This is a genomic window from Dryocola sp. LX212 (assembly GCA_041504365.1).
Taxonomy (GTDB): Bacteria; Pseudomonadota; Gammaproteobacteria; order Enterobacterales; family Enterobacteriaceae; genus Dryocola.
This window is the reverse complement of the sequence record CP167917.1, coordinates 2,761,470-2,819,140: the sequence shown is the minus strand read 5'-3', so window position 1 is coordinate 2,819,140 and position 57,671 is coordinate 2,761,470. Positions and strand designations below refer to the sequence as shown.

Sequence of the window (57,671 nt, the reverse complement as noted above, 5' to 3'; positions counted from 1 at the left end):
GTCACCACAATGGGGGTCACGGTAGAAACGGGAGGCAAGCTGGCTGCCCAGTCAGATCGCAGGGTGAATATAGTGGCCACGCGAATTTATGATGAAGGCACCGAACGTACCATTTCTGCTGCACTTAAGCATGTGGGAAACTCTATTGGCCTGGATATGGATATCGAGGCGATTGAAGAGCTGGAAGAAACTTACTGGACGCCGAACAGCGAGTTTTTCGATTTTGAAACCAATGACAGCACGTCTACGTTATCGATTCTCCAGACGATAACCAACGCCGGGAAAAGCTATTTTCTTTTGTCCGATGGGCTGGCGTCTGTAGCTCGGGAAGGCGTAAAGCCCTGGACTGGAATAATCAGCCCACAGGAAACAATAGACCAGCTTCAGACCGCGTTCGTTGCTCCTTCGGCAGATGACTATGACGGTGTCGATGTGACCTATATCAACGGCTCAACATGGGCAGAGGAAACGGTTCAGTGCCGGACAAGCGATAATCCCACCCCGCTTAAGGTGGAAGATTACACTCTCGACGGAGTTCTGGATCGTGACCATGCATACCAGATTGGCATGCGCCGGCTGATGAAGTATCTGCAGCAGCGCCTGACCCACACCACAACAACGGAGATGGACGCGCTCTGCTATAACGTTGGCGACCGCATTGTCTTTACTGATGATATCCCAGGAAGCAAAACGATAAGCACGCTGGTGGAGGACATAGACACCTCCGGCGGGGTGACAACATTCAGTGTTAGTGAAAAACTGGACTGGTCGTTTGCCAACCCACGCGCGCTGATCCGTTATCAGGATGGGTCCGCATCCGGGTTGCTTGTGGCTACCAGAGTTGACGAATATTCGTTATCTGTCCCTGAACAGTCAGCGTTCGACAACATCATAATGAACGATGGTGCAATAGAACCACCCCGTCTGATTTTTTGTGATTCGTCCCGGGTTGGCTACAACGGAATTATCTTTGAGATAGCCCCGCAATCTGACGGCACCTGTGAGGTCACGGCAAAAGAATATAAAGACAGCTTTTACAAGTACGACAATGCGATTTACCCCGGCAATCTTTCCTGAACTGAACCCCTAATTTAACAACCCGCTACGGCGGGTTTTTTCGTTTATGAGGCCCAAATGACGACTTACAATACCCGCAATCCGCTGGGGTCTGCTGCTGCAAAAGATTTGTATGATAACGCTGAAAATATGGATCACCGCGAAAATGACCGCGTTAATGAGGTCTGGGATGATCGCTTTGGAACCTCTCGGTTGACGTGGTATGGAATCGAAAAACAGAACGAACGGGCAATCGCTTCTTATGGGTGGATACTAATTGATTCATTCCAGGATGGGGCCACACTAACGCTTCCTAATCAGGTTCTTCGCTGGGCATTGCCTGATGGCGACGGTGAGTATTATCGCTGGGATGGCGTATTTCCGAAAGATGTTCCGGCTGATTCCACTCCAGAATCGACAGGGGGTATTGGCACTGGCGCATGGATTGGAGTTGGTGATGCATCGCTTAGATCAAATCTTTCTGCCTCTGGCGGCGCACAACTCGTAGGAAACGCAGCAATAGCCGTGCGAGACATGACAACGCTGAAGGCGGCGGCATGGACTAAGGTTGGGCAACTTTATGACTTGCAGAGTTATGTTGATATATCCAGCGGTGGGCGAGGGTACTGGCTTGCTGTAGAAACAAGCGGTGTGACGCCGAATGACATTGATGCGGTGCAGTCAACGGCGAATACGAATGTTTCATTTGTGTTCCAACCGACGAATGGCGTAGTGGACATCAGGCAACTAGGTGCGGTGGGTGGCGGGGATGTTACCGCTATACTTAATCGTGTGATGTCTAATAATTCATATCGAATCGTAACTGCGTCTAAACAGATTGGTGATGATGCATTTGTATGTAGTGGCACAGTAAATCTTGTCAAAAGTTTTATTTGCGAAGGCGTTCCGCAATTTGACTTCGCCTCGACGGCGGTCGATACACCATCGTTCTACTCTGGGAATACAACCATAAGTGATGTTGAATTTTCTGGTTTTGAAATACTTAATTCACAGCATGTTGCTCTGAGAGGAAAGGGAGATCGGGTAACCATTCGAAGGATTAAATGTACTAATTCCAAAGTACAAGCGATCAACTGGCAGGGGAATAACTGGTCAATAACATATTGTCATGTAAGTGGTGTGGCTGGTGAGTTCGGTATTCTTAATGGTGGCAACTCCCAAGAGGTTGAAATTGCTTTTAACTTTGTGGAAGGTGTAACTAATGGAGGTGCTTACGAGTTAGGATATACAGCATCAGACGCAAGGGTTCATCACAATAGCTCACGGAATTGCAAGATTGCATTCCAGCTTTATCAGCACACTACTGGTGGAGTATCTACAGCAAGTGATGTGACAGTGTGTGATAACAATTTTAAAAGTTCATCACTTCATGCAATTCATGTCAATTGTGGCGTTACTGGCGATGGGTTCTTTATCAGAAACGTAAGAATAGAAAGGAATAACATTAACACCGCGGGTACAACAGGGATTCTTATCGAGAAAGGATCCACTGACACCCTGCTAATTGACAACGTGATTACTGATGTTACAGGTAACTTTGCAATACAAGTTACTTCCTTTCTAGGATATCTGGAGATACATGGTGGGTTCCTGACAAGATGCAATCAAGGTATTTACATGCAGCAGGATGGCATGGATGTTAACGGAGTTAGAATATTCAACATGACATATGATGCGATCGCGTGGCCGATTGGAAATGCTTTCACATCACAATCAATTCGCAATTGTTATATTAGAACAATAGGCCGTGATTTTATTCGTAATTTCAACTATGCGTCATATCCAACCATAAAAGATTTCAATAACATAAAAATGCCATTAACCGGAGTAGCGCAGATGAACGGCGCAACAGTTGTTGCAGGCCAAGTTTATTTTATCGATACCGCCGCCAGCGGTCAGGCGCCTGGGTTCTATGTCATTGGGAGCGGTGTGGTTGGTTCAGGGGCTTTAACAAGGAATATGGCTGCATTATCCTCCTCATAGATGAAGGGGCGAAAGCCCCTTTTGTTTATAACTGCAAGCATTAACTACAACTAATTGTTTGACCATTTGGTTGGTTTTTTTTGTTTGATAAAAAATCCATCAAAGGTTTTTCTACTGTTCTGTTTATGAATATTCCAACGAATACGCATATCAATGTGATTAAGATGACGGAAATTTCAGTATTTTCTATGCTTACTTGGTTGGCTGTTCTGGTGGCTTTTATTGCATAAGAGAAATAAATATGTGATAAATAGATGCTGAATGATGCATCCCCGACAGTATGTAATGCTTTATATAAATAACCACTGCCTTCTTTTGTGTATATTGCAAAGGTTATGAGTATCATTGCCGGTATGCCAAATCTATAAATCCTAGCATCATCCATAATATTAAGAGCTACATAGGTGATAGCTATAGCGATTAATACTAGTAGTCTAAAGTCTATAAACGCTTTTACGTTTACCTTTTGATAAACTACAGCTATGATGCAACCAGCTGCAAAGTCAATCATAAGCGTGTCGCCTAAAATATAACCCAAGTGAATCCATCCATATCTAGGGGATACCCCTATTTGATATATTGTGATGTACAAGGCGGCGGCAATCATTGAAACGGTTATGAGGCAAGCCTTGACGTTATTTTTGCTAATTAATAATGAAATGGCAAAGAACACATAAAATATCATTTCGTAAACCAGAGTCCATGCCGGGCCATTGGCAAGCTCATGATGGCTTTTACCGAATGATGGTAATAAAAGAATATTACTAAGTAATGGATATATGTCTTTAAGGTTTACATACATCAAGATAAGAGGTAGGGATATAATAAAATAAAGAGGGATAATTCTCTTAACACGACCAATGAAAAATGTAACTGGGCCGCGCTTTTCAGTCTGAGTGTAAACCATCAGGAACCCACTCAGGACAAAGAATATATCCACACCAAAGCCGCCATTGAATTTAAAAATGCCACCGAAAACGGATCCCCAAAAGTGGTTAGTGACAACCATCATTGCGGCTACCCCTCGTAGTATCTGGAGGCTGTGGATTTCACTTCTCATCCCATTTCCCTAATGAAATTTTTGCAGAGGCCGCATAGGCATGCTGTTAAAAGAAGGCGCTGCAACAATGGCTTGCGCATTTAAAATTCGTTTATGTTAATAGGCCAGAAGTTTAGCACCTCAGACGAGTCTGATCAGCACTTGATCAACTACCAGTTTTGAAATACTGTTTATGCATACAGTATTTTGATAAAGGAGTTCATCATGCCGCGAGACTATGACATCAGGGGTGCGTTCGTAAGCGCCATTAAGCAAGACCCGGTGCGGGGCCAGGTAGTATCAGCTGCCGACTTTGTGCGCGAGCTTGAAAAGGTCAATCATCACTGGTCGCTGAAACAGTCCAACGACTGGATAGAGTTCTATCAGGGTTCGTTCCGCGACTACACGCCGCACGAAGGTGAGAACAAAGTTTACTTCATGATGAACATGGGCGGGGTGAGATAATGGGCTTTCCATCTCCAGCAAAAGATTACACAGAGACCACGCTCACTCTAAACAATTTGCTAGGCCTTGGCGGCAACAGGCAAGCCATCGAAACATCATCAGGGTACGCCGTCATAGATAAGACTATGCGTTGTGAGCCTGGGTGCGTAGTGCTAATCGCTACAGAAGGCCGCAACGAATTCGCGAAGGTGATGGGCGGCGCGCTGATTACTGAAGATGGCGAAGCGATAGAGGGAGAGGCTCTGGATGATGTTACCGTAATGGGCCGCGTCGTATTCCTTATCGAGCGTATGCATGATCATAACTTGCCGTTCTGAACGATGCCCGGAGTGGTGAGTTCGACGATGTGCCCATCATGTAAATGATGGGGTTTTAAACTTCGCCATTGCTGGAGATCGAGAACGATAACATATTGATTTTATAGCTGTGTGAATTTGAGTTTATTGGCGAAGAATTCCCATAACTTATTGAAATTACTAAAATACACACGCGATTTAAAATCCCTCGGCTTATGGCCTTGTGGGTTCAAGTCCCACCCCGGGCACCACGGGAATAAAAAGAATAAAATCAATGATAAGCAGTGTCGTGTAAACCTCCTACGGGAGGTTTTTTATTGCCACAAACCAACCATTTCATAATACTCTTTCATAATATTCTACTGCCCACCTACAACCGGAACGACTGCAATTTTCCTGTCATATCGTGCAGTCTGTTGGACTGACCCCGGCCCGGTAGACGATCCTGCCCTATAGTTTGAGCATAGGGGGAGCGTATGGGCATACAAAAATGGAAGCAATACGCTGTCTGAAGTGCTACATCGTTCGTGAACTATATCCATTGATTTTATCGGATCTCGCATATGCCAATCGCCCCCTCTTGACATAGGAGCGTCAATACGGTGGCTGAATCGTTCTTCAGTTCACTGAAATAAGAACGCATCAGGAAGAGAATATGCAAAACCCGGGATCTGGCCCCGGCGTCACAGTCACCTCGGCGGTGCCAGTCCGGTAAGCTTGAAATCGTTAAGAATCCAGAAGGTGAGGTTCGGCACTGTAACCTTCCATCAGGTGAACGAATAGAGGAGTTGACGCTTTTCCAGCGTGATAATTCGCATGAGACTACTTCGAAGTAATTAACATATTTAATTAATAGCGAGATTGTTTTTTGCTGCATCATGAAATAAGCACATTGCTAATCCAATAAACTTGGGGTGGCTTGTTCGTTGATGTGCTTGTTTCATAAAGAGTTACACTTTGCAAAAAATATATTGTTTACTGAGTTGCCCAATAAACTTATTCTTAAGTCAAGGCCCTTTAGCTCAGATGGAAGAGCGCGCGACTCATAATCGTTATGACGCTGGTTCAAATCCAGCAAGGGCCGCCAGTTGCGGTCATCGTATAATGGCTATTACCTCAGCCTTCCAAGCTGATGATGCGGGTTCGATTCCCGCTGACCGCTCCAGATTCAGCCTTACCACCTGCGATGATGGGTTACCCTGAGTGGTGGAAAGACGTCTTCATTGAAACCTAGCTACGGCGTAACACCGTTCAATTAAGATGTTTTGAGTGAACAGGGTACTGGGTTTTTGAGATCCCTACGGCCCTTTCTTTGGGCCGTTTTATTTTCTCCGGCAGGATGAACTGCTCCACATCCTCCCGCATTTTTCGCAGTTTTATACCTGCCGGATCGTTCAACCGATCATTTTACTTAACCGATCGGTGTTACGCTACGGCGGGGTTTTTATTATTTGCAATGTCTACCAGCGCAATTTGCGCGCTATCAGACGCCAAAACCCACTTTCTTTTTGCTGTCGTGCTGAACTAGAGTTATCTGTATGTCATCAGTTAACGAAACGGAAATTAACCATATTAAAACAGCAGAATATGACATATACCGCGAACATTCTTTAGCGCGGCCTAAGTTACAAAAACGGGAAGTCAAATAGAGTACCTGGCCGGTCTTATGCAGAACAACATTGACTGCTGCCAGCTGATGCTGACACAGCTAGTCATGGTCGGGCTTGCGGCAGAAGATGAGAGCGGAGAGAACGTCAAACACCGCCAGTAGCTGGTGGATTTTTGCAGTGAAATGGGCGGCTAATGGGTGTTGGATGCATCCGCCAGCTATTCGCTCATGCCAGAGGTCACAGGCGAACCATGGCCTACCGCTTTAACGATAAAGCAGAGTGAGCTTAGTTTACGGATGCCTATTGATCTATGAATTTTACTGTAAATTTATCCAGCCCTGGCATTTTTTGTATATGATTGTCGGGCCTTCCTTGCAAAAATGGACTACCATAAAGTGATATTAATGATACTGTTACATGCATTGAGGAGAATAATTGATGAATAGATCAACTAGACAACTAAAAGAAACAACTCGCTTTATTTTATGGTCGAGTTCGAAACATTAAAAACGATAGCAGGTTATATGGCTGAGAAAAATTATCCATTTCAGCACCGTATTGCAGGCTTTATGCGGCAGATGATTTTGGAGGGGTTAATAAGTGAGGAATAGTAAAGTATTTTTTGTTTCCATCTGTTGTTGTATTGCTTTTTTTTCAGAGCCAGCATTTTCGAATGGGAATTGTCACGGCACTTCTGGCCCAAATGCAGTTTCGGTAAACATTGGAAATCTAAATATAACCGATCCTGAAAAAAACACGGTTGGTTATTCTGTAGACCCGGTAGATACATGGGATGGTCTTAGCACAACCATGTCTTGTAATTGCGGCAGCGCAACGAATGTTATCTGGACCTTTACTGCACAAATGTATCTTCCTCCGTCAGCAGCTGGTGATGGATGGTATTCAGTTAACAATTATATTGATGCGAAAATAAGAATTTCAGATAAGTATTGGGATGTGCCGAAAGATATACCATTTTCAAATCAGGCGACGTCGGGCAATGTGACAAAATGTAATAGCGCTCCTGTAACTCAGCCAGCTGCGACAGGAACACATGGTAATATGGCATTACGCATCAGCAAACCTTTTGTCGGCACAACCTTTATCCCAAATATGAAATTAGCCTCAGTCTATAGCTGCATGGCGAATGATGGGCAATGTATACCAGACGGTAGTCCAACAATGGATTACTATTTTTCAGGCACAGTTACAGTACCTCAAAATTGTATTGTAGGTGCAGGCACACAATTGGTCGTTTCGCTAGGGTCATTTTTCTCCGGAGATTTTGAAGTCGCTGGACAAAAGCCACAAAGTTATACGCCTAAAACATTCAACGTTCCAATTCAGTGTAACGATCTTAGTGCGACAGCTAATTTGACACTGCGCCTCCAGGGAACACCTTCTGCTGACGTACCTAATGCCCTACAGTCTGATAATCCTGATGTAGGTGTAGTGGTCACTGATGGCAGCGGCAGCCCACTTGTCCCTAACGACAGCAGCAGCGTTATTCCATTCCAGCTGGATGACAGCAATCGAGCCAACGTCACATTGCATGCTTATCCGGTAGGAACAACAGGCAATACACCAGAGGTCGGTCAGTTCACAACACTTGCTTATCTGCGTGTGGATTTTTCCTGATGTCCTGACAGATACCTGTCTGGGGCTAAATGAAGCTCAGATGCTGTATCGCATGGACAAATAGAAGGCAAAAGTAAAGCGCTGGAGCATATCCAGCGATCCCAAAGCAGTGTTCTATCTCGAAAATACTATTGAGTTTATAAAAGCTTTGGCCCATGAGAACAGGATGTATGTTCAAATCACTCCCTACAATGAAAGCCCCGTGCAAACTACTTTCGATTTGGCCGGGTTATCGGAAGCATTAATGCCGCTTCAAAAAGCCTGTGCTTGGAAATAAATACTGATCTAGCCCCATGTGCCTGGGGGTTTTTCCCGCAACAAAAAGAATGATGAGGTCTGGTAAGTTGAGTGGATCAACTGACTTTAAAGCTCTTTAAAAATAGCGGTGAAAAACAAGTGAGAAGCTGCTATATTACGCATCGCTATTTAAATAATATTAATATAATCATAAGGTTATGATTTGTAAAAACTGTGGTTGGTTTTTGAAATCCCTCAGCTTATTGTCTTGTGGGTTCAAGTCCCACCCCGGACACCACGGGAATAAAAATAATAAAATCAATGAGAAGCCGCGTCGTGTGTACCTCCTACGGGAGGTTTTTTAATGCCTGCGATTTCCCTTTTCTCCCGTATTCTCTAATATTCGCCTCTCATCTACCGGCTTGCGTCGGCAAAATTTACCCCAACTGGAGTCCGCATAATGAACCAGGGACCGTTAACCGAAGAAGAAATCGAATGGCTTGATGTCGTGCTGACGAAGCACGCTACCGAGCGTTCCATCATGGATATGGCTGAAATGGACGGCATGCTCACCGCCATTCTCTCCGGGCCGAAGGATGTGGGGCCGGAAGCCACGTTTGAGGCATTCTGGGGCGCAGAGGGCGATCAGCCGCTGTGGGAATCTAAGGACGAGCTGAAAACATTTGTCGAACTGACCTTCAGGCACGTCAACGACATTGCAGAGCGCCTTAGCAGCTACCCCGAACAGTATGAACCGCTGTTTGGCGTAAGCCTCGTGGAGGAGCAGGAGTTGACCATCGTTGAAGAGTGGTGCTTTGGCTATATGCGCGGCGTGCTGCTGTGGGAAGTCGATCCGCTGCCGACCGAGCTGGTCGCGATGATGGAGCCGATTGCCCTGCACGGTCTGGAAGAGCGGTTTGACGACCTGGACACCATGACCCATGAAGACTTCTTAGACAGCATTGAGAAGATCAAACCAGCGGCGCTCAGCATCCTGGCCTACTGGCAAAGCAAGCAGAACGCTAACCTGCACTAATCACAAACGAAAAAGGCCGGGATTCTCCCCGGCCTTTTGGTCATGCATCTATAAATATCAGGCCTGCGTATCCAGCGTAGAAAGCTCTTTATCTACGAAATACAATCCTTCGCCGCTTTTGCCAACCAGGCTCAGTTTATCCAGCACGGATTTAAACAGTTTCTCTTCTTCATGCTGCTCAGAAACATACCATTGCAGGAAATTAAAGGTTGGATAATCCTGCGACGTCATGGCGGCGTGGGCCAGCTCGTTAATCTGGCGGGTAATTAACTGCTCGTGCTCATAGGTGGCATTAAACAGCGCGTCCAGTGAAGCATATTCATTAACTGGCGCAGGTACGGCGTTAATGCGCGGCATATTTCCGGTATCGGTTAAATAGGCAAACAGGCGCTGCATATGCTCCATCTCTTCCTGAGCGTGGCGGCGCAGGAAGGCGGCAGCCCCTTCAAAACTGTGGTAGCAGCACCATGCGCTCATCTGCTGATACAGCAGGGAGGAATAGAGTTCAAGGTTCATCTGCTCGTTTAGTTTCTCAACCATTTCTGCTTTCAGCATGGCGTGCTCCATTTTATTTTGCGGGCCGATAGTAGTGCTACTTTATTTTTATAATGTCCATATTGCAAATAGATTGTTAATTATTTTAGCGTAATGAGAATGGTTGTTAATGTTATTCATCTTACTTCTATTATTTATCTGAATATTTGCCGCCGGTAATTTAGCGGCAAATAAATTACTGCACGATTAAATTATCCCGCACGTATTTTTCCATGCCAATTCCCTGGCACTGATATTCCAGCGTAACCTGCTGGCTCAGGCACAGCGAACCGCCGGTAACGCTGCAGGTTGTGATCGGCTCGCCGTAGGGCAGGGCGGAGATATAGCCCCACTGCTGGCACTGGTGGCTGGCAGCCGACAAGGCGATGAAGGTATCCACCCGGGCATTTTGCAGCGGTGATTTATCGAAGCCCAGGCGCACAACGCCCGCCACTTCGCTGCCTTTTACCGGCTCCGGCGTTTTATTGATGGTGCAGCCGCTCATTAACAGGGCGGTCAGTAAAGCAATTGAACGGTACATAATTGAAGTCTCGGCTGGCACTTTCTGCCAGTCTAGCACGCCGGGAATTTTGTAAATCAGCCGCAGCAGAAAGCGAAAAAATTTCGCTTTAAATCACGAAAATAACTGCTCTTAAGCCAAATTGCTTCGCTAATAAAGGCCGTTTTGACTTCGGGTGGATCTCGTTCCTGCAAGGGGGACAACGAGAAATGTGAGCCCGGCTAAATTTATGAAACTATTTTTCATTAAATTTGAAAGTCCGTTTGCGAGATAGTATGGTTAGGCCATACTTTGCTATCCAGTCGTTACAGTTCACGGGAATGCCCGTGCCCAACCAGGAGACGAACAGATGAAAATTGCACTGATGATGGAAAACAGTCAGGCGGGCAAAAATGCCACCATCCTTAACGAATTGCAGGCCGTGGCTTCTGAAAAAGAGTACCCGGTTTACAACGTGGGGATGAGCGACGAGCAGGATCACCACCTGACCTATATCCATCTGGGCATTATGGCCAGCATCCTGCTGAATTCAAAAGCGGTTGATTTTGTCGTGACCGGCTGCGGCACGGGCCAGGGCGCGATGATGTCTCTGAATATTCACCCGGGCGTGGTCTGCGGCTACTGCCTGGATCCGGCGGATGCTTTCCTGTTCTCTCAAATCAACAACGGTAACGCGCTGTCCCTGGCCTTCGCGAAAGGCTTTGGCTGGGGTGCCGAGCTGAACGTGCGCTATATGTTTGAGAAAGCTTTCACCGGCCGTAAAGGCGAAGGCTATCCGGCAGATCGTAAAGAGCCGCAGGTTCGCAACGCGGGCATCCTTAACCAGGTTAAAGCTGCCGTGGTGAAAGAGAACTACCTCGATACGCTGCGCGCCATCGATCCTGAGCTGGTGAAAACCGCCGTTACCGGCGAGCGTTTCCAGAAATGCTTCTTCGAAAACTGCCAGAACAAAGAGATTGAAGCCTTCGTGCGTGAAATCCTTGCCTGATGGATGAGAAGGCCAGCGTAAGCTGGCCACAGACTGATGACAAACCTAAACAGAATGGGATTCGAACAGATCTCACCGAATAAATAACAAGGAAAATCAATTGATTGATTTTCGGCTGCTAATCACAAAGAAGGAAAAACCACGCTTTTTCCTTCTTTGTCAGCAATCTAAGGCCAGCGTAAGCTGGCCATTTTTTTACGCTTTATTCGACACCGTACTTCCCGCCGCTCGTGGCAGCCGCAGTAAATCAACCAGCCCCAGCAGACAAATCAGCGTAATCAGCACAAACGAAATTTTAATGCTCATTCCCGGGACGGGGCTCAGATCCAGCCAGCCGCTGATTTTTTCCCCGAGCCGGATGCCAATCGCCCCTAGCGTAATGCCGAGGCCGACCGACAGCTGCGTCGCCGTGCTGAACAGCGTATTGGCGTAGCTCATCTGGTTTGCAGGAATATCCGCAAAGGCCAGCGTGCTGATGCCGGTAAACTGCATCGAACGGAACATCCCGCCAAGAAAAAGAGTGATGATTGTCACCCACGTTGCGGTATGCGGCGTCAGGAATGCGCAGGCGAGCAGGGCGGCAACGTTCAGCAGGCCGTTAACGAGCAGCAGCTTTTTAAAACCCAGACGGCGGATAAGCCAGGTCGTGCCCGGTTTCATCGTCAGATTTCCCGCAAAGACCGCCAGCACCAGCAGCCCGGAGTGAAAGGCGTCCATACCAAATCCCACCTGAAACAGCAGCGGCAGCAAAAACGGCACGGCGCTGATGGAGGTGCGGAACAGCGATCCGCCGTACATCGTTACCCCGAAGGTCTGCACTTTTAGCGCATCCAGCCTGACCATCGGATGGGCGGCATGCCTGAAATGGCGGAGGGAAAAGCAGAGCGCCGCCGCGCCCAGCGCCAGCAGACCGCCGGTAGCCAGCAGGTCAATATGCTCGCCGCCCAGCCTCTCCAGCCCGTAGACCAGGCATACCATGGCAACCGCGGTGCTGACAAAGCCGATGCCGTCGAAGGGGCGCCGCTCGTCGTCGTGAATATCCGGAATTATTCGCCAGGCCTGCGCCATCGCGGCCAGGCCCAGCGGAAGATTAATATAGAAAATCCAGCGCCATGACGCATAGCTGGTAATAAACCCGCCCAGCGGCGGGCCAATAATCGGCGCGACAAGGGCAGGCCAGGTCAGGGTGGCAATCGCGGTAATCAGCTGGTGCTTTGGCGTGCTTCTCAAAACGGCGAGGCGGCCGACCGGCACCATCAGCGCACCGCCCACGCCCTGCAAAACGCGCATGGCAACAAACTGCTCAAGGCTGTTTGCCAGCCCGCAAAGCACGGAGGCGAGGGTAAAAATGCCCAGCGCGAGGGTAAAGACCTTTCTTGCACCGAAGCGGTCGGCAATCCAGCCGCTGGCCGGGATCAGTACCGCCAGCGTCAGCAGGTAGGCGCTCATGCCGATATTCAGATCCACCGCGTCAACGGCAAAAGTTCTGGCCATTTCCGGCAGCGCGGTGGCAATCACGGTCCCGTCCAGAAACTCCATGAAAAAGGCGCCGGCAACCAGCAGTGCGGTAGGGGAGAGGCCGCGTTTTTGCTGCGGGGAAGGGGAGTCAGACATGGTTGCCATCCGAAATCAAAATAATGTTTTAAAAATTTAGAGCTACAAATAACCCGTTAAGTGTTGGATCCGCAAGCTGTTTTATGTGAATGAGCTGTAAAATCCCCAGTTAAATTGTGTGATTCAGCTCACATAATGGTTGATTTGTGTGATGGAAGTCATATTATGAGCGCATAACGAGCAACACCTGCATAATTAAATACCGGAGCACACCCATGAAACTGCGCAAAATCCTGAAAAGCATGTTCGAAAACTACTGCAAAACCTTTAAAGATGTACCGCCGGGCGCCATGTTCTAAGCTGGTCCCGAGATAAAAAAACCTGCCGCGGCAGGTTTTTTTGTGCCTGAAATTCGCAGTTTTTCTTCAGCAGCCACTTTGAAAAACATACTAAAGATTTAAACGATGCTCTCCGGAATGGAATCTTGCCTCGCGATTGCTGCCGCGGGTACTATGGCGCGCATACTGAAACAGGAGATTAAAAATGTCTGAACAACTCTCTGCCGACCAGGAACTGGTTTCCGACGTGGTGGCCTGCCAGCTGGTTATTAAACAGATCCTCGACGTGATTGATGTGATAGCGCCGGTGGAAGTACGCGACAAAATGGCCGCGCAGCTGAAGTCGATTGATTTTGCCAGCCAGCCCGCAGCGGCAGACCCGGTGACCCGCCGTGCTATTCAGAAAGCGATTTCGCTGATTGAGCTTAAGTTTACGCCGCAGAACGAAGCGCACTAGCAGCACCCTCTCCATTCAGGGGCCCAGGGCGGATAAGCGTTAGCGTCATCCGCCGCATTTCCCTCATCAGAAGAACGTCATCACCAGCAGGTAGCTCGCCACGCAGGCACAGCTCACGCCGATTAAGCCCGGCAGGATAAAGCTGTGGTTGATGATGAACTTGCCGATTCGCGTGGTGCCCGAGCGGTCAAAGCCGATGCAGGCGAGATCGCTTGGGTAGGTCGGCAGCACAAAATAGCCGTAGGACGCCGGGAAGAAAGCGATCAGCATTTTCGGCTCTACCCCCAGCATCAGCCCCATAGGCGCTACCGCCGTCAGCGCGGCGGCCTGGCTATTCACCAGCTTCGAGACCAGGAACAGCACTAGCGCGTAGGTCCACGGGTGGCTTTTCACCACGCCTTCCAGCGCCATTTTCAGCTCATCCAGATGCGCCTGGAAAAAGGTGTCGCTCATCCACGCCACGCCGAACACCGAGAATATCGCCACCATGCCCGCTTTAAACACCGCCCCGTTGGAGATGGTTGTGGCGTTAACCTTACACGCTATCAGCATCACAGCCCCGGCAATCAGCATCATCATCTGAATCACCAGGTTCATGGAGAGCGGCTTCAGCGCGCCTTTTACCTCAAAGGCCGGGCGCAGCTGAGGCACGGCACCCAGCAGAACCACGATCAGAATGCCCGCGAAGAAAATCCATGTTGACCAGTACGCCTGCTTCGGGAAGGTCTGGTTCATCAGCGTTTCGCTGCTGCCGTAGATAAACTCCCGCTGTTTAGGGTCGGCAATTTTGGCCTGAAACTCTTCGTCGTCCGCCAGGTCTTTACCGCGGCGCAGGCTCCAGAGCGCGGCTATCAGCACGCCAAACAACGAGGCCGGCACCGACACGGAAAGAATTTCCAGGATGCCCCAGGCTCGCCCAATCCCGTGTCCTGCAGCAAGAATGGAGACCAGCGATACAACGGCCACCGATACCGGCGAGGCGGTGATCGCCATCTGCGAGGCAACAGACGCCACCGCCATCGGCCGTTCCGGGCGAATACCCTTTTTCAGCGCGATATCACCGATTATCGGGAACATCGTGTACACCACGTGCCCGGTCCCGCACAGGAAAGTCAGCGTCCAGGTGGTGAAGGGGGCGAGCAGGGTGATGTGCTGAGGGTGCCTGCGCAGCAGGCGTTCGGCAAACTGCATCATAACGTTGAGGCCGCCCGCCGTTTGCAGCGTGGCGGCGCAGCCGATAACCGCAAGGATGGTCAGCATGACGTCGACCGGCGGCTTGCCCGGCTCCAGTCCGAAGATAAAGGTCAGGATAAACAGGCCGATGCCGCTGATAAGCCCCAGCCCCATGCCGCCAAAGCGGGTGCCAACCAGCAGGCATAAAATGATGACGATAAACTCGATGGTAATCATGATAATCCTTTAAAAAATTGCCCTGCCGCTAAGCATTACAAAATGTAAGGATTATCTTTGAGACCCACGTCTGATTTGTTAAAACGCAATAAAAACAGATGCTTGATAACATTGTTGTAACAATTCAGCCAGGGCTGCGCGTGCGGCTTGTCTTGCGATACTGCAGCGGCGTCTGGCGCAGCAGCTTGCGGAAGCAGGTAATAAAATAGGTCACCTCGCTGAAGCCAACCGACGCCGCGATCTCGTCTACGCTCAGCGTGGTATTGCGCAGCAGGTCGCAGCTGCGTTTGATTCTGCGCGTCAGCAGGTACTCATGGATGCTGCCGCCGGTCTGCTGGCGAAAAACCCTGGAGGTATAGCTACGGGACAGGCCCATCGCCGAGGCAAGGTCGTCGAGGGAGAATTTGCTGGCATAGTTCGCCTCCACCCAGCTCATGATACGCGAGGCTACGGTCTGCGGGGCGGGGACAAGCGTCTGGGGCTGGGCGGGCAGGAACGCCATGATTTGCATGACCATAAAGGCCACTTCGCAGGCGGGCGTCTGGCCGTCGTGGCCTAAATCGTGAAACTGCCCGAGTATGCGCTCCATGAACGCCGCATGTTCGCTCAGGTCGTACACCTGGGCGGGAACGTTGCTGGCGGCCAGCGCGGCAAACTGCGCCTTGTGACGCGGAAACTCGCCCAGTGCGCTTTCTACTGCGGACTGCTCAATGTGCATGGTGGTGCGGTGATAGTGGTTTTTATCGCTGTCATCCACCTGGACCTTATGCAGGCGGAAGGGCGGGAAGATAAACAGGCGCCCCGGCCGCGCGGTGTAGTGCTGGTTATCGACCACCACAATGCCGTAGCCGCTGGAGATATACAGCAGCTCCACGCACTGATGCCAGTGGTAATAGGCCGCGCTCGTCGACCACATGCGGTTAAAAGAAATCGCCCGGCTGTCGAGCTTGATCCGCTCAAGACGCTGCGCTTCGTTCATCGATCCCCCAGGACAACAGATTTAAATTTTTACGCCATCATTTGCAATTTATTGCCCCGAAAGGGGCAAATATCCACTAATAATGAAATGGCGGTTTAAATTTGTGAGCCTGCTCACTCAGCGGGCGACAAAAAAGCAGCTACTCTTGCCCCGACGTCGCATAAACATCCTTAGAAAAGCCAAATAACAATAACTTATCTAATTCTCGTTTAATGACGGGAGGACCTCGTGCAACCTGAAAATATTACCCTGCTTAACCCGCTGAAAAGTCGAAACGATGTTCAGCTGCTGGTCAACGAGCTGCTCGGCGCGGTCACGCCGTTTTTTAAAAATGATGCCAGCCGCGTGGACCTGGCGAATTTCACCGCCCACTACGGGCAGCACATAGCGAATATGGAAACCTTTTCGCGCCTGCTGTGGGGCGTGACGCCGCTGCTGGCGGGCGGCAGCGAGCCGCAACAGTTCTCCTTCTATATTCAGGCGATAAAAAACGGCACCAGCCCGCAGCATGCGAATTACTGGGGCGAAGTGGCGCCGTACGATCAGCGCATTGTGGAAATGGCCGCCTACGGCCTGCTGCTGGCGCTGGCGGGTGATACCGTTCTGGCCCACTTCAGCGAGCCTGAGAAAGAGAACCTCTGGCGCTGGCTGAAGCAGAGCGAAGAGCAGGCGATCCCGGACAACAACTGGCACTTTTTCCCGATTCTGGTGCAGGTCGGCTTTCATCATGCCGGCATGAAAACCAATTTCCAGGCGCTGGAAAAGCATTTCGCCGCCATGGAGGCGTACTACCTGGGTGACGGCTGGTATTCCGACGGGCCGGGCAGGCCGCGGGATTACTACATTTCCATGGGCTTCCATTTCTACGGCCTGATTTACTCGAAGCTGATGGCCGACGTAGATCCGGACCGCTGCGCTGAACTGCGCCAGCGCGCCACGCTGTTTGCCGCCGATTTCATCCACTTCTTCGCCGAGCACGGGGCCGCCGTGCCGTTTGGCCGCAGCCTGACCTACCGCTTTGCCCAGGGGGCGTTCTGGAGCGCCGTCGCGTTTGCCGGGCTGGAGGTGTATTCCCCCGGCGTGGTGAAAGGCATCGTGCTGCGCCATCTGCGCTGGTGGCTTAGCCAGCCGCTGTTCGACCGCGACGGCGTGCTCAGCGTCGGTTACAGCTATCCGAACCTGATTATGGCTGAGGATTACAACGCCCCAGGCTCCCCTTACTGGGGAATGAAAACCATGCTGGTGCTGGCGCTGGCCGGGAACGACGCCTTCTGGCTGGCGGATGAGCTACCTTTGCCCGAGCGGGCAAAGCAGCACAGTATTCCCCGTGCCGATCAGATCCTTGTTCATCAGCGCGATCACCTGTGGATGCTCACTTCCGGGCAGCTCGAGCTGAATAACTTCGTGAATACCGAAGCCAAATACTGCAAGTTTGCCTATTCCACCCGCTACGGTTTCACCGTAGAGCGCGGGCGCTTCGGGTTGAGCCATGCGGCAGCGGACTCGATGCTTCTGCTGTCCGAGAAGGACGGCTACTGGCGCGGTCGCCGCGACTGCACGAACGTCGTAACGGCGGACGGCATGATTTACTGCCGCTGGCAGCCCTGGCACGACGTGACCATCGATACCTGGCTAATGCCGCTGGGCGACTGGCAGCTACGCGTTCACCACGTTGATACGGCCCGCGGGCTGGATACGGCAGAAGGCGGATTCAGTATCACAAACAGGCCGCTACCCGAATCGCAGGGCGGGCAGGGTAGCTGCCAGCTCACAACCACAACGGACGCATCCGTCATCTTCTGCTTAAGTCCGCAAACGCGTCGCGGCGAGCAGATTTTAACCCCGCCGAACAGCAATCTTTTGTTTGCCGAACGCGCTGCCGTTCCGGTACTTCACGGTGAATTCACGTCTGGCAAACACCTGCTGATAAGCGCCGTATGGGCAGGCAACCCCGACGACTTCAACGCGCAATCTTGCCCACAGGCCCTCATCCGCGATGACGCTGTACGCTTCGTGACGGCACAGGAAGAAAGAACTCTTACGCTGGCCCCGGAGAACACCCTATGACCGCTTCATCCACCGTGCGCACCGCGCAGATCAAAATGAGCACTTTCATCTTTCTCTACTTCTTCACCTGGTCGTCAAGCTTTGGGCTTTACGCCCTGTGGCTCAGCCAGAAAGTAGGGTTAGACAGCATCACCATCGGCAGCGTATTCGCCATAAACGGCGTCTTTGCGGTGATCCTCAAACCGGTTTACGGCTACATCATGGACAAGATAGGCATGAGCAAATGGCTGCTCTATTTTGTCTGCGCCGTGTCAGCGCTAATGGCGCCGTTCTTCGTCACCGTCTATCAGCCGCTGCTGCTTAGCCACACCACGATTGGCATTGTCATCGGCGCGCTCTATTTAAGCCTGGGCTGGTATGCGGGCGTGGCGGCATCCGAATCTTACGCTGACCGCTTTAGCCGCCTGTACGGCCTGGAGTTTGGCCGCATCCGCATGTGGGGATCGCTCGGCTGGGCCGTCGCGGCCTCCGTCTCCGGGCTGCTGTTTAACTTCACGCCGCTGGCGAACTTCCTGGTCAGCAGCAGCACGTCAGTTCTGATGCTGCTGGTGCTCATCAGCCTGAAAATCGGTGACGAACAGCTGCGTAACAACAGCGTTCTGTCGGCGAACAAAATCGTTTTTGCCGACGTGCTGATGCTGCTGAGAAACCGCAAGTTCTGGATGTTCAGCCTCTATGTGGCGGGCGTGGCGTGGATGATGTTTATCGCCGAGCAGCAGTTCCCGCGCTACTTCGTCTCGTTCTTTGCCACCAAAGAGCAGGGCAACGCCTGGTACGGCTACCTGAGCACCGTGCAGTCCGGCATGGAGTTCGTGATGATGATGTTCATTCCGCTACTGGTTAACCATTTTGGCGCGAAGCGCGGCCTGCTGTTCTGCGGCTGTGTCGTTGGCGCAAGGCTGATTGCCTCCGGCCTGACCAACGACCCGATCATTATCTCGATCATTAAACCCTTCTACGGCGTGGAGATTGCGCTGCTGTTGATCTCCGTCTTTAAGTACATCGCCGAACACTTCGACAAAAGAGTTAATGCCACCATGTACCTGCTGGGCTACCAGGCGATGATCTACGTAGGTTCCATCGTGGTCGCGCCGCCTGCGGGCTACCTCTACGACAAAATCGGCTTCGAGCACACCTACCTGATCATGGGCTGCTGCGCGCTGCTGTTTACCCTGGTTTCCGCCTTTACGCTCTCGCGCTGCCAGTCAACGCGGGACGAATCGCGAACTTTTTCTCCGGCCCTAGACGCCGCCCCCGTTGAAACGTCCAGACATTAATTCAGGAGTTGTTATGACCAAGACTGTGATCACCGAAGCCCTGCGCCCCGTGGAATTGCACCAGGTGGACAGGCTTCGCCTCCGCCAGAAGCTGGATGATGCGCTTGCCTGCGTGACGCGCAAGCTGGATAAGAACATCGTCGCCTTTGGCGACAAATTCCCGGGCGAAGCGTGCGAAAACGGCGTCTGGCCACGCTCTGAAAACGTGGAGTGGACGACGAGCTTCTGGACGGGCCAACTGTGGCTGGCGTGGGAGATGACCGGCAATCAAAAATACCGTGACGCTGCCGAACGCTATCTGCCTTCGTATGCCAACCGCATCGAAAAACGTATTGATACGGCGACCCACGACCTGGGCTTCCTCTATTCGCTCTCTTGCGTCAGCGCATGGCGCTTAACAGGCAATGAAGCGGCCCGCCGGTCGGCGCTGCTGGCCGCCGAAACGCTGATGGAGCGCTTTAACCCGGTGGCGAAAATCATTCAGGCGTGGGGGGATTTGAACGATCCGGAGCAGCAGGGGCGGATGATCATCGACTGCAACATGAACCTGCCGCTGCTCTACTGGGCGACGGAACAAACCGGCGACCAGCGCTATGCGCAGGCGGCGACGGCCCACGCTGAACAGGCGGCGAAGTATATCGTTCGCGAGGATTCATCGACCTATCACACCTTCTATATGGACGTGAAAACCGGCGAGCCGCGCTTTGGCAATACCCACCAGGGCTACAGCGACACCTCCTGCTGGTCGCGCGGCCAGGCGTGGGGCATCTACGGCTTCCTGCTCAGCTACCAGCACACCGGCGACCAAAGTATGGTGGAGCTTTCACGGAGTCTGGCGCACTACTTCATCAACCGTCTGCCGGAAGATGATGTCTGCCACTGGGACCTGGCCCTGCTCGGCACGGACGCGATACGAGACAGCTCTGCCTGCGCCATTGCTGCCTGCGGCCTGCTGGAGCTGGTTAAAGCGCTGCCGACGCTGGACGAGCATCGCGCCCACTATGAAGAGATGGCGCTGCGCATCGTCCAGTCGCTGACCGATAACTACCTGGCTGGCGACGATGAGCCAACCGAAGGCCTGCTGAAGCACTCCGTTTACCACATGGCGAGCGGCAAGGGTGTGGATCAGTGCTGCAGCTGGGGCGACTATTTCTATCTGGAAGCGCTGGCCCGCCTGCGTCAGATCTGGTATCCCTACTGGTAATTTATTAAGCAAAGGAAAGCGGTATGAAAAACGTTGCAGTATTGCTGGCCCCCGGCTTCGAAGAAGGGGAAGCCATTGTCACCATTGATATTTTACGCCGTCTGAACATCGGCGTGACGACGATATCCTGTGTCGATACCCGTGCGGTAACCAGCTATCACAACATCCCGATGGTGGCGGATGCGACCCTGAGCGAAAGCTTCGACACGACGTTCGATGCGGTCGTGCTGCCCGGCGGGCCGGACGGCAGCATGAACCTGGCCAAAAACGCCAGCGTTCTCGGGTTTGTGCGCCGTCACGACGAGCTGGGTAAATTCATCTGCCCAATCTGTTCCGCTGCCGCCCGCGTGCTGGGCGGGAACGGCCTGCTGAAGGGCCGCCGCTACGTCTGCTCCGGAGATTTATGGCAGCAGGTCACGGACGGCGTTTACGTGGATGCGGACGTGGTGGAAGACGGCAATCTCATCAGCGGCAGGGGATTAGGCAAGGTGTTTGATTTTGCTCTGACGGTGGCGGCACGCCTTGAAGGAAGTGAGGCTGCGGCACGGGATCACGCGGAGCACATCTACTATTCCTGGTAAGGAGTAAGCCATTCAGCCCGGTCGTTTCTATACTTACTCTTTTACCCGAGGAGAAAGCGATGGCGACCGAACTGGAAACACTGGCCCTGAACCAGCCCAGCGGCGGCGTGCCCAACAGCGCGCTACCGCTTCTGCTTTATCACCATGTCTCCCACGACGCGCAGCTGGCCGAGGCTTTTGAAAGCCTGTTCGCCAGCAACGGCTGGCCGCCGCGCTGGCGCTATACCGTTTTTACCTACACCCATTTCCACTCTAACAACCATGAAGTGCTGGGCGTGTTCGCCGGCAGCGCCAGAATTCAGTTTGGCGGGGAATCTGGCCCCATCGTGGAGATCAGCCGGGGAGACGCGGTGCTGATCCCGGCGGGAGTAGGGCACAAGCAAATAGATGCATCCGAAGATTTTATGTGCGTGGGGGCCTACCCGGAAGGCTGCTCGCCAGACAAGTATCTAGACCAGCAAGAGGTGCCCGCCGAAGTACGAGACCATATGGCAAAGGTCGCCATGCCCGCCTGCGACCCGGTAACGGGGACGAGAGGGGGAATACAGGAGTTTTGGGGGTGACAGGATAGTCCGGGCGTCCTGATCCCGACGGCTGGACCCGGCCATTAAGCCAAAAATGGAGGCGATTTAAGCCGGACCCAACACCCTCGCTTCAACTTCCATGAATGTCCCATCTCCGGTGTCGCTGTAGGTTTCAAAGCGATGCGTTTTCCGCTGTTATTTCTGGCTTAAAGCGACACCCTGTTCCCGGCTTAAATCGCTCCGGTTTTTGCCCTTCAGGCGGGGTCACGTTGTCGGGAACAACGTGAGAGAGCGATCGTCTGGAACGAATCGCGAACGACCCCGCATGTTGGGTAAAAACCGGAGTTTACCGCTTCAGCGGCGATTTATTTGCCGGGCGCCGGGGTCGTCAGGGGGATGGCGTAATCCCCCTGACACGTTCACCGTTCGCAACGGTAGCAGAGATAGCCAGACGGTCGGGTGAACGGAAAACCAGCCGGTTAACAGATCCCACCCTGACGTATAACCGGGATGAGTTGTGACTAAGAGATCCCTTCCCGTTTAACTGACCTCATGGACAATTCAGCTAACCTGTAACACATTCATCATACATATGCCCCGATTTTTATGGCTTAATTTGCTGAATATATGTACGCGATCACTGTAATTCTGCCGTGTGATTTCGCTCTCCTATGGATGATTAATTTCCCGCTAAAACTATCGCAAACATCAGGTTGAAAAACGGTTTCGCTAAAACCTTGTTTTGCATAGTTCTTACCCTACAGATAATAAAATCAAGCTGGAGTCCACATGCACATATTCACTAAAACGTTGGCGGCCATTGGCCTGGCGGCGGTTATGTCACAATCCGCCTGGGCCGAAACCATGAAGCTGGGCTTTCTGGTCAAGCAGCCGGAGGAGCCCTGGTTCCAGACGGAGTGGAAATTTGCCGATAAGGCCGGCAAAGACCTGGGTTTTGAGGTCATCAAAATTGCCGTCCCAGACGGTGAGAAAACGTTAAATGCCATCGATAGTCTGGCGGCGAGCGGCGCTAAAGGCTTTGTCATCTGTACCCCGGATCCAAAACTGGGTTCCGCCATCGTCGCGAAGGCGAAAAGCTACGACATGAAGGTTATTGCCGTAGATGACCAGTTTGTGACGGCGAAAGGCAAGCCGATGGAAACCGTGCCGCTGGTGATGATGGCCGCCACGAAAATAGGCGAGCGGCAGGGCCAGGAGCTTTATAAAGAGATGCAGAAACGCGGCTGGGACGTGAAAGAGTCAGCCGTGATGGCGATTACCGCCGACGAGCTGGACACCGCGCGCCGTCGTACCAGCGGTTCGATGGACGCCCTGAAGGCCGCAGGCTTCCCGGAAAAACAAATCTACAAGGTGCCGACCAAATCTAACGATATCCCCGGCGCGTTCGACGCCGCCAACTCCATGCTGGTTCAGCACCCTGAAGTGAAACACTGGCTGATTGTCGGCATGAACGACAACACCGTGCTGGGCGGCGTGCGCGCCACCGAAGGTCAGGGCTTCAAAGCGCCGGACGTGATTGGCGTGGGCATCAATGGCGTGGATGCGGTGAGCGAGCTGTCAAAAGCACAGCCGACCGGCTTCTACGGCTCCCTGTTACCAAGCCCGGATGTCCACGGCTATAAGAGCAGCGAAATGCTTTACAACTGGGTAACTAAAGGTGCCGAGCCGCCGAAGTTCACCGAAGTGACCGACGTGGTGCTGATCACCCGCGAAAACTTTAAGGCAGAGCTGGCGAAGAAAGGGCTGGGCGGCAAGTAATCTTCTTTGGTGGATGGCGCTTGCGACTATCCACCCTACCCAAACCGCACCAACGTCAACACTAACTTTGGGGTATGTCATGCAACACCAGACACCGTATCTCTCATTTCGCGGTATCGGCAAAACTTTCCCCGGCGTTAAAGCTCTCCAGGATATCAGCTTCGACTGCTATGCCGGGCAGGTTCACGCGCTGATGGGGGAGAATGGCGCAGGAAAATCTACGCTGCTGAAAATCCTCAGCGGTAACTATGCTCCCACCCAGGGCAGCATTGTTTTACGGGGTGAAGAAATCGCCTTTAACGACACCACGGCGGCGCTAAACGCTGGCGTGGCGATTATCTACCAGGAGCTGCATCTGGTGCCGGAAATGTCGGTGGCCGAGAACATCTATCTCGGTCAGATCCCGCACCGGGCCGGGTTTGTGAACCGCTCGCTGTTAAACTATGAAGCGGGGCTTCAGCTTGAACATCTGGGGCTGGATATCGACCCGCAGACGCCGCTTAAGTATCTCTCAATCGGCCAGTGGCAGATGGTGGAAATTGCCAAGGCGCTGGCGCGCAACGCCAAGGTTATCGCCTTTGATGAGCCGACCAGCTCGCTGTCGAAGCGTGAAATCGACAACCTCTTTCGCGTGATTCGCGAGCTGCGCGCGGAAGGGCGCGTAATTATTTACGTCTCGCACCGCATGGAGGAGATTTTTGCCCTCAGCGATGCGATCACCGTCTTTAAAGATGGGCGCTACGTGCGCACCTTCGACGATATGCAGCAGGTGAACCACGATTCGCTGGTGCAGGCGATGGTCGGGCGCGAGCTGGGGGATATCTACGGCTGGCAGCCCCGGGAGCATGGCCAGGAGCGGCTGCGCATTGAGGAACTAAAAGCGCCGGGCGTCCGCACGCCAGTTTCTCTGAGCGTCCGCAGCGGTGAAATCGTCGGGCTGTTTGGCCTGGTCGGCGCCGGGCGCAGCGAATTAATGAAAGGGTTATTCGGCGGCACGCGTATCACTGGTGGGCAGGTCTGGATCGATGGAGAAGCTATAAGCATCAGCAAACCTGCGGATGCCATTCGCGCGGGCATGATGCTTTGTCCGGAAGATCGCAAGGCGGATGGCATCATCCCCGTTCATTCGGTACAGGACAACATTAACATTAGCGCACGGCGCAGGCACATTAGCGCGGGCTGCCTCATCAACAACCAGTGGGAACACGAAAATGCCGCTTCGCACATTCGCTCGCTAAATATCAAAACCCCGTCGGCGGAACAGCTGATCATGAACCTGTCCGGCGGCAACCAGCAGAAGGCGATACTTGGCCGCTGGCTGTCAGAAGAGATGAAAGTGATCCTGCTCGACGAGCCGACCCGCGGTATTGACGTCGGGGCAAAGCACGAAATTTACAACGTGATTTATGCCCTGGCGGCGCAGGGCGTGGCGGTGCTTTTTGCGTCGAGCGATTTACCCGAAGTGTTAGGCCTTGCGGATCGCGTCATCGTGATGCGTGAGGGAGAGATTTCTGGCGAGCTGTTGCACGGCGAGGCGAGCGAGCAGCATGCGCTCAGCCTGGCAATGCCAAAAACCAGCGCAAGCGCAGCATGAGCAGCATGAGCAAGAGGAAGAAAATGTCTACATTTACTAAATCAGACGGCGCGGCCCCCGGCAGCGCCCGGAAATCATCGTTTAGCCTGGGCCGCATCTGGGATCATTACGGCATGCTGGTGGTCTTCGCCGTGCTGTTTATCGGCTGCGCGATTTTCGTTCCCAATTTCTCTTCGTTCGTCAATATGAAGGGGCTGGGGCTGGCGATTTCTATGTCCGGCATGGTGGCCTGCGGCATGCTGTTCTGCCTGGCCTCGGGGGATTTCGACCTGTCCGTCGCGTCGGTTATTGCCTGTGCGGGTGTCACTACCGCGGTGGTCATTAATATGACCGAAAGCCTGTGGATCGGCGTAGCGGCGGGGCTGCTGCTGGGCATGCTGAGCGGGCTGGTGAACGGCTTCGTGATTGCTCGCCTGAAAATCAACGCGCTGATCACCACGCTTGCCACCATGCAAATCGTGCGTGGCCTGGCCTATATCATCTCTGACGGTAAAGCGGTGGGTATCGAAGACGAGCGTTTCTTTACCCTCGGTTACGCCAACTGGTTAGGCCTGCCCGCGCCAATCTGGCTGACGGTGGGCTGCCTGATAATTTTCGGCTTCCTGCTTAATAAAACCACGTTCGGGCGCAATACCCTGGCGATTGGCGGCAACGAGGAGGCTGCGCGGCTGGCGGGGGTGCCGGTAGTGCGCACCAAGATTATTATCTTTGTGCTGTCCGGGCTGGTGTCGGCGGCGGCGGGGATTATTCTGGCCTCGCGCATGACCAGCGGTCAGCCGATGACCTCCATTGGCTACGAACTGATTGTTATCTCCGCCTGCGTGCTGGGCGGGGTGTCGCTCAAGGGCGGGATTGGCAAAATCTCCTACGTGGTCGCCGGGGTGCTTATCCTCGGAACGGTGGAAAATGCCATGAACCTGCTGAATATCTCTCCCTTCTCCCAGTACGTCGTGCGCGGTATGATTCTGCTGGCGGCGGTGATATTCGACCGTTACAAACAGAAAGCAAAACGCACCGTTTGACCCATTCCTTCCTCTCCGCTTAGGAGTAATCCTAAGCGCAACGTCAGGCCGTGCGCGGCCTGACGATTTATCTTATAAAATTGCGACACCCGTCACCCTGTCTATACTTACATGGCTAATGATAATTACTGGTTATCGTTTCGCTGGTTCAACGACACGTTTAAGGAGGAGCCTCAGGTGGCTGAAGTCGTATCCGTACCGCCCTTAGTTTCAGGTAATCTTGCCTTTTTCTTTGACCTCGATGGCACTCTTGCAGAAATCAAACCGCACCCGGATCAGGTTTATATTCCTGCCGCCGTGCGCACGCTGTTGCAAAAAATGTCCGTTATGAGTGATGGGGCACTGGCGTTGATTTCAGGGCGTTCCATGGCGGAGCTGGACAAACTCGCCACGCCATTCCATTTCCCCCTTGCGGGGGTGCATGGGGCGGAGCGCCGTGACATCAATGATAAAACCCATGTTGTTACCCTGCCTGCTCCGCTGGTGAAAACCCTGCAGACTGAGCTTTCTGCTACCCTGGCGCAGCTGCCGGGGACCGAGCTTGAGTCAAAGGGCATGGCGTTTGCGCTGCACTACCGTCAGGCGCCGGAGGCCGAAGAGGCTATCTTCATGCTGGCGAAAACCATGACTGCCCGCTATCCGGAGCTGGCATTACAGCCCGGCAAGTGCGTCGTGGAGCTTAAGCCGCTGGGGATCAACAAGGGGGCTGCCATTCGCGCCTTTATGCAGGAATCACCGTTTAAAGGCCGTACGCCCGTCTTTATCGGCGACGACCTCACTGATGAAGCCGGATTTAAACAGGTCAACGCCATGGGCGGCCTGACCATCAAAGTAGGCGCCGGCGACACCGTGGCGCACCATCGTCTGGCTAACGTCAGGATGGTGTATCACTGGCTGGGCAAACTGACACATCACATAGAACAACAACAAAAGACAGAAACTTTAAGGGGAGAAGATTATGAGTCGCTTAGTGGTAGTCTCTAATCGCATTGCACCACCGGATGACAAGAAGGCGGGAGCGGGCGGTCTTGCCGTCGGTATTCTTGGTGCGCTGAAGGCTGCGGGAGGATTATGGTTTGGCTGGAGCGGGGAGATCGGCGACCCGGATGCGCCGCTGAAAAAGGTGAAGCGCGGGAACATCACCTGGGCATCGTTCAACCTGTGCGAAGAAGATTACGAACAGTATTATCTGCAATTCTCAAACGCGGTGCTTTGGCCTGCGTTCCATTATCGTCTGGATCTGGTTGATTTCCAGCGAGAAGCCTGGGAGGGCTACGACCGGGTAAATCAGCTACTGGCGAAAAAACTTAAGCCGCTCGTCGAGAAGGACGACATCCTGTGGATCCACGATTACCACCTGCTGCCGTTTGCCGCCGAATGCCGTAAACAGGGGCTGAATAACCGGATTGGCTTCTTCCTGCACATTCCGTTCCCTACGCCGGAAGTGTTCAACGCGCTGCCGCCTCACGAAGAGCTTATCGAAGCGCTCTGCGACTATGATTTGCTCGGCTTCCAGACGGAAAATGACAGGCTGGCGTTCCTCGACTGCGTGGCGAGCGTGACGCGCCTTGACCACGACGGCAAGCATCAGCATCAGGCGTTTGGTAAGGCATTCCGCACTGAAGTTTACCCGATCGGTATCGAACCCGAGGAGATTGCGCAGAATGCTGAAGGGCCGCTGCCGCCGAAGCTTGCCCAGCTAAAAGCTGAGCTTGGAGAGATTAAAAACATCTTTTCCGTAGAGCGTCTGGATTATTCGAAAGGTTTACCAGAACGCTTCCTCGCCTTTGAGGCGCTGCTGGAGAACTACCCGCAGCACCACGGTAAAATCCGCTACACGCAGATCGCGCCGACGTCGCGCGGGGACGTGCAGGCCTATCAGGATATCCGCCACCAGCTGGAGACCGAGGCCGGGCGCATCAACGGTAAATACGGCCAGCTTGGCTGGACGCCGCTCTATTATCTTAACCAGCATTTTGACCGCAAATTGCTGATGAAGGTCTTCCGCTATGCGGAGGTCGGGCTGGTGACACCGCTGCGTGACGGCATGAACCTGGTGGCAAAAGAGTATGTTGCCGCCCAGGATCCGGCTAACCCCGGCGTACTGGTGCTGTCGAAATTCGCCGGTGCGGCTAATGAATTGACCTCGGCGCTGATTGTTAACCCGTATGACCGGGACGACGTGGCCGCCGCCCTCGACCGTGCGCTAACCATGCCGCTCGCGGAGCGTATTTCGCGCCACAGCGAGATGATGGAGGTGATTTGCAAAAATGATATAAATCACTGGCAGGAGAGGTTTATAGAGGATTTAAAGCAGGTAACGCCCGGCAATGATGCCTCCCGCATGCAGCAGAAAGTGGCGACCTTTCCGAAATTAGCGTAATGGGTTAAACCAAAAACATGCCGGATGAAGCGGGTTTATCCGGCCTAAAAAGCGATTGGGTGGATAAGCGTCAGGGTCATCCACCTATTTCGTGCTATATCAGCGGCACCAGCAGCACATCTACTTTACTCGACGAAACTACCGCTTTTGCAGAACAAATCACTTTGCTTAAAAAGGTCTGATTGTGGTTTCCGCAGATCACTAAATCCACGTCATGCTTGTCGCACAGCGCCAGAATATGCTCGCTTAATTCCCCCGTGGCGATAACCGTATTGGCGATGGGATAGCCCGCCTTATCCTCCAGCTCCTTTAAAAAAAGCTGCGTCTCTTCGAGCATTAACTCGCGCATATTCTCCATCATCGGCGCGGCAAACTGATTATAGATTTCAGGATCGGAGGCCAGGGTTATCAGGGTAATACGCCCGCTGACGGGAGAAACAATCGAGACGGCCTTCTGAACCAGCTGATGGCTTTCAGGCGTTACCGCGACGGCGACCAGCACGTGGTTGTAGCTCATTTAAACCTCCCAGAGCGCGCATCAGGCGCATTTAACATTTTTCATACCTTAACTTTAACAATGAAGCAACCTCGATACCCCCAGAAACTGTGAGCGTGCTCATGAAAATAGTTCAGTTATTCTAATGAAAGGAATAAATAACATTCTCGGTTAGCACAAATCCCAGCTTCTTCCCTCAAACTTTCGAATTATTTTTATCAGCAAATATCATTAGTAACCCAATGGAACTAAACCTTACACAATGGTCATTTGCCGTGAAAGTGCCAGCAATATGTTAATTAACATCATGATAATTATAACATTATTCCTTTGCAGGCTGAGGATGTGTGACCCGGGCGACAGTTTTACATCATCGCGGTCTGGTAAAACCTTATAAAAGTCATCAGGTTGTAACTGGGCGGAAACGCTATTCTCTTTCGGACGAAAGGGAAGCGGCTGATTTGATTGCAAAACAGCCAAATGAAAAGCCGTACTGATGGTTTTGGTTAATGTATATGATAAATTTATGTGATCTCTGTCACATAAATTCTAAAATCGCGTGTGGCTGCATTGTATGTACTATGGGCTACGAGTAGAGTTTGCCGGAATTAGGAAAAGTCTTAGTTTTTTTGTAAGAAAATTAAGAAAGACGTTAAGTGTTCTGTCAGCGAAGCGGATGTTGCCTCAGCGACAGCCAGGACTGGCGATGCACGACATCAACTAATGCATTTTTTGTCGTTACTTTTTGTTTCACTTTTACCGGGTTCTACCCGGCGACATCACGGGGTGCGGTCTAACCGCATAAAATAATAGTTGGTTATTCGGGATGGGAAAAATGCATACATCCGAGTTACTGAAACATATCTACGACATTAATTTGTCCTATTTATTGCTCGCACAACGCCTTATTAGTCAGGATAAAGCATCGGCCATGTTCCGCCTGGGTATCACCGAGGATATGGCTACTACCATGCGCGAATTAACGCTGCCGCAGATGGTTAAATTAGCAGAGACCAACCAGCTGATTTGTCAGTTCCGGTTTAATGACAACCAGACTATTAATCGCTTAACGCAGGACTCGCGTGTGGATGATTTACAGCAAATTCATACGGGTATTTTGTTATCCACCCGCTTATTAAATGAGGTGTCAGCCAGCGACGAGGCACCGAAGAAAAAAAGGGCATAACAAATGAGCGAGAAAAGCATTGTTCAGGAAGTACGCGACATCCAGCTGGCGATGGAACTCATTACGTTGGGTGCCAGGCTGCAGATGCTTGAGAGCGAAACGCAGCTGAGCCGTGGCCGCCTGATAAAACTGTACAAAGAGCTGCGGGGCAGCCCGCCGCCAAAAGGCATGCTGCCTTTTTCCACAGACTGGTTTATGACCTGGGAGCAGAATATTCACGCCTCGATGTTCTGCAACATCTGGCAATTCCTGTTGCGCAGCGGCCAGTGCACCGGGGTAGATGCCGTGATTAAAGCCTATCGCCTGTATCTGGAACAATGCCCGTCTCAGCCCGAAGGTCCGCTGCTGGCACTGACTCGCGCCTGGACGCTGGTCAGATTTGTAGAAAGCGGCATGCTTCAGCTTAGCCGCTGTAACTGCTGCGACGGCAATTTTATCACCCATGCTCACCAGCCCGTCGGCAGCTTTGCCTGCAGTTTGTGCCAGCCGCCATCACGAGCGGTAAAAAGACGTAAACTTTCCGCCAGTACTGCCGATATTATTCCACAACTGCTGGATGAACAGGTAGAACAGGCCGTTTAACAGGTTCTGTGTACGAGCACTCCAGCAGCGGTAAGCGATTACCGCTGCTTTTTTTTGCCCGATGCAAGAGCCGCGCCCCTCCCTGAAAGTCCTTGCCACACACCACAGCAGAAGGACTGACTCGTGCTGATATTAATAGGTTACCTGGTTGTACTCGGGACAGTATTTGGCGGCTATATGATGACCGGCGGTCATCTGGGCGCGCTCTATCAGCCTGCGGAATTTGTCATCATCGGCGGCGCGGGTATCGGCGCATTTATTGTCGGCAATAACGGCAAAGCTATCAAAGGCACGTTAAAAGCGCTGCCGCTCTTATTTCGCCGTTCGAAATACACCAAAAGTATGTATATGGATCTCATGGCGCTGCTCTATCGCCTGATGGCCAAATCTCGCCAGCAGGGGATGTTTTCCCTTGAGCGGGATATTGAGAATCCGAAAGAAAGTGAAATATTCGCCAGCTACCCGCGTATTTTAGCAGATGCCACTATGCTCGATTTCATTGTTGATTATTTACGCCTGATTATCAGCGGAAATATGAATACATTCGAAATTGAAGCCTTGATGGACGAAGAAATTGAAACGCACGAAAGCGAAACGGAAATCCCCGCCAACAGCCTGGCGATGATGGGGGATTCTCTGCCAGCATTCGGCATCGTGGCCGCGGTAATGGGGGTCGTTCACGCCCTGGCCTCCGCCGACCGTCCCGCCGCCGAACTTGGTGGGCTGATTGCCCACGCGATGGTGGGCACCTTCCTTGGGATTTTACTGGCCTACGGGTTTATCTCGCCGCTGGCAACGGTGCTGCGCCAGAAAAGCGCGGAAACCACCAAGATGATGCAATGCGTCAAGGTGACGCTGCTTTCCAGCCTCAACGGCTACGCGCCACCCATCGCCGTTGAGTTTGGGCGTAAAACGCTTTACTCCAGCGAACGTCCGTCGTTCGTCGAGCTGGAAGAGCACGTGCGCGCCGTTCGTTCTCCGAACGCCCAGGCACGGGCAACGGAAGAAGAAGTATGAAAAACCAGGCCCATCCCATCGTCATCGTAAGGCGGCGTAAGAGCAAAGGGCATGGCGGGGGGCACCACGGCGGCTCGTGGAAGATTGCCTACGCGGATTTTATGACCGCCATGATGGCCTTCTTCCTGGTGATGTGGCTGATCTCTATTTCCAGCCCGAAAGAGCTGGCACAGATCGCCGACTATTTTAAAACCCCGCTCTCTGCCGCCATCACCGGCGGGCAGCGCATTGCCGACAGTTCAAGCCCCATCCCGGGCGGCGGCGACGACGTAACCCAGCAGCAGGGTGAGGTGAAAAAGAATCCTGACATCGATGAGCTAAAAAAGCGCATGGAGACCAACCGCCTGAAGCGTCTGCGCGTGGAGCTGGATCAGCTGATTGAGGCCGATCCGAAACTGCGCGCGCTGCGGCCCCATCTGCAAATCGATCTGGTTCAGGAAGGGCTGCGCATCCAGATCATCGACAGCCAGAACCGGCCGATGTTTAAAAACGGCAGCGCCGAAGTTGAACCCTACATGCGCGACATCCTGCGCAGCATCGCGCCGCTGCTCAATGATATTCCAAACAAAATCAGTCTCTCGGGCCACACCGACGACCTGCCGTATGCCCGTGGCGAGCTGGGCTACAGCAACTGGGAGCTGTCTGCCGACCGCGCCAACGCCTCGCGCCGCGAGCTGATGTTCGGCGGCCTGACCGACGGCAAGGTGCTGCGCGTGGTGGGAATGGCCTCCACGATGCGCGTAACCGACCGCGGCCCGGACGATGCCATAAACCGCCGCATCAGCCTGCTGGTGCTCAACAAACAGGCCGAACAGGCCATCGTGCATGAGAACGCAGAGAGCGACAACCAGTCGTTGAGCACTCTGAAAGAACCTGCCGCCGTGGCACCGGCGCAGAGCCCTTTGCCGCCGCTACCGGATACGAGGTGATAGCGTGAGTATGGATATCAGCGATTTTTATCAGACATTTTTTGACGAGGCCGACGAGCTGCTGGCCGACATGGAGCAGCATCTGCTGAGCCTCGTGCCGGAGGCGCCGGATGCTGAACAGCTGAACGCCATCTTCCGCGCGGCCCATTCGATTAAGGGCGGGGCGGGCACGTTTGGCTTCAGCATTCTTCAGGAAACCACGCATCTGATGGAAAACCTGCTGGACGAAGCCCGCCGGGGCGAGATGCAACTGAACACCGATATCATCAACCTGTTTTTGGAAACCAAAGATATTATGCAGGAACAGCTGGACGCCTATAAAAGCGCCGAACAGCCCGACACCGGGAGCTTTGACTACATCTGCAAAGCGCTGCGCCAGCTGGCGCTTGAGGCCAAAGGCGAGCAGCCAGCGGCCCCGGCAAAACTGACGGTGGTCGAGAAAAACGAGCCGCTAGCCGCCAGCGACGGCAGGCTGCGCGTGGCGATCAGCGGCCTGAAAGAGAGCGAGCGCGATCTGCTGCTTGAAGAGCTGTCGAACCTCGGCACGGTGAGCAACATCGAAAAAGCCGCGACCGGCATTGTGGCGACGCTCGAAACCAGCGTCAGCGCGGACGACATCACCGCCGTGCTCTGCTTCGTTATCGAACCTGAACAGATTGAATTCCTGCCGATGCCAGCCGGCGCGGCGGTAGCGCAAGTCGTGGAAGAAACCGTGCCAGCCGTAGCCGTGGTGCCATCTGCGGCAGTTGCTGAAGTGGCTAAGCCTGCCATTCGCGCCGAACGTGAAGCGAAACCGGCAGCGCGGGCCAGCGAATCCACCAGCATCCGCGTGGCGGTGGAAAAAGTCGACCAGCTGATTAACCTGGTGGGCGAGCTGGTGATCACCCAGTCGATGCTGGCCCAGCGCTCCAACGAGCTGGATCCGGTAAACCACGGGGAGCTTATCACCAGCATGGGCCAGCTCCAGCGCAACGCCCGCGACCTTCAGGAATCGGTGATGTCCATCCGCATGATGCCGATGGAGTACGTATTCAGCCGCTTCCCGCGTCTGGTCCGCGACCTGGCGAGTAAGCTCGACAAGCAGGTTGAGCTGACCCTGCTGGGCAGCTCCACCGAGCTGGACAAGAGCCTCATCGAACGCATTATCGACCCGCTGACCCACCTGGTGCGTAACAGCCTCGATCACGGCATTGAATCCCCGGATAAGCGCCGAGCGGCGGGCAAGCACGAAGTCGGTAACCTGACGCTCTCCGCTGAGCACCAGGGCGGCAACATTTGCATCGAAGTGACCGACGACGGCGCCGGGCTTAATCGTGAACGCATCCTTGCCAAAGCGCTCTCGCAGGGGATGGCGGTCAGCGAAAGTATGTCCGACGACGAGGTGGGCATGCTGATCTTTGCCCCGGGCTTCTCCACCGCCGAGCAGGTGACTGACGTTTCAGGCCGCGGCGTGGGGATGGACGTGGTGAAACGAAATATCCAGGAGATGGGCGGCCACGTTGAGATCCAGTCCCGGGCGGGCGCGGGCACCACTATCCGCATTATGCTGCCGCTGACGCTGGCGATCCTTGACGGCATGTCGGTCAAAGTGGCGGATGAAGTATTCATCCTGCCGCTCAACGCTGTGATGGAATCCCTCCAGCCGAAGGATGATGATTTACACCCGCTGGCGGGCGGCGAACGCGTGCTGGAAGTGCGGGGCGAATACCTGCCTCTGGTAGAGCTCTGGCAGCTCTTCGACGTGGAAGGGGCGAAAACCGAAGCGACGCAGGGCATCGTGGTTATTCTGCAAAGCGCGGGCCGCCGCTATGCGCTGCTGGTCGATCAGCTGATTGGCCAGCATCAGGTGGTGGTGAAAAACCTTGAGAGCAACTACCGCAAAGTACCGGGTATCTCTGCTGCCACTATCCTCGGCGACGGCAGCGTGGCGCTGATTGTGGACGTCTCCGCGCTGCAAACTTTAAACCGTGAACAACGTCTGGCGGGCACGCTCGCCCTCCCAATATGTTAAGAAAATAGGTACCCAAATGACCGGATTAACGAATGTGACAAAACTGACCGGGGAGCCATCCGGGCAGGAGTTCCTGGTATTCACCCTGGGTGACGAAGAGTACGGCATCGACATCCTGAAAGTGCAGGAAATCCGTGGCTACGATCAGGTGACGCGTATCGCCAACACGCCGCCGTTTATCAAGGGCGTGACCAACCTGCGCGGCGTTATCGTGCCGATTCTCGACCTGCGCGTGAAGTTCGAGCAGACGGGCGTGGAGTACAACGAAAACACCGTGGTGATCGTTCTTAACCTGGGCCAGCGGGTAGTGGGGATTGTAGTGGACGGCGTGTCTGACGTGCTGTCCCTGACGGCTGAACAGATCCGTCCGGCGCCGGAGTTTGCCGTCACGCTGTCAACGGAATACCTGACCGGCCTCGGCGCGCTGGGCGACCGCATGCTGATCCTGGTGAACATCGAGAAGCTGCTGAACAGCGAAGAGATGGCGCTGGTGGACATCGCGACCAGCCGCGTGGCGTGATTTTTGTGGCGGATGACGCAGGCTTATCCGCCCTACTATCTATCGCGTAGGGCGGATAAGCGTCAGCGTCATCCGCCGTTTACGACGACCTCTTCCCCGGCAGAACGCTCTTCTTCCAGCATCCCCTCATTTTTTGAGAGCATCGCCGTCGCCACGCCGTTGCCGAGCACGTTAATGGCCGAGCGGCCCATATCCAGGAAGTGGTCGATACCCATCAGCAGCAGAATGCCCGCTACCGGGATGTTAAAGCTCGGAATGGTTGCCGCCAGTACCACCAGCGCGGAGCGGGGCACGCCGGCAATCCCCTTCGAGGCGAGCATCAGCGTCAGCATTAGCACAACAATTTCCGAGAAGCTAAGGTGGATGTTGTAGGCCTGGGCGATGAACATCGACGCGAACGAGCAGTAGACCATCGACCCCACCAGATTGAAGGAGTAGCCAATCGGCAGCACGAACGACGCGATGTTGCGCGAACAGCCGAAGCGCGTGAGCTGATCGAGCGTTTTAGGATAAGCCGCCTCGGAGCTGCTGGTGGTGAAGGCAACCAGCACCGGGTCTTTGAGCATGGCCAGCAGGCGGAAGATATCCGCCTTCAGCACCATGTAGCCCACGCTAATCAGCACCAGGCAGGTCAGGATAATCGCCACATAATAGCCGCCGATAAACGACGCGTAGTTGAGCAGGATCCCCAGCCCTTCGGTGGCAATTACCGAGGAAATGGCGGCGAAAATCGCCAGCGGCGCAACGTACATCACGTAGCCGGTGACCTTCAGCATGATATGGGAAACCACGTCCAGGGCGGCAACCAGCGGAGCGTTGAACTTCTCGCCCAGCGACGCGCCCGCGATGCCGAAGAACATAGAAAATACTACGATTTGCAGGATCTCGTTATCTGACATCGCGCCGGCAATGCTGGTGGGAATGGTATGGGAAATAAAGGCCTTGAGGGACATGCCGCTCACCGCAAGCCCGGTTTGCACGTCGCCCGTCGGAACCTGCAGATTCATGCCCGAGCCGGGGTGGGTTACCGTCACCACAAACAGGCCGACCAGAATGGAAAGCACGGAAGAAGAGACAAACCAGACCATCGCTTTGCCGCCGATGCGGCCAATGGTGGAGGTTTCGCCCATCCTCATAATACCTACGGTCAGCGTGCTGAAGACCAGCGGCGCGATAACCATTTTGATGAGGCGTAAGAAAATATCGGTGAATAGCGTGATGTTGTCGGCGTAACTTTTAACTGACTCTGCTGGCGCGTACTCATGAATAGCCGCACCGCTTAAGATCCCCGCGATCATAAAAAGAATTATGAACAGCGTGAGTTTGTTTGAACTTGCCACTTGCCTGAAACCCCTGTCTGGTTAACAACCCATTAACTTATTGAACCATATGTAATATTTATAATTGGCTCGGATGTATTCGTTTAATAAATTGAATTAACCGGACATGATTTTCAACTTTTTTTTACTTTTTATTCGTTTTGTTTGTTTAGCGTCACTGATGATATATCGTGATGCAGATCACACATGAATGAATATATCTTGTTCAGGTTGCAAATATGACTGGCTGAAAACAAGCCAACCCGCTGAAAAACAATGTTTAATTGTGTCAATACGCCATTCGGCTGGTATTGACCTGCCGCGCTGGTTAATTCCCCGACCCTAAACTAAATTTCTAATTATTAGAGAGTTTTCGTTGGCCGACCGTTGGGTTTCTCTTCGCGGTTGTGTTTCATTCACGTTGGGGACGACACAATGAATAAAATCCTTATTCTGACGCTGTGCGGCAGCAGCCTGTTACTTGGCGCAACCTCGGCTCAGGCCGTGACCAGCAGCGGGACTATCGGCGCCACGCTAACCCTCACTAACGGCTGTCTGATCAACGGCTCGCCTGCCCAAAACGGCATCAACTTCGGTACGCTGAATTTCGGCACCAGCCCGGCAACCTTCTCTACTCTTACCACAACGTTAACCGGCGCGGCGGGGGGCAACAGCTTCGGCGTGCAGTGCACTAACGGGGCTACCTATACCGTGCAGGTGACCGGCAGCACCAACGGCGCGCCAGCTACCTCCGTCGGCACGCCGGGTACGCCTGCCCGCTATCTGATTAACACGGCAGATGCTACCCAGGGCGTGGCCTACAGCATCTACAGCGACAACGCTTTTGCCAATGTGATCGCCAACAATACGGCTATTCCGAAAGCGTCAACAACCGCGGGCGTGGACAACTATATTGTCTACGGACGCATTCAGGGTGGGGGAAACAGCGTGACGGTCAATCCGGGCACTTACACCGACACCATTAACGTGAGCGTGACTTACTAACCCACGCAGCAACCGCATTCTGTAAAGGAAATGGACAGGCAGCAGCGACTGTCGGGGGCTTTGCTTTGCTTAAAATCCACGGATTTACGCTGCTTGCCGCGTGTTTTATCTCCTCTGCCAGCGCGCTAACCGTTACCAGCAGATCTTTTCAGGTAGGGGCGACCATAACGCCTGGCTGTTCGGTGACCACGGGGACAGGCGCGGTGTTCGGGACGTTTAACTTTGGCACGCATTCGGGCGTCGACAGCGGCATTACCAGCGCCGCTTTCGTACCTAACGGTTCGCTGGCGCTTGCCTGTACGCCGGGCGTGGTGCTGAGCATGGCGATCGACGGCGGGAGAAATTACACCAGCGTGCGCCGCATGGTGCGCACCGGGGGAACGGACGCGGTGCCGTACCGGCTGTATACCACCAGTTCGCTGACCGCGAGCAGCGAGATTCTGGTGAACCAGGCGGTGACGGTGGCCTACACCAACAGCAATAACATTACGCTACCCCTGTTCGGCGCGGCGCAGCTAACGGGGTTCAGCCCGGCAGGAACCTATACCGACCAACTCACCGTGACGCTGTCATGGTAATCAGGGAGAAGCAATATGATGCAGTGGATAAGGGGAGCCGGCGCGGCGCTGGGCTTACTTGCCGCCTGGCAGGCGGGAGCTGCCAGCAACGTTCTTATCTGGCCCATTGACCCGTTTCTGGCCGCCGACGCGAAGGCGGCGGAGCTGTGGATCCAGAATCAGGGCACCAGCGCCACCACCATGCAGGTGAGGGTGGTGCGCTGGCAGCAGGAGGGCGGACACGAGCGCTATCAGCAGCAGCAGGACGTGGTCGCCAGCCCGCCGATTGTCAACATCAGGGGCGGCAGCAAACAGCTTATCCGACTGATCAAACAAAGCACCGTGCCGCCCAATCAGGAGCAGGCCTACCGCATCGTAGTGGATGAAATTCCCCAGCCTTCCGACAACAGCAAGCCACAGATGGGCCTTAAGCTCCAGATGCGCTACTCCATCCCTCTGTTCGCCTACGGCCCCGGCATCGCCACGCAAAAGGCAGCCAGCAACCACGCCAACGCGGACCCCGGCCAGCTCACCTGGCGCGTCATCAACGACGGCGGCAAACCCGCGCTTCAGGTATCCAACCGGGGCAACGTCCACGCGCGGCTGAGCAAAGTTACGCTTGCGCAGGGGGGCCAGCAGCGCGTGTTAGCGGACGGGCTGATGGGGTACGTGCTGCCCAACAGCGAGCGCGTCTGGCCGCTGCCGGCGTCCATGACGCGGCCGACGCAGCTGTCCGCTTCGATCAATGCGCCTGACGATGTATGGCAATCCGCGCCGGTCAACTAACCCGGTTGCTACCGATGGCGATCTTACTCTTCTCCCTGTCCCCCGGCGCCAGCGCTGACGACGGGGATGATGTGTTACCGCCGCCGCCGCGGGCACAGGAGTCAGACGCCGCAACGGTCTTTCATCTGTCGCTGGTTTTCAACCAGTGGGACAGCGGTCAGGTGGTGCCCGTCACCGAGCGAGGCGGGCAGTATTTTGTGGCCAGCGCTGACCTGCAGCGTGCCGGGTTACCGGCGGACAAGCTTCCCGTCGGCGAAGTGAACGTTTCTTCGCTGGCCTCCGTCAGGTCCAGCTACGACAGTACTGGCCAGCGGCTGCTGCTGACGGTGCCAAACGACTGGCTGCCCGAACAGGCGCTGGTGCTCGGCAAGCGCGACTCGCGCGTAAAAGCCCTGAGCGGAACCGGCGCGCTGCTTAACTACGACGTCTACGCCAGCAACACGCAAAACAGCGGCTCCCAGGCCACGGCCTGGCACGAGCTGCGGATTTTCAGCGGCAGCTACAGCCTCTCCAGCACCGGCACGTTCCGCCAGGCATTCTCCGGCTATGGCAGTGAAAATGACGGCTACCGGCGCTATGACACCACGCTGACCGGTACCGACGAAGACGATGTTTTAAGCTGGTCGGCGGGGGACGTGGTCAGCGATGCCCTGAGCTGGAGCAGCAGCGTGCGCATGGGCGGCGTCTCTTTCGGGCGCGACTTCACCCTGCGCCCTGACTTAATCACCTATCCCCTCCCGGCCTTCTCCGGCGAGGCGGCCGTGCCTTCGACCGTCGACGTCTTCATCAACGGCTACCGGACCGGCAGCACCGACCTGCAGCCCGGCCCGTTCACCCTGACCAACCTGCCGTACGTCAACGGCTCGGGGGATGCGGTGCTGGTCACGACGGATGCGCTGGGCCGTCAGGTTTCCACTACGCTGCCGTTCTACGTGGCCAGCGAGCTGCTGAAGCCCGGCCTAAGCGACGGAGCCATCACGCTCGGCAGCCTGCGCAGGGATTACGGGCTTGAAAACTTCTCTTACGGCCCGGCGGCGGCCAGCGGCTCTTACCGCTACGGCATCAGCGATTTCTGGACGATGGAAAGCCACGCGGAAGGGGCAGAATCTCTGGCGCTGGGCGGGCTGGGGACGCTGGTTAAGCTCGGCAGCTTCGGCGTGGTTAACGGCGCTTACTCCCGCAGCGAAATGCGCGGCAAAGGGGGCCAGCAGATCAACTGGGGTTATCAGTACAATACCGACTGGTTTAACATCGGCACCCAGCACAGCCACCGCGACCGCACCTTCGGCAACCTCGCGCTGTACGACTCGCCCGATCTTTACGACGACGACCATCAGCCCATTGCCAGCCTGAGCCGCAGCACCGATCAGTATTCGCTGTCGTTTAACATGGGCGATTACGGCAACATTGGCGCGGCGTGGATCGACGTGCGCAGCTTCGACGATGAGAAAACCCAGCTGCTCAACCTGTCGTGGAGCAAAAACCTGTGGGGCAACAGCAGCTTTTATCTTGCTGCCAGCCACGATCCGGCGACCAGCGGCTGGACGATGGCGCTCTCGTTGCAGGTACCGTTCGGCACCCAGGACAACGTGGCGTTCAGCGTGGAAAACACGCCGGACGCGGGCAATACCCAGCGGGTGAACTACAGCCACGCCATGCCGAGCGACGGCGGCTTCAGCTGGAATATGGCCTATGCCCACCAGAGCCAGACCGACGACTACCAGCAGGTCACGCTTGGCTGGCGCAACAATAAAGTTGAACTGCAGGGCGGCGCATACGGCCAGCGCCACGGCTATACCCAGTGGGGCGAACTGACCGGCTCGCTGGTGATGATGGATAACACGCTGTTCGCCGCCAACCGGGTTAACGATGCGTTTGTGGTAGTCAGCACCGACGGCCATCGGGACGTGACGGTGAATTATGAAAACCAGCCGATGGGCACCACCGACGACGACGGCTATCTGCTGATCAGCGGCGTCTCCTCTTACTACCCGGCCAGCTATAGCATTAACACGCTGAACCTGCCGGCGGATACCGCACTGAAACATACCGAACAGCGTATTGCCCTGCGTCGCCACTCGGGGTACCTGCTCGATTTCCCGATGGAGCAGCAGCGGGTGGCAAGCGTAGTCCTGCACGACGAAGCGGGGAGGCCGCTGCCGGTTTCGAGCCAGGTCTACCGCAGGCTGCAGCCGCCCGTACCGGTGGGGTACGACGGTATCGCTTACCTTGAAGATCTCCATGACGTCAACCTGCTGACCATCACCACGCCGGACGGCAGGCGCTGTACCGTCACGCTTACCCTGGCGCAGAAAACCGATCACAAGCTCAATACCTACGGGCCGCTGACCTGCAGCCGGGAGGCACCGTGATGGCCCGCGGCATGCTGGCGGATGGCGCTGCGCTTAGCCGCCCTACAAAAATCTGCCTGCTTTTGGGGCTGCTGCTGCTGTTCTTTGCAGCGCCGGTGCGGGCGGCCTGCACCTTAAGCGGGTCGAATACGGGATCGTTCGGCACGCAGAGTTCGTTTGTGGTCAACACCACCGTGCAGTCCACCTCGGCAACGCTGTCGCTGAGCTGCGATACGGTGCTGAACCTGCTCACCTCGGACAGCGTCACGCTGACCTACATCAGCGCTACCCCGGCGGCGACCGGAACGCGCGGCTCGCTACGCAGAACGGATGTCCCGGCCAATACCGATAACGTGCCCGTTATTGTTTGTGGGCAGGCGGCCTGCGCCAACAACAGCGAGGTGCAGGTGGGCGGCACTTACACCTGGAGCGGCGCGACCCTGCTTGGCCTGTTGAGCAGCAAGCGCTACGACCTGCCGCTCTACTTCAGGACGGTAGCCGGGCAGAACGTCAGCGCCGGGCCTTATCGGGTGGTGCTTAACTTTCGCGTCGACTGGAATATATGCAGCCTTGGGGTGGCGGTCTGCCTGGCCTACCAGTCGGGGAATAGCTCCCCGACCACCACGCTTTCCCTGACCGTCACTAACGACTGCACCGCCATCTCCGCCCCGACGGTAAACTTCGACAGCGCACCGCTGGTGCAGAACTTCAAAAGCGTCTCCCAGACCGTAGGCATCACCTGCACCAAAGGCAGCACCTATACCGTGGGGCTGGATAACGGCATCCATCCCAACGGCACGGTCAGACGCATGGCGAGCGGCAGCAACTTCATGAACTATGAGGTTTATAAATCCAACGGCACCGACCGCTGGGGTAGCCTGGGCGCCGAGCGCTGGGCAAGCGGCGTGTCGTCGTCGGTCAGCACCGACGGCCTGCTGCGCAGCTACAACTACGTCGCCAAAGTGCTGACAGCCCAGACCACGCCGCCTGCCGGGACCTATACGGATACGCTGGTGGTGGATATTGCATTCTGACTACTGATTCTTCATCTGGCGTGGCATGGCCAGTGCGGGTGGCATGAACGAATATGAAACATCGGTATTTTTCCGTTCACCCGTACGTCTGGCTATCTCTGCTGCCGTTGCGAACGGTGAACGTGCCAGGGGATTTACGCCAATCCCCTGGCGACCCCGGCGCCCGGCAAATAAATCGCCGCTGAAGCGGTAAACTCCGGTTTTTACCCAACATGCAGGGTCGTTCGCGATTCGTTCCAGACGATCGCTCTCTCACGTTGTTCCCGACAACGTGACCCTGCCTGAAGGGCAAAAACCGGAGCGATTTAAGCCGGGAACAGGGTGTCGCTTTAAGCCAGAAATAACATCAGAAATAGCATCGCTTTGAAACCTACAGCGACACCGGAGATAAGTCATTCATGAAAGTTAAAGCGAGGGTGTTGGGTCCGGCTTAAATCGCCTCCATTTTTGGCTTCATGGCCGGGTCCAGCCGTCGGGAACGGCTGGAGGTTGTGATCGTCGGGAACGAATCGCAACCGACCCGGACAGGGAGCCAAAAATGGAGGTTTACCGCCGCAGGTGGCGATTTATTGCCGGGAGTCGGGAGCCCAGAGGGTGTGACGGCGAACACCCTCTGGTCGTTCACCGGTTCGGCAGTCGCATAGAAAGTCTGGCTTAAGGTGAACGGAACATCACCGCTATTCCAGATATACCTTCACGAAGGTGAGCGGAATAATAGCTGATATGACATGTTCGACCAGACCAGCTTCAGGGGTGAACCGTGTAAGAGATTCAGCTATCTGCCGGCAGGCCTCACCTGACGCTAATTTCACGTAAAGTTCCGCCACCCCATGCCGATAACACCGATATCAAGTTATTCATAGGGTGTTATATGTTGAACCGTATTCGCGTTGTCACCATGCTGATGATGGTGCTGATTGTCTTCGCGCTGCTGCAGCTTATGTCGGGCGGCATGTTTTTTAACGCTCTGAAAGAGAATAACGACAGCTTTAAAGTCTCCCGCGAACTGCGCGTTCAGCAGTCTGAGCTGACCCAGACCTGGAACCTGCTGCTGCAAACCCGCATCAACCTCAGCCGCTCTTCGGCTCGCGCCATGATGGATGCCGCAAACGGGCAAAGCGCGGCGAAAACAGAACTGCTGAAAGGCGCCAAAACGTCGCTGACCGATGCCCGGAAGCACTATGCGGCTTTCAGGCAGATCGCACCTATTTCCCCGGAGATGGAAGCGGTAGTCAAAGACATTGACGATGATTTCCAGGACTATAACCTGGCCCTTGGCGAGCTGACTGGCTTCCTGGAAAACGGCAACCTCGACGCCTATTTTGCCCAGGCCACCCAGGGTAAGCAAAACGCGCTGGAAGAGGTTTATAAACGATACATTGCCCTGAATGACCGCATGTACGAGCAGTCGTACGTTGCCAGCACCGCCGACTACCGCTTCGCCAAATGGCAGATTGCCGGGCTTGCCCTGGCGCTGGCCGCCGTTATCGTGCTGGTGTGGCTGGGGATGCGCCGCATCCTGCTTAAACCTCTTACCGTGGTTATCGGCCACATCCGCGAAATCGCCAACGGCAATCTGACCGAAAACATTAATAGCGACGGGCGCAACGAAATCAGCCAGCTGGCCGCCAGCGTCAGCCATATGCAGCAGGAGCTGATTGTTACCGTCGGCAGCGTGCGCGACGGATCCGATGCGATTTACAGCGGCGCCACGGAAATTGCCGCGGGCAATAACGACCTCTCATCCCGTACCGAACAGCAGGCCGCGTCGCTGGAAGAAACCGCCGCGAGCATGGAACAGCTTACCGCAACCGTGAAGCAGAACGCCGAGAACGCCCGTCAGGCTTCGCAGCTGGCGCTAAGCGCGTCGGAAACCGCCTCTCGCGGCGGCAAAGTTGTTGATGGCGTGGTCAGGACCATGCACGAGATTGCGGGTTCCTCAAAGAAAATTGCTGATATCACCAGCGTGATCGACGGCATTGCCTTCCAGACCAATATTCTGGCGCTTAACGCGGCGGTAGAAGCCGCGCGGGCCGGTGAGCAGGGACGTGGTTTTGCCGTGGTCGCAGGGGAAGTTCGTAACCTGGCAAGCCGCAGCGCCCAGGCCGCCAAAGAGATCAAATCCCTGATAGAAGACTCCGTATCCCGCGTGGATACCGGCTCCGTGCTGGTGGAAAGCGCCGGGGAAACCATGAGCGATATCGTCAGCGCCGTCACCCGCGTCACCGACATCATGGGGGAGATTGCTTCCGCCTCCGATGAGCAGAGCCGCGGCATCGACCAGGTGGCGCTTGCCGTTTCGGAAATGGACCGTGTAACCCAGCAGAACGCCTCGCTGGTGGAAGAGTCCGCCTCTGCCGCCGCTGCGCTCGAAGAGCAGGCCAGCCTGCTGACTCAATCTGTCGCTGCATTCCGCCTGAAAAGCGGAAGCGGCGCGCAACGGACTGCCGCAGAAACCGCCCCTCGTGAGTTGCAGAGCGCATCTACGCTCGGCCTGCGTAAACCGGCAACCGCCGGTGGCGATGATAATTGGGAAACTTTCTGACTACACACTGACAACTGATTACGCCGGCAGACGTGCCGGCCGAGGAAAGCTTTGATGTTAAACCGTCTCCGTTTATCGACCAGTCTGATCCTGATTTTAATCCTCTGCGGCGCGCTGCAGATTGGCAGTAATGGTTTGTCCTTCTGGGCTTTTCGCGATGATTTTCAGAACCTCAAAATGGTCGAGGCGAGCAATCAGCAGCGGGATACGCTGACCCAAAGCCGGGCCGCGCTGCTGCAGGCAAGCACGGCGTTAAGCCGTGCCGGAACGCTGACTGCACTGAGCTATCCGCCGGAAGACATTAAGCGTCTGATGGCCACGGCGCGCGGCAGCCTGAAGCAGGCCGACATGTTGTTTAACCAGTTCCTGGAGATCCCGCCGACCAGCAAAGAGGGCGAGGAGATGCTGGCCTCCACGAAGCAAAGCTACAGCGCCTATCGTGACGATTTACAGCACCAGTCGACCTGGCTTGAAAGCAATCAGCTGTCGGATTTCCTCGGTGCGCCGGTGCAGAAGTCGCAGGATATTTTTGACGCCAACTTCAACGCCTGGCAGCAAAGCATCAATGACATCGTGGCGGCGGCCAGCGCCGACAGCCAGAAGAATTATCACATTTCGGCGGTCCTGTTCGGCTCCGTGACGGCGATGGCCATCCTGCTGCTGTTCGGCTCCATTCTCTGGTCACGCAGGATGATTGTGCAGCCGCTGGCCATCGTGCGCAGCCACTTCGAACGCATTGCGGCGGGAGATTTGGCAAGCCCGGTACTAGTCTTCGGGCGCAACGAGATTTCTGAGATCTTCCAGAGCCTGAAAAACATGCAGCAGGCGCTGAAAGAGACGGTCAGCCAGGTGCGGCAGGGAAGCAGCGCGATGCACACCGGCATTGCTGAAATTGCGGCAGGGAACAACGATCTCTCCGCCCGGACCGAAGAACAGGCCGCGTCGCTGGCGCAAACTGCCGCCAGCATGGAGCAGCTGACCGCGACGGTTGGGCAGAACGCCGAAAATGCGCGCCAGGCCGCACAGCTTTCGCGCGCCGCGGCCAGCACCGCGAAGCAGGGCGGGGAGCAGGCAGCAAACGTGGCGCGCACCATGCACGACATTGCGGGCAGCTCGCAGAAGATCGGCGATATCACCAGCGTCATCGACGGCATCGCCTTCCAGACCAATATTCTGGCGCTGAACGCGGCGGTAGAAGCCGCCCGCGCCGGTGAGCAGGGACGGGGCTTTGCCGTCGTTGCCGGAGAGGTTCGTAACCTCGCACAGCGCAGCGCGCAGGCCGCCAAAGAGATCAAAGTGCTGATCGAAGAGTCGGTGAATCGCGTCGAACAGGGCTCGAAGCTGGTCGATACCGCGGCGTCTACCATGGCGGAGATCGTCCGTTCCGTGACCCAGGTGAACGACATTATGGGCGAAATCGCCTCCGCTTCGGACGAACAGCGCCGCGGCATTGAGCAGGTCGCGCTGGCGGTCAGCCAGATGGACCAGGTTACCCAGCAGAACGCCGCCCTGGTCGAAGAGGCGGCAGGCGCAACCGACGCGCTGGCAAACCAGGCGGAACAGCTGTCTGGCGTGGTCAGCGTCTTTAAACTGGCAAGCGTAGATAGCCAACGCGAAACCGGGGAATTTGAAACCTCCGGGGTGCTGGTCACCCCCTGATTGTGACTGAGAAGGCGCTATGACATCACCCCTGTCTAATGGACAACCGTCATTAATGTTACAGATGACACAGCGTCTGCCGCTATCCGACACCCATTTCCGTCGGATATGCCAACTGATTTACCAGCGCGCAGGTATTGTGCTGGCGGACCACAAAAGGGACATGGTTTACAACCGCCTGGTTCGCCGCCTGCGCACGCTGGGCCTGGATGATTTCGGGCGCTACCTTGGCCTGCTCGAGGCGAACTCTAACAGCGCGGAGTGGCAGGCGTTTATCAACTCGCTGACCACCAACCTGACGGCGTTCTTCCGCGAAGGGCACCACTTCCCGGTGCTGGCGGAGCATGCCCGCAAGCGCGGCGGCGAATACCGGGTGTGGAGCGCGGCGGCCTCAACCGGCGAGGAGCCTTACTCCATCGCCATTACCCTTGCCGACGTGCTGGGACTGGCCCCGGGGCGCTGGAAGGTCTTTGCCAGCGATATCGACACCCAGGTGCTGGAAAAAGCGCAGAGCGGCGTCTATCGCCAGGAAGAGCTGAAAACGCTCTCGCCCCAGCAGATGCAGCGTTACTTCATGCGCGGCACCGGGCCGCACGAAGGCCTGGTTCGGGTGCGCAGCGAGCTGGCGAGCCACATTGACTTTGCGCCGATCAACCTGCTGGACAGGCAGGCACCGATCCCCGGCCAGTTCGACGCCATATTCTGTCGCAATGTGATGATCTATTTCGACAAAACGACGCAGCAGGAGATTTTGAGCCGCTTTGTTCCTCTGCTGAAGCCCGGCGGCCTGTTGTTCGCCGGGCATTCAGAGAACTTCAGTAACCTCAGTCGTGAGTTCTGGCTGCGTGGGCAGACGGTGTACGGGCTGAGTAAGGAAAGATCATGACAAAAATAAGAGTGCTGTCCGTCGATGACTCCGCCCTGATGCGCCAGATCATGACAGAAATTATTAACAGCCATAGCGACATGGAGATGGTGGCCACCGCGCCGGACCCGCTGGTGGCCCGTGATTTAATCAAAAAATTTAATCCCGACGTGCTGACGCTGGACGTTGAGATGCCGCGCATGGACGGGCTGGATTTCCTTGAGAAGCTGATGCGCCTGCGTCCGATGCCGGTGGTGATGGTGTCTTCGCTGACCGGCAAAGGCTCGGAGGTGACGCTGCGGGCGCTGGAGCTGGGGGCGATCGATTTCGTCACCAAGCCGCAACTGGGCATTCGTGAAGGGATGCTGGCCTATAGCGAGACGATCGCCGAGAAAGTGCGCACCGCCTCGCGCGCAAAACTGGCTGCCCGCGCACCTGCCGCTGCTCCGGCACAGCTAAAAGCTGGGCCGCTGCTCAGCTCAGAAAAACTGATCGCCATTGGGGCTTCCACCGGGGGAACCGAGGCCATTCGCCACGTGCTGCAGCCGCTGCCGCTCTCAAGCCCGGCGGTACTGATTACCCAGCATATGCCGCCTGGCTTCACCCGTTCCTTTGCGGAGCGGCTGAACAAACTTTGCCAGATTGCGGTGAAAGAAGCAGAGGACGGCGAGCGCGTACTGCCCGGTCACGCCTATATTGCGCCCGGTGATAAGCACATGGAGCTGTCGCGCAGCGGCGCAAACTACCAAATCAAATTACATGACGGCCCGCCCGTAAACCGGCATCGCCCGGCGGTGGACGTGCTGTTCCATTCGGTGGCGAAGTTTGCCGGGCGCAACGCCGTGGGGGTGATCCTCACCGGAATGGGTAATGACGGTGCCGCCGGGATGCTGGCCATGCACCAGGCCGGGGCGTGGACTCTCGCCCAAAATGAAGCAAGCTGTGTGGTGTTCGGCATGCCGCGTGAGGCCATCAACAGCGGTGGCGTCAGCGAAGTGGTCGATTTAAGCCAGATAAGCCAGCAGATGCTGGCGAAAATTAGTGCCGGACAGGCAATACGTATTTAACAATGGAGCCCGAATTTTATGGCAGACAAAGAGCTTAAGTTTCTGGTGGTGGATGACTTCTCTACCATGCGTCGCATCGTGCGTAACCTGCTTAAAGAGCTGGGATTTAACAACGTCGAAGAGGCGGAAGACGGCGTGGACGCGCTGAATAAACTGCAGTCCGGCGGCTATGGTTTCGTTATCTCCGACTGGAACATGCCAAACATGGACGGGCTGGAGCTGCTGAAAACCATCCGTGCCGACGGCGCGATGGCGGCGCTGCCGGTGCTGATGGTCACGGCGGAAGCGAAGAAAGAGAACATTATCGCGGCAGCACAGGCCGGGGCGAGCGGGTATGTGGTGAAGCCATTTACCGCCGCAACCCTTGAAGAGAAGCTGGGCAAGATCTTCGAAAAGCTTGGCATGTAGGAGGCGCAGATGCACTCATCCACAAACCCGGCGATGGAGCTCCATCAGTCGCCAAATGACATTATTGCGCGCATTGGCAGCCTGACGCGCATGCTGCGCGACAGCCTGCGCGAGCTGGGCCTGGACCAGGCGATTGCCGAAGCGGCGGAAGCGATTCCGGACGCCCGCGACCGCCTGGACTACGTGGTGCAGATGACCGCCCAGGCCGCAGAGCGCGCGCTGAACTGCGTCGAGCTTTCGCAGCCGCACCAGAACAAACTCGAGTCCGGTGCGAAGGCACTCACCGGGCGCTGGGACGCCTGGTTCGAAAACCCGATCGAACTGAGCGATGCCAAAGAGCTGGTGAGCGATACCCGCAGCTATCTGTCTGGCGTACCGGAGCACACAAGCTTCACCAACGCCCAGCTGCTGGAAATTATGATGGCCCAGGACTTCCAGGATTTGACGGGCCAGGTCATCAAACGCATGATGGACGTTATCCAGGAGATCGAGCGCCAGCTGTTAATGGTGCTGCTGGAAAACATGCCGGAGCCGGATGCGCGCAGCAAACGCGCGGGCGACGGCCTGCTCAACGGCCCGCAGATGGACACCAGCGCCGCAGGCGTCGTCGCAAGCCAGGATCAGGTTGACGATTTGCTGGATAGTTTGGGGTTCTGAGTTCGTAGAACGGAAAAGTGCCAGCGTCATCCGCCGTATCAGCGGGGGATGACGCGCCCTGGTGCTAGGCCACACTACCTGGAAAGCTAATCTTCCTCACGAATGAGTGTGGTTTTACAATTTGCGCAGAGGATTGTTCGTCTGTGGGATACGAGCCTTGTAAGTCCAACATCCAGTAAACTAGTTGAACCGCATTTTTGGCAGACATTAGTTTCAAGATAATGCTTTACAGGTATTCGCTTTTGGTAGGGATGGCCTTCCAGATTTCTGTTAATCCATGCATATGTAATTTCTTTATTCGGAATAATGCGGACGTAAGCTTTTCTTTCTTTTATAATGATTAATAATAACGTCCTCACCCCCTCGGTATTCCTGTAGGGTGGCGACAAGCTTTTCTATTCGGCTGTGACTCATTATATTACTGCCAAAGTGCAGTAATTCATATTCCAGAAGCTCTTCACGATTATACCGCTTAAGATTACACCGAAGGTAATCACAGAGTTTACTGCCTAAGGTTACGACATCTTTAGCATAAATGGTTCTGAGTATCTTTATTATGGAACCCTTCTCATTTGGGTTTTGCTCCAGTACAAGATCCAGTCGGCGATTTATGAGGTCTTGTAAATAGTTTGGGTGGGTGATGAGTTTTTTCTCCTTAACATCGTAGATTACCGCATCCCACGTCATCAACGTTGTATGCAATAAGCTATGAATAGTATTCAGTGAAATAACGTTCTCTCTGAAAGCCCATGTGTCCTCAAGGCTCCAGATATCATATTCTACCTCATAATGTGTCAGGCGATATCCACCAAATTTATTCTCAAAGAAAGTCTCAATGCCAATATGTTTTAGGGCATGCGCAAGCTCTTCGCGGGAGCCGGAAAAAACAAGATCGATATCTGAGAAAACATTCTTTTTACCCGATAAACCAATATCGCGAATCATCCCGCCAAAAATGTAGAGGTGAGCGTGCCTGGACAGCTCCTCAAGAAGGGTGCTGGCTGCCTGTCGCTCATTCTTATCCGAAGCGAAGAAGCCTTCTACCATCCGCTTCAGATTTCGATTACTTGAGACTGTGTTCATACTCATACAACGATTTTAGCTCATCGTGCAGGGCAATCAAATAACTATCTGTCATGCCTGATACCGCATCTGCCAGAAGCTGAACCTCTTTATAGATACGTGGAAGTTCGGGTGCCTCTTCCGTTTGTTCAAAAATTCGGCGATAATTCTCAGAAATCCTGCCGTACGCGTATTTACCAAAGGGAGTAGCAGATTTGAACTCATCCCGCGGCAAGAATTCTGCGTTAGAATTTTTAAGCGTTTTTTCTTTTTCTTTTTCTTCATCAGTTTTATGGCCGTGTATGCCAACCCATAACATATCCATAATTCCTTTAATATAATTAGATCCTTTCAACTCAAGTTCTAATACAGAACGATGCCTGTAGCCACGAGTTTGGTCAAATTTCTTTAGAGCTTTACAGAGATTATTCCCTTTGCTCAATGAAATAAGATCCGGAACGTCACAATTCAAATCTAAAAATTTATCTCGGTTTTCAATAAAAGCTTCGACTACCGATTCTACTAATTTACATATTGCGCGGACACGGAACATTTGCATGCTTGTATCATTGAGTTCACTTGGGGAAAGTTTTAATTTAGTATCGGCGAAGGTTTTGTTTTTATTTTTACTATATGTCACAACATCTGTAATAACTTCATCAGCATTCAGTGTCTGGTCCTCGTTCCAACATGAAAGAAAATGTATGAGATCGTGAAAAGAGGTCAGCCCTTTTTTTACTGTGTCCTCTGCATCAAGTACGGAGTAGGCAATATCATCACAGGCTTCCATAATATAAGTAAAAGGATGACGAACACCTTCTTTTAAGCCTGTTTCTTCCCATATCTCTTTTACTATTGCCTCTTCAGAGAAGAAGTAGCCATGTTTTTTCCAGATGGTATTTGAATTATCCCTGGAGGAGCGGGGGTATTTAATCATTGAAGCTAACGTACTGTAAGTCAGGTTTAACCCGAAATTGTCACTAAGAATTTGTAATTTAGTCACTAATCTCAACGTTTGAGAATTACCATCAAAATGTCGAAAATCGTTATAAATCTCATTGCTCGCCTCTTTTTCATCTTTTAGGACAGCCTGGAACCACTGTTGCATTGCAGTTTCACCCTGGTGCCCAAAAGGAGGATTGCCCAGGTCATGAGCAAGGCCGATTGCAGCCAAGAGGGCAGGAATATTACGCTGAACGCTAAAGCTTTCAGGTAAATCAACGAATACTTTGTCTTTGAATTCAAATGCCAGTCTTACACCGATACCCCGCGCAAGGTTTGCAACTTCATGCGAATGGGTCAAGCGCGTGCGCACATGATCATTTTTATCCAAGGGAAAGACCTGTGTTTTATCAGCAAGCCTGCGCGTTGGTGCCGCAAACAATATTCGGTCGTAATCTCGCTCAATCTCAAGCCTGCCACCACCCGTATCGGAAGGTCTGGCCTCGCAATATTGAGTGCTTTTATCTTTACGGCGATTGCTGTTAAGAAGTTTAGTCCACTGCATTTTTCATCCCTTTTTGTCATGATTTTTTTCCAATAAGGAGAGAAAATAACAAAGAGATCTTTTGCGGGGTAGCGGTTACACCTTTGATATTTTAAACTTTCGAGGCTTCTCGCAAAACCAAATGAAAGTTAATGAAACATTCTCAAGCCAAGAGATCGTCGAGGCTGAACACACAAACAAACGCACTTTTCCCCCTATTTTCCCGCCATTAGTCCACTGCGCCTCTGGCATGCTGTGCCTGGAATTGCGGCCACGAGACTGAAAGCGGTGTCTGAAGATAGCGAAGAGGATAAAACAGAAGCCCCCACACCCCACAGGCTTGAAAAAGCTCGTGAGGATGGGCAGATCCCGCGTTCCCGCGAATTAACCTCGCTGCTTATGGTGCTGGTGGGGCTGAGCATCATCTGGATGGGCGGCGAGCCGCTCGCCCGGCAGCTGGCGGCGATGCTCGCGGCCGGGCTGCACTTCGATCACAACATCATTAACGACCCACACCTCATCGTGAACCAAATCAGCCTGCTGATTAAACAGGCCGTCTGGGCGCTGCTGCCGCTGATGGGAGGGCTGGTGATCGTGGCTATCGCCGCGCCCATGCTGCTCGGCGGGCTGCTGTTCAGCGGTAAATCCATTGCCTTTAAGTTCAGCAAGCTCAACCCGCTGCCCGGGCTGAAGCGTCTGTTTTCCGCGCAGGCCGGGGCGGAATTACTTAAAGCCTTCTTAAAAGCGTCGCTGGTTGGCGCCGTGACGGCCTGGTACCTGTGGCACAACTGGCCAGACATGATGCGACTGATGAGCGAACCGCCGATTGCCGCGCTGGGCCACGCGCTGGACATCGTGGCGGCCTGCGGGCTGCTCATTGTGCTGGGGCTTATCCCGATGGTCGGCTTTGACGTCTTTTTCCAGATTTTCAGCAACCTGAAAAAGCTGCGCATGAGCCGCCAGGACATCCGCGACGAGTACAAGCAGCAGGAAGGCGATCCGCACGTTAAGAACCGTATTCGCCAGCAGCAGCGCGCGGTGGCTCGCCGCCGCATGATGGCCGACGTGCCGAAGGCCGACGTCATCGTCACCAACCCGACGCACTATTCCGTGGCCCTGCAGTACGACGAGAAAAAAATGAACGCGCCGAAGGTGCTGGCCAAAGGGGCAGGACTTGTGGCGCTGCGCATCCGTGAAATTGCTAACGAACACCGTATTCCAACGCTTGAAGCGCCGCCGCTTGCCCGTGCGCTCTATCGTCACGCGGAAATCGGCCAGCAGATCCCAGGCCAGCTTTACTCCGCGGTGGCGGAAGTGCTCGCCTGGGTCTGGCAGCTCAGACGCTGGCGCGTGGCGGGCGGCCTGATCCCGAAAAAACCTGAAAACCTGCCGGTGCCAGAAGCACTGGACTTTGCGAATGAGAAGGACTCCGATGGCTAATCTGCTCGCGGCACTGCGTCTGCCCGGCTCCATGAAATCCGGGCAATGGCAAATTCTTGCCGGGCCGGTGCTCATCCTGCTAATCCTGTCGATGATGGTGCTGCCGCTGCCGGCGTTCGTACTGGATTTGCTGTTCACTTTTAACATCGCACTGTCGATCATGGTGCTGCTGGTGGCGATGTTCACCCAGCGCACGCTCGAGTTCGCAGCGTTCCCGACCGTGCTGCTGTTTACCACGCTACTGCGCCTGGCGCTGAACGTTGCCTCCACGCGTATCATTCTGATGGAAGGCCACACCGGTGCGGGCGCTGCGGGCCGCGTGGTGGAGGCCTTCGGCCACTTCCTGGTGGGCGGTAACTTCGCCATCGGCATCGTGGTGTTTATCATTCTTGTCATCATTAACTTTATGGTTATCACCAAAGGCGCCGGGCGCATCGCCGAAGTGGGTGCGCGCTTTGTACTGGATGGGATGCCGGGCAAGCAGATGGCCATCGACGCCGATCTTAACGCGGGCCTGATTGGCGAAGAAGAAGCGAAAAAACGCCGTTCGGAAGTGACCCAGGAAGCGGACTTCTACGGGTCGATGGACGGGGCGAGCAAGTTCGTGCGTGGCGATGCCGTTGCCGGGCTAATGATCATGGCAATCAACGTGGTCGGCGGCCTGCTGGTCGGCGTGCTACAGCATGATATGGCCGTTGGCGCGGCGGCTGAGAGCTACACGCTGCTGACCATCGGTGATGGCCTCGTCGCGCAGATCCCGGCGCTGGTGATCTCGACCGCCGCGGGCGTTATCGTTACCCGCGTGGCGACTGACCAGGATGTTGGCGAACAGATGGTTACCCAGCTGTTTAATAATCCTCGCGTGATGCTGTTAAGCGCCGCGGTGCTTGGCCTGCTGGGCATGGTGCCGGGGATGCCGAACTTCGTCTTCCTGCTGTTTACCGCCGCGCTGCTGGGGCTTGCCTGGTGGATGCGTGGCCGACAGATGACCGCGCCTGCGGCCCCCGCACCGGTAAAAATGCCGGAGAATCCGCAGGCGGTAGAGGCAACCTGGAACGACGTCCAGCTTGAGGACTCGCTGGGTATGGAGGTGGGCTATCGCCTGATCCCGATGGTTGACTTCCAGCAGGACGGCGAGCTGCTGGGACGCATTCGCAGCATTCGCAAAAAATTCGCCCAGGAGATGGGGTTCCTGCCGCCGGTGGTGCACATCCGTGACAATATGGACCTGCCGCCCGCGCGCTATCGCATCCTGATGAAGGGCGTTGAAATTGGCTCCGGGGACGCTTACCCGGGGCGCTGGCTGGCGATTAACCCCGGCACCGCGGCCGGTACGCTGCCAGGAGAGTCGACCATCGACCCGGCCTTTGGTTTGCAGGCCACGTGGATTGAAAGTGCCCTGAAAGAGCAGGCGCAGATTCAGGGCTTTACGGTGGTAGAGGCCAGTACGGTTGTCGCCACGCACCTTAACCACCTGATTGGCCAGTTCGCCCCCGAGCTGTTTGGCCGCCAGGAAGCGCAGCAGCTGCTCGACCGGGTAACCCAGGAGATGCCGAAGCTGACGGAAGATCTGGTGCCCGGGGTAGTGACGCTGACTACCCTGCATAAGGTGCTGCAAAATCTGCTCGCCGAGAAGGTGCCGATCAAAGATATGCGCACCATTCTGGAAACGCTTGCCGAACATGCGCCAGTCCAGAGCGATCCCCATGAGTTGACCGCCGTTGTGCGCGTTGCGTTAGGCCGTGCTATTACCCAGCAGTGGTTCCCTGGCACCGGCGAAGTACAGGTGATTGGCCTGGATACTGCGCTCGAGCGCCTGTTGCTGCAGGCCCTGCAGGGCGGAAGCGGGCTGGAGCCTGGGCTGGCAGACCGGCTGCTCGAACAAACTCAGGAGACGTTGCAGCGTCAGGAGATGCTGGGCGCGCCGCCGGTGCTGCTCGTCAATCACGCGCTGCGACCACTGCTGGCCCGCTTCCTGCGCCGCACCCTGCCGCAGCTGGTGGTGCTCTCAAGCCTTGAGCTGTCTGACAACCGAAATATACGTATGACCGCCACAATAGGAGCGAAGTAATGCGGGCGCTTCTGTTAGGGATGCTGCTGCCGGTAGTTGCCCAGGCGGCGGGCGAGGGGAGCTGGCAGGCCAGCGGGATGGGAGCAACACTCAGCAGTCGCGGCGTGGTTGCTTCTTCCCGCGCGCTGGCCCCATCGCAGCCGGTAAACGGCATGATGACGCTGGTCGCCTGGCGTTACGAACTGAATGGCCCCACGCCGGGCGGGCTGCTGGTGAAGCTCTGCTCTCAAACCCGCTGCGTCCCCATCGAAGGGCAAAGCGGCACAACCCGTGGATTAACGAACGTGGCGGCTGGCGAACCGCTGCGCTTTGTCTGGGAAGTTCCCGGCGGCGGCAAGCTTTTCCCGCAGCTGCGCGTGCGCAGCAACCAGGTGATTGTGAATTACAAATAATTAAAAACTCGATGGAGGACGCTATCGCTTTTCCACCCTACAAAACAGCATCAGGCTGACTAACCCTTTCACACGCAGGCCCATTCCGTCCTAACATCTCATTTTTAGCCCTGCCTTTTGATAAAAACGAACCCATGTTTTATAAACGGGATGCGGATGCCGACACTCTTTGTGTTTTTGCCAGCTTCCGTAAAGGCGTGGCAAAAACGAAAAGGTTTCCCGGGCCCCATACTTTTACTTTAACCCTGAGGATTTCATTCCGGCCTGTGACGGGCCTGATTTGCAATTTCCTATAACAAAAGCAACGGGGTTGACGGCAATGAAAAAACGGACAATTGGCCTGAAGAATTATCTCGCCTACGGTGCAGGTGATTTTCTCGGCGCGGGTACCACGGCGCTGACCGCAGCATGGCTGCTCTATTTCTACACCACCTTCTGCGGGCTTTCGCCCATCGAAGCGACCTTTATCTTTGCGCTGGCCCGTGTACTGGACGCGGTTGTCAGCCCGCTGATGGGCTTCCTGACCGATAACTTCGGCTCCACCAGGCTTGGCAAGCGCTTTGGCCGCCGTAAATTCTTTATCCTGCTCGGTATCCCTCTGGTCTTCAGCTACAGCTTTATGTGGGTCGGGGAGATGAGCTACTGGTATTACCTTGTCACCTATCTGATTTTTGACGTGGTCTACACGATGATTCTGGTGCCTTATGAGACGCTGGTGCCGGAAATGACGGATGATTTTAAGCAGAAAACGAAGTTCTCCGGGGCGCGTATATCTATGGCGCAGCTTTCGGCTATTCTTGCCGCGTTCCTCCCTGGCATCCTGCTGAACCACTTCGGTAAAGACAACGCTGTCTCCTTTTTCTATGCGAGCCTGGTCTTCGCCACGCTCTGCGCTATCGTGTTGACGTTCGTCTGGCTGTTTACCTGGGAACGCCCGCGCTCTGACTGGACGGAAGCGGCGCTGCGGGCAGAGGAAGAGAAGAAATCGCTGACCTTTAAGCAAAGCATGAAGCGGCTTAACGTGGAGCTGACCTCGACTTTACGCATCAAAATTTTCCGTCAGCACCTGGGCATGTATCTGGGGGGCTATATCGCGCAGGATGTTTTCAACGCGGTCTTCACCTATTACGTGGTGTTCGTGCTGATGCAAAGTGCGTCCGTCGCCTCTAACCTGCTGGGAACGATGGCGATAATGCAGTTTATCGCGGTCATCGGCATGATCCCGCTGTGTATTAAATTCGGGCCTGCCCCTTCTTACCGGATGGTGGTGGTGCTGTTTGGTCTGAGCTCTATTTCATACGCCGTTCTGTATTACGCTGGCCTGAGCGACGGTTTCTCTCTGCTGCTGCTGGTTTCTGCCATTGCCGGTCTTGGCCGCGGCGGCATCAACTATGTGCCGTGGAATACCTATACCTATATTGCCGACGTGGACGAAGTGATTACCGGGCAGCGCCGCGAAGGGATCTTTGCCGGGATCATGACCCTGACCCGCAAGGCGTCCCAGGCTGGAGCCGTGATGCTGGTGGGGATCGTGATGCAGCTCTCCGGTTTCGTTTCCGGGCAGACGGTGCAGCCGCCAGCGGTCAGCCACACTATTCTGATGATTTTAAGCTTTGGCACCGTCGCCGTGCTGG

53 protein-coding genes and 2 tRNA genes (2 of these 55 cut by a window edge) are annotated in these 57,671 nt (G+C 54.6%); 45 read left to right on the top strand and 10 right to left on the bottom strand.

Annotation, left to right across the window (positions count from 1 at the left end; all coding sequences use genetic code 11):
• A protein-coding gene (locus tag ACA108_13575) for a host specificity factor TipJ family phage tail protein (GenBank protein ID XEX94418.1) crosses the window boundary here: on the top strand, nucleotides 1–1,077 show its end. 1,650 nt of this gene lie to the left of the window's left edge; only the last 1,077 of its 2,727 coding nucleotides appear in the window; the start codon falls outside the window, past its left edge; its stop codon occupies nucleotides 1,075–1,077.
• Between the two features lie 57 nt (nucleotides 1,078–1,134).
• The gene (locus tag ACA108_13570; GenBank protein XEX94417.1) at nucleotides 1,135–3,060 is read left to right on the top strand and encodes a hypothetical protein; all 1,926 of its coding nucleotides are present in this window, start codon (nucleotides 1,135–1,137) and stop codon (nucleotides 3,058–3,060) included.
• A 40-nt stretch (nucleotides 3,061–3,100) separates the two neighbouring features.
• Here the strand turns inward: ACA108_13570 and ACA108_13565 are convergent, their stop codons facing one another.
• Nucleotides 3,101–4,072: an acyltransferase family protein gene (locus ACA108_13565; protein XEX94416.1), complete on the bottom strand. Its 972-nt coding sequence runs from the start codon at nucleotides 4,070–4,072 to the stop codon at nucleotides 3,101–3,103.
• A 252-nt stretch (nucleotides 4,073–4,324) separates the two neighbouring features.
• On the opposite strand from ACA108_13565, the gene ACA108_13560 reads away from it, so the two are divergent.
• The 8 genes from ACA108_13560 to ACA108_13525 all read left to right on the top strand — a co-directional run bounded on the left by ACA108_13560 (nucleotide 4,325) and on the right by ACA108_13525 (nucleotide 9,381).
• The gene (locus tag ACA108_13560; GenBank protein ID XEX94415.1) at nucleotides 4,325–4,564 is read left to right on the top strand and encodes a DNA polymerase V; all 240 of its coding nucleotides are present in this window, start codon (nucleotides 4,325–4,327) and stop codon (nucleotides 4,562–4,564) included.
• 149 nt (nucleotides 4,565–4,713) lie between these two features.
• Nucleotides 4,714–4,881 carry a hypothetical protein gene (locus ACA108_13555; protein XEX94414.1) on the top strand — a complete coding sequence of 56 codons (168 nt, stop codon included), beginning with the start codon at nucleotides 4,714–4,716 and terminating at the stop codon, nucleotides 4,879–4,881.
• 620 nt (nucleotides 4,882–5,501) lie between these two features.
• Nucleotides 5,502–5,696, top strand: a complete 195-nt coding sequence (locus tag ACA108_13550) for a DUF333 domain-containing protein (GenBank protein ID XEX98112.1) — start codon at nucleotides 5,502–5,504, stop codon at nucleotides 5,694–5,696.
• Between the two features lie 175 nt (nucleotides 5,697–5,871).
• Nucleotides 5,872–5,947: transfer RNA gene (locus ACA108_13545), tRNA-Ile, on the top strand.
• Between the two features lie 3 nt (nucleotides 5,948–5,950).
• Nucleotides 5,951–6,025: transfer RNA gene (locus ACA108_13540), tRNA-Gly, on the top strand.
• 1,045 nt (nucleotides 6,026–7,070) lie between these two features.
• Complete coding sequence (locus ACA108_13535; GenBank protein ID XEX94413.1) at nucleotides 7,071–8,108, top strand: fimbrial protein; 1,038 nt, start codon at nucleotides 7,071–7,073, stop codon at nucleotides 8,106–8,108.
• A 166-nt stretch (nucleotides 8,109–8,274) separates the two neighbouring features.
• Entirely contained in the window at nucleotides 8,275–8,385 is a 111-nt protein-coding gene (locus ACA108_13530) for a hypothetical protein (GenBank protein XEX98111.1), read from the top strand.
• A 420-nt stretch (nucleotides 8,386–8,805) separates the two neighbouring features.
• Nucleotides 8,806–9,381 carry a UPF0149 family protein gene (locus tag ACA108_13525; GenBank protein ID XEX94412.1) on the top strand — a complete coding sequence of 192 codons (576 nt, stop codon included), beginning with the start codon at nucleotides 8,806–8,808 and terminating at the stop codon, nucleotides 9,379–9,381.
• Nucleotides 9,382–9,438: 57 nt separating this feature from the next.
• Here ACA108_13525 and ftnA read toward each other — a convergent pair whose 3' ends face one another.
• Nucleotides 9,439–9,936: a non-heme ferritin gene (ftnA, locus tag ACA108_13520; protein ID XEX94411.1), complete on the bottom strand. Its 498-nt coding sequence runs from the start codon at nucleotides 9,934–9,936 to the stop codon at nucleotides 9,439–9,441.
• 175 nt (nucleotides 9,937–10,111) lie between these two features.
• Nucleotides 10,112–10,456: a YecR family lipoprotein gene (yecR, locus tag ACA108_13515; protein XEX94410.1), complete on the bottom strand. Its 345-nt coding sequence runs from the start codon at nucleotides 10,454–10,456 to the stop codon at nucleotides 10,112–10,114.
• A gap of 328 nt (nucleotides 10,457–10,784) precedes the next feature.
• Here yecR and ACA108_13510 point away from each other — a divergent pair, with 328 nt between their 5' ends.
• On the top strand, nucleotides 10,785–11,423 hold the full coding sequence (locus ACA108_13510) for an RpiB/LacA/LacB family sugar-phosphate isomerase (protein XEX94409.1): 639 nt from the start codon (nucleotides 10,785–10,787) through the stop codon (nucleotides 11,421–11,423).
• 195 nt (nucleotides 11,424–11,618) lie between these two features.
• On the opposite strand, the gene ACA108_13505 is transcribed toward ACA108_13510, so the two are convergent.
• On the bottom strand, nucleotides 11,619–13,037 hold the full coding sequence (locus ACA108_13505; protein ID XEX94408.1) for an MFS transporter: 1,419 nt from the start codon (nucleotides 13,035–13,037) through the stop codon (nucleotides 11,619–11,621).
• 215 nt (nucleotides 13,038–13,252) lie between these two features.
• Between ACA108_13505 and azuC the strand changes: the two genes are divergently transcribed.
• On the top strand, nucleotides 13,253–13,336 hold the full coding sequence (gene azuC, locus ACA108_13500; GenBank protein XEX98110.1) for a stress response protein AzuC: 84 nt from the start codon (nucleotides 13,253–13,255) through the stop codon (nucleotides 13,334–13,336).
• Between the two features lie 184 nt (nucleotides 13,337–13,520).
• A complete protein-coding gene (locus ACA108_13495; protein XEX94407.1) occupies nucleotides 13,521–13,772 on the top strand; it encodes a DUF2766 family protein in 252 nt (83 codons plus the stop codon).
• Nucleotides 13,773–13,838: 66 nt separating this feature from the next.
• Here the strand turns inward: ACA108_13495 and ACA108_13490 are convergent, their stop codons facing one another.
• Complete coding sequence (locus ACA108_13490; GenBank protein XEX94406.1) at nucleotides 13,839–15,182, bottom strand: anaerobic C4-dicarboxylate transporter; 1,344 nt, start codon at nucleotides 15,180–15,182, stop codon at nucleotides 13,839–13,841.
• Nucleotides 15,183–15,306: 124 nt separating this feature from the next.
• A complete protein-coding gene (locus tag ACA108_13485) occupies nucleotides 15,307–16,161 on the bottom strand; it encodes a helix-turn-helix domain-containing protein (GenBank protein ID XEX94405.1) in 855 nt (284 codons plus the stop codon).
• Nucleotides 16,162–16,389: 228 nt separating this feature from the next.
• Between ACA108_13485 and ACA108_13480 the strand changes: the two genes are divergently transcribed.
• The 10 genes from ACA108_13480 to otsA all read left to right on the top strand — a co-directional run bounded on the left by ACA108_13480 (nucleotide 16,390) and on the right by otsA (nucleotide 28,592).
• A complete protein-coding gene (locus ACA108_13480; GenBank protein XEX94404.1) occupies nucleotides 16,390–18,228 on the top strand; it encodes a DUF2264 domain-containing protein in 1,839 nt (612 codons plus the stop codon).
• The gene (locus tag ACA108_13475) at nucleotides 18,225–19,505 is read left to right on the top strand and encodes an oligosaccharide MFS transporter (GenBank protein ID XEX94403.1); all 1,281 of its coding nucleotides are present in this window, start codon (nucleotides 18,225–18,227) and stop codon (nucleotides 19,503–19,505) included. The genes ACA108_13480 and ACA108_13475 overlap by 4 nt, the downstream gene beginning before the upstream one ends.
• A 13-nt stretch (nucleotides 19,506–19,518) precedes the next feature.
• Nucleotides 19,519–20,709, top strand: coding sequence for a glycoside hydrolase family 88 protein (locus tag ACA108_13470; GenBank protein ID XEX94402.1), 1,191 nt, complete (start codon nucleotides 19,519–19,521; stop codon nucleotides 20,707–20,709).
• A 23-nt stretch (nucleotides 20,710–20,732) separates the two neighbouring features.
• A complete protein-coding gene (locus tag ACA108_13465) occupies nucleotides 20,733–21,290 on the top strand; it encodes a DJ-1/PfpI family protein (protein XEX94401.1) in 558 nt (185 codons plus the stop codon).
• Nucleotides 21,291–21,349: 59 nt separating this feature from the next.
• Entirely contained in the window at nucleotides 21,350–21,853 is a 504-nt protein-coding gene (locus ACA108_13460) for a cupin (protein XEX94400.1), read from the top strand.
• A gap of 750 nt (nucleotides 21,854–22,603) precedes the next feature.
• Nucleotides 22,604–23,593 (top strand): arabinose ABC transporter substrate-binding protein, encoded by a 990-nt coding sequence (locus ACA108_13455; protein ID XEX94399.1) that lies wholly within the window; start codon nucleotides 22,604–22,606, stop codon nucleotides 23,591–23,593.
• A gap of 79 nt (nucleotides 23,594–23,672) precedes the next feature.
• Nucleotides 23,673–25,187: an L-arabinose ABC transporter ATP-binding protein AraG gene (araG, locus tag ACA108_13450; protein XEX94398.1), complete on the top strand. Its 1,515-nt coding sequence runs from the start codon at nucleotides 23,673–23,675 to the stop codon at nucleotides 25,185–25,187.
• A gap of 23 nt (nucleotides 25,188–25,210) precedes the next feature.
• On the top strand, nucleotides 25,211–26,209 hold the full coding sequence (araH, locus tag ACA108_13445; protein XEX94397.1) for an L-arabinose ABC transporter permease AraH: 999 nt from the start codon (nucleotides 25,211–25,213) through the stop codon (nucleotides 26,207–26,209).
• 177 nt (nucleotides 26,210–26,386) lie between these two features.
• Nucleotides 26,387–27,193: a trehalose-phosphatase gene (otsB, locus tag ACA108_13440; protein XEX94396.1), complete on the top strand. Its 807-nt coding sequence runs from the start codon at nucleotides 26,387–26,389 to the stop codon at nucleotides 27,191–27,193.
• A complete protein-coding gene (gene otsA / locus ACA108_13435; GenBank protein XEX94395.1) occupies nucleotides 27,168–28,592 on the top strand; it encodes an alpha,alpha-trehalose-phosphate synthase in 1,425 nt (474 codons plus the stop codon). The genes otsB and otsA overlap by 26 nt, the downstream gene beginning before the upstream one ends.
• Before the next feature lie 94 nt (nucleotides 28,593–28,686).
• Here the strand turns inward: otsA and uspC are convergent, their stop codons facing one another.
• Entirely contained in the window at nucleotides 28,687–29,109 is a 423-nt protein-coding gene (uspC, locus tag ACA108_13430) for a universal stress protein UspC (GenBank protein XEX94394.1), read from the bottom strand.
• Nucleotides 29,110–29,923: 814 nt separating this feature from the next.
• Between uspC and flhD the strand changes: the two genes are divergently transcribed.
• The 6 genes from flhD to cheW all read left to right on the top strand — a co-directional run bounded on the left by flhD (nucleotide 29,924) and on the right by cheW (nucleotide 35,333).
• Nucleotides 29,924–30,274 carry a flagellar transcriptional regulator FlhD gene (flhD, locus tag ACA108_13425; protein ID XEX98109.1) on the top strand — a complete coding sequence of 117 codons (351 nt, stop codon included), beginning with the start codon at nucleotides 29,924–29,926 and terminating at the stop codon, nucleotides 30,272–30,274.
• A gap of 3 nt (nucleotides 30,275–30,277) precedes the next feature.
• Nucleotides 30,278–30,856 (top strand): flagellar transcriptional regulator FlhC, encoded by a 579-nt coding sequence (gene flhC, locus ACA108_13420; GenBank protein XEX94393.1) that lies wholly within the window; start codon nucleotides 30,278–30,280, stop codon nucleotides 30,854–30,856.
• 123 nt (nucleotides 30,857–30,979) lie between these two features.
• On the top strand, nucleotides 30,980–31,873 hold the full coding sequence (gene motA / locus ACA108_13415) for a flagellar motor stator protein MotA (GenBank protein XEX94392.1): 894 nt from the start codon (nucleotides 30,980–30,982) through the stop codon (nucleotides 31,871–31,873).
• On the top strand, nucleotides 31,870–32,802 hold the full coding sequence (motB, locus tag ACA108_13410) for a flagellar motor protein MotB (GenBank protein ID XEX94391.1): 933 nt from the start codon (nucleotides 31,870–31,872) through the stop codon (nucleotides 32,800–32,802). Before motA ends, motB begins: the two co-directional genes overlap by 4 nt.
• Before the next feature lie 10 nt (nucleotides 32,803–32,812).
• Complete coding sequence (gene cheA / locus ACA108_13405; protein XEX98108.1) at nucleotides 32,813–34,813, top strand: chemotaxis protein CheA; 2,001 nt, start codon at nucleotides 32,813–32,815, stop codon at nucleotides 34,811–34,813.
• A gap of 16 nt (nucleotides 34,814–34,829) precedes the next feature.
• Nucleotides 34,830–35,333 carry a chemotaxis protein CheW gene (cheW, locus tag ACA108_13400; protein XEX94390.1) on the top strand — a complete coding sequence of 168 codons (504 nt, stop codon included), beginning with the start codon at nucleotides 34,830–34,832 and terminating at the stop codon, nucleotides 35,331–35,333.
• A 68-nt stretch (nucleotides 35,334–35,401) separates the two neighbouring features.
• Here the strand turns inward: cheW and ACA108_13395 are convergent, their stop codons facing one another.
• Complete coding sequence (locus ACA108_13395; GenBank protein XEX94389.1) at nucleotides 35,402–36,673, bottom strand: dicarboxylate/amino acid:cation symporter; 1,272 nt, start codon at nucleotides 36,671–36,673, stop codon at nucleotides 35,402–35,404.
• A 414-nt stretch (nucleotides 36,674–37,087) separates the two neighbouring features.
• On the opposite strand from ACA108_13395, the gene ACA108_13390 reads away from it, so the two are divergent.
• The 12 genes from ACA108_13390 (at nucleotide 37,088) to cheZ (ending at nucleotide 49,586) form a co-directional block, all read left to right on the top strand.
• Nucleotides 37,088–37,657 carry a spore coat U domain-containing protein gene (locus tag ACA108_13390; protein ID XEX94388.1) on the top strand — a complete coding sequence of 190 codons (570 nt, stop codon included), beginning with the start codon at nucleotides 37,088–37,090 and terminating at the stop codon, nucleotides 37,655–37,657.
• Between the two features lie 74 nt (nucleotides 37,658–37,731).
• On the top strand, nucleotides 37,732–38,235 hold the full coding sequence (locus ACA108_13385) for a spore coat U domain-containing protein (GenBank protein ID XEX98107.1): 504 nt from the start codon (nucleotides 37,732–37,734) through the stop codon (nucleotides 38,233–38,235).
• Nucleotides 38,236–38,253: 18 nt separating this feature from the next.
• Nucleotides 38,254–39,000, top strand: coding sequence for a molecular chaperone (locus ACA108_13380; GenBank protein XEX98106.1), 747 nt, complete (start codon nucleotides 38,254–38,256; stop codon nucleotides 38,998–39,000).
• Nucleotides 38,976–41,372 (top strand): fimbria/pilus outer membrane usher protein, encoded by a 2,397-nt coding sequence (locus ACA108_13375; GenBank protein ID XEX94387.1) that lies wholly within the window; start codon nucleotides 38,976–38,978, stop codon nucleotides 41,370–41,372. The genes ACA108_13380 and ACA108_13375 overlap by 25 nt, the downstream gene beginning before the upstream one ends.
• Entirely contained in the window at nucleotides 41,372–42,385 is a 1,014-nt protein-coding gene (locus ACA108_13370; GenBank protein XEX98105.1) for a spore coat U domain-containing protein, read from the top strand. The genes ACA108_13375 and ACA108_13370 overlap by 1 nt, the downstream gene beginning before the upstream one ends.
• Before the next feature lie 25 nt (nucleotides 42,386–42,410).
• Entirely contained in the window at nucleotides 42,411–42,578 is a 168-nt protein-coding gene (locus ACA108_13365; protein ID XEX94386.1) for a hypothetical protein, read from the top strand.
• A 678-nt stretch (nucleotides 42,579–43,256) separates the two neighbouring features.
• On the top strand, nucleotides 43,257–44,930 hold the full coding sequence (gene tar, locus ACA108_13360; GenBank protein XEX94385.1) for a methyl-accepting chemotaxis protein II: 1,674 nt from the start codon (nucleotides 43,257–43,259) through the stop codon (nucleotides 44,928–44,930).
• Nucleotides 44,931–44,984: 54 nt separating this feature from the next.
• Nucleotides 44,985–46,589 carry a methyl-accepting chemotaxis protein gene (locus tag ACA108_13355; GenBank protein ID XEX94384.1) on the top strand — a complete coding sequence of 535 codons (1,605 nt, stop codon included), beginning with the start codon at nucleotides 44,985–44,987 and terminating at the stop codon, nucleotides 46,587–46,589.
• A gap of 19 nt (nucleotides 46,590–46,608) precedes the next feature.
• Nucleotides 46,609–47,475, top strand: coding sequence for a protein-glutamate O-methyltransferase CheR (cheR, locus tag ACA108_13350; GenBank protein ID XEX94383.1), 867 nt, complete (start codon nucleotides 46,609–46,611; stop codon nucleotides 47,473–47,475).
• A complete protein-coding gene (locus ACA108_13345; GenBank protein XEX94382.1) occupies nucleotides 47,472–48,521 on the top strand; it encodes a chemotaxis response regulator protein-glutamate methylesterase in 1,050 nt (349 codons plus the stop codon). The genes cheR and ACA108_13345 overlap by 4 nt, the downstream gene beginning before the upstream one ends.
• 18 nt (nucleotides 48,522–48,539) lie before the next feature.
• Nucleotides 48,540–48,929, top strand: a complete 390-nt coding sequence (gene cheY, locus ACA108_13340; protein ID XEX94381.1) for a chemotaxis response regulator CheY — start codon at nucleotides 48,540–48,542, stop codon at nucleotides 48,927–48,929.
• A 9-nt stretch (nucleotides 48,930–48,938) separates the two neighbouring features.
• Complete coding sequence (gene cheZ / locus ACA108_13335) at nucleotides 48,939–49,586, top strand: protein phosphatase CheZ (protein XEX94380.1); 648 nt, start codon at nucleotides 48,939–48,941, stop codon at nucleotides 49,584–49,586.
• A gap of 294 nt (nucleotides 49,587–49,880) precedes the next feature.
• Here the strand turns inward: cheZ and ACA108_13330 are convergent, their stop codons facing one another.
• Together ACA108_13330 and ACA108_13325 are read right to left on the bottom strand one after the other, a co-directional pair.
• The gene (locus ACA108_13330) at nucleotides 49,881–50,633 is read right to left on the bottom strand and encodes a hypothetical protein (protein ID XEX94379.1); all 753 of its coding nucleotides are present in this window, start codon (nucleotides 50,631–50,633) and stop codon (nucleotides 49,881–49,883) included.
• Nucleotides 50,634–50,649: 16 nt separating this feature from the next.
• Nucleotides 50,650–52,155 carry a deoxyguanosinetriphosphate triphosphohydrolase family protein gene (locus ACA108_13325; GenBank protein ID XEX94378.1) on the bottom strand — a complete coding sequence of 502 codons (1,506 nt, stop codon included), beginning with the start codon at nucleotides 52,153–52,155 and terminating at the stop codon, nucleotides 50,650–50,652.
• 267 nt (nucleotides 52,156–52,422) lie between these two features.
• On the opposite strand from ACA108_13325, the gene flhB reads away from it, so the two are divergent.
• The 4 genes from flhB to ACA108_13305 all read left to right on the top strand — a co-directional run.
• Nucleotides 52,423–53,574, top strand: a complete 1,152-nt coding sequence (gene flhB, locus ACA108_13320; GenBank protein XEX94377.1) for a flagellar biosynthesis protein FlhB — start codon at nucleotides 52,423–52,425, stop codon at nucleotides 53,572–53,574.
• A complete protein-coding gene (gene flhA, locus ACA108_13315) occupies nucleotides 53,567–55,645 on the top strand; it encodes a flagellar biosynthesis protein FlhA (protein XEX94376.1) in 2,079 nt (692 codons plus the stop codon). The genes flhB and flhA overlap by 8 nt, the downstream gene beginning before the upstream one ends.
• Complete coding sequence (locus ACA108_13310) at nucleotides 55,645–56,037, top strand: flagellar protein FlhE (GenBank protein XEX94375.1); 393 nt, start codon at nucleotides 55,645–55,647, stop codon at nucleotides 56,035–56,037. Before flhA ends, ACA108_13310 begins: the two co-directional genes overlap by 1 nt.
• Before the next feature lie 319 nt (nucleotides 56,038–56,356).
• A protein-coding gene (locus ACA108_13305) for an MFS transporter (GenBank protein XEX94374.1) crosses the window boundary here: on the top strand, nucleotides 56,357–57,671 show its 5' portion. It continues 281 nt past the right edge of the window; the window shows 1,315 of its 1,596 coding nt (coding positions 1–1,315); its start codon is at nucleotides 56,357–56,359; its stop codon lies off the right edge, out of view.

Bases quoted from the DNA above. Each gene is read 5' to 3' on its own strand.
- ACA108_13570 (XEX94417.1), top strand. From the start codon at position 1,135: ATGACGACTTACAATACCCGCAATCCGCTGGGGTCTGCTGCTGCAAAA.
- ACA108_13565 (XEX94416.1), bottom strand. From the start codon at position 4,072: ATGATGGTTGTCACTAACCACTTTTGGGGATCCGTTTTCGGTGGCATT.
- ACA108_13560 (XEX94415.1), top strand. From the start codon at position 4,325: ATGCCGCGAGACTATGACATCAGGGGTGCGTTCGTAAGCGCCATTAAG.
- ACA108_13530 (XEX98111.1), top strand. From the start codon at position 8,275: ATGTATGTTCAAATCACTCCCTACAATGAAAGCCCCGTGCAAACTACT.
- ACA108_13525 (XEX94412.1), top strand. From the start codon at position 8,806: ATGAACCAGGGACCGTTAACCGAAGAAGAAATCGAATGGCTTGATGTC.
- ftnA (XEX94411.1), bottom strand. From the start codon at position 9,936: ATGCTGAAAGCAGAAATGGTTGAGAAACTAAACGAGCAGATGAACCTT.
- yecR (XEX94410.1), bottom strand. From the start codon at position 10,456: ATGTACCGTTCAATTGCTTTACTGACCGCCCTGTTAATGAGCGGCTGC.
- ACA108_13510 (XEX94409.1), top strand. From the start codon at position 10,785: ATGAAAATTGCACTGATGATGGAAAACAGTCAGGCGGGCAAAAATGCC.
- ACA108_13505 (XEX94408.1), bottom strand. From the start codon at position 13,037: ATGTCTGACTCCCCTTCCCCGCAGCAAAAACGCGGCCTCTCCCCTACC.
- azuC (XEX98110.1), top strand. From the start codon at position 13,253: ATGAAACTGCGCAAAATCCTGAAAAGCATGTTCGAAAACTACTGCAAA.
- ACA108_13495 (XEX94407.1), top strand. From the start codon at position 13,521: ATGTCTGAACAACTCTCTGCCGACCAGGAACTGGTTTCCGACGTGGTG.
- ACA108_13490 (XEX94406.1), bottom strand. From the start codon at position 15,182: ATGATTACCATCGAGTTTATCGTCATCATTTTATGCCTGCTGGTTGGC.
- ACA108_13485 (XEX94405.1), bottom strand. From the start codon at position 16,161: ATGAACGAAGCGCAGCGTCTTGAGCGGATCAAGCTCGACAGCCGGGCG.
- ACA108_13475 (XEX94403.1), top strand. From the start codon at position 18,225: ATGACCGCTTCATCCACCGTGCGCACCGCGCAGATCAAAATGAGCACT.
- ACA108_13470 (XEX94402.1), top strand. From the start codon at position 19,519: ATGACCAAGACTGTGATCACCGAAGCCCTGCGCCCCGTGGAATTGCAC.
- ACA108_13465 (XEX94401.1), top strand. From the start codon at position 20,733: ATGAAAAACGTTGCAGTATTGCTGGCCCCCGGCTTCGAAGAAGGGGAA.
- ACA108_13460 (XEX94400.1), top strand. From the start codon at position 21,350: ATGGCGACCGAACTGGAAACACTGGCCCTGAACCAGCCCAGCGGCGGC.
- ACA108_13455 (XEX94399.1), top strand. From the start codon at position 22,604: ATGCACATATTCACTAAAACGTTGGCGGCCATTGGCCTGGCGGCGGTT.
- araG (XEX94398.1), top strand. From the start codon at position 23,673: ATGCAACACCAGACACCGTATCTCTCATTTCGCGGTATCGGCAAAACT.
- araH (XEX94397.1), top strand. From the start codon at position 25,211: ATGTCTACATTTACTAAATCAGACGGCGCGGCCCCCGGCAGCGCCCGG.
- otsA (XEX94395.1), top strand. From the start codon at position 27,168: ATGAGTCGCTTAGTGGTAGTCTCTAATCGCATTGCACCACCGGATGAC.
- uspC (XEX94394.1), bottom strand. From the start codon at position 29,109: ATGAGCTACAACCACGTGCTGGTCGCCGTCGCGGTAACGCCTGAAAGC.
- flhD (XEX98109.1), top strand. From the start codon at position 29,924: ATGCATACATCCGAGTTACTGAAACATATCTACGACATTAATTTGTCC.
- flhC (XEX94393.1), top strand. From the start codon at position 30,278: ATGAGCGAGAAAAGCATTGTTCAGGAAGTACGCGACATCCAGCTGGCG.
- motB (XEX94391.1), top strand. From the start codon at position 31,870: ATGAAAAACCAGGCCCATCCCATCGTCATCGTAAGGCGGCGTAAGAGC.
- cheA (XEX98108.1), top strand. From the start codon at position 32,813: ATGGATATCAGCGATTTTTATCAGACATTTTTTGACGAGGCCGACGAG.
- cheW (XEX94390.1), top strand. From the start codon at position 34,830: ATGACCGGATTAACGAATGTGACAAAACTGACCGGGGAGCCATCCGGG.
- ACA108_13390 (XEX94388.1), top strand. From the start codon at position 37,088: ATGAATAAAATCCTTATTCTGACGCTGTGCGGCAGCAGCCTGTTACTT.
- ACA108_13380 (XEX98106.1), top strand. From the start codon at position 38,254: ATGCAGTGGATAAGGGGAGCCGGCGCGGCGCTGGGCTTACTTGCCGCC.
- ACA108_13375 (XEX94387.1), top strand. From the start codon at position 38,976: ATGGCAATCCGCGCCGGTCAACTAACCCGGTTGCTACCGATGGCGATC.
- ACA108_13370 (XEX98105.1), top strand. From the start codon at position 41,372: ATGGCCCGCGGCATGCTGGCGGATGGCGCTGCGCTTAGCCGCCCTACA.
- ACA108_13365 (XEX94386.1), top strand. From the start codon at position 42,411: ATGGCCAGTGCGGGTGGCATGAACGAATATGAAACATCGGTATTTTTC.
- tar (XEX94385.1), top strand. From the start codon at position 43,257: ATGTTGAACCGTATTCGCGTTGTCACCATGCTGATGATGGTGCTGATT.
- ACA108_13355 (XEX94384.1), top strand. From the start codon at position 44,985: ATGTTAAACCGTCTCCGTTTATCGACCAGTCTGATCCTGATTTTAATC.
- cheR (XEX94383.1), top strand. From the start codon at position 46,609: ATGACATCACCCCTGTCTAATGGACAACCGTCATTAATGTTACAGATG.
- ACA108_13345 (XEX94382.1), top strand. From the start codon at position 47,472: ATGACAAAAATAAGAGTGCTGTCCGTCGATGACTCCGCCCTGATGCGC.
- cheY (XEX94381.1), top strand. From the start codon at position 48,540: ATGGCAGACAAAGAGCTTAAGTTTCTGGTGGTGGATGACTTCTCTACC.
- cheZ (XEX94380.1), top strand. From the start codon at position 48,939: ATGCACTCATCCACAAACCCGGCGATGGAGCTCCATCAGTCGCCAAAT.
- ACA108_13330 (XEX94379.1), bottom strand. From the start codon at position 50,633: ATGGTAGAAGGCTTCTTCGCTTCGGATAAGAATGAGCGACAGGCAGCC.
- ACA108_13325 (XEX94378.1), bottom strand. From the start codon at position 52,155: ATGCAGTGGACTAAACTTCTTAACAGCAATCGCCGTAAAGATAAAAGC.
- flhA (XEX94376.1), top strand. From the start codon at position 53,567: ATGGCTAATCTGCTCGCGGCACTGCGTCTGCCCGGCTCCATGAAATCC.
- ACA108_13310 (XEX94375.1), top strand. From the start codon at position 55,645: ATGCGGGCGCTTCTGTTAGGGATGCTGCTGCCGGTAGTTGCCCAGGCG.